Here is a 57671-nt window from a genome sequence, read left to right as displayed (position 1 = left end):
TCCACCGCCTGAGCCAGTGATAGCAGATCCTGATCCAATCACGACAATGCTTCCTTCTTGCCGCTCACATATATAAGGTGCTGACGCTTTGATGCAATAGTAAAGACCATACAAGTTCACAGCCAGTGTCTTTTTCCAAAGTGAAAAATCGACTTCTAAAAAAGGAAGTGATTTTGTCATCCCTGCTGAATACACAAGATGAGCAATGCCGCCTAGCTCCCTTTCAGCTGCTGAGATCATCTGCTGAACACTTTCCCACGATGAAACGTCAGCTTGAAATGTCAGCAGCTCAGAGTGATGTTTTTTTAAAAGCGAAAGTCCTTGTTCATCTATATCAGACACAGCCACTCTGTGCCCTTCTTTTAAAAAACGCTCGGCAATTTCCTTTCCAATCCCTTGGGCACCGCCAACGATGAGAACTGGTTTTAGATCATTAGCCAGCACTCTCACCCCCATCAAGCATAATCGCTGCACCATCTGTAAATGCGCCATATGATGTACTTAAAAAGACCGTCATATGGGCCACAGACTCCTTGATTTGCTCTGCATCAGGAATCAAATGGAGAGGCGGCGGCAATAAAGCGAGCACCCGAATTCCTTTGTCTTTAAATTCTCGCGCCAGCCCTTTTGTCATGGCATTCAGCATAGAATTTGATGTCGCATGTGAAATTCCGCCATCACCAGTAATACTGCCTGATGACGATATATTAATAATGCAGCCTTTTTTCTGGTCAACCATGTGCCATACGGCAGCTTGACTGGAAAGAAAGACAGTATTCACAGCTGTTTCCACTTCGTCCATCCACTCATTAGGGTGAGCGGTATCAAGCTCCGCTTCAGCTCCTTGCGCTGCTTGATTGACCAAAATATCCAGTTTCCCGCATGTATCGATCACTTGCCTCAGCATACGCGTGGCATCACGTGGCGTTTCTAGCGGGTTCATGATGATACTCGCCTGACCGCCCATTTTTTGAATGTCTTTACAAATGGTTCTAGCCTTTGATTCATCATGAAATGTGTGTAAAAAAACATGTGCACCTGCCTGGGCTAAAGCTAGGCAGATGGCTTCTCCAAATCCATCTGTGCTACCTGTCACAAGTGCCGCTTTCTGATGAAGCTGGACGTGCACATGCATCTCCTCCCTATCCCTTGTTTGGCATTTATTTTCTCAGCTTACTCACGATCTCAAGAGCTGCTTCATAAAAACCTTCTGAGATGGTCGGATGCGGATGAATCATTTTCGCCATCTCTTCTGCTGTTCCTTCTAAATACATAAAGGAAGAAGCTTCTGAAATCATTTCTGTGACATGCGGACCAACCATCGTTGCACCGATCACTTCACCATATGCTGTATCGTACACCAATTTAATAAAGCCTGTTTGAACACCTGCCGCTAACGCTTTACCGCTTGCCGCTAAATCAAATCGTTCTGTTTGTACGCTGAGCCCTTTGGCTTTTGCCTCTTTCTCCGTAAGACCGACACTTGCTACCTCTGGTAATGTATAAATACATCTAGGCATAATATCAGCATTCATTTTTTCAGGCACGCCGCAAATATTGCTGACCGCAACAGCAGCCTCTGCCATCGCCGCATGAGCCAGCTGATAACCGCCGGCGACATCCCCAACTGCGTATACACCTTCAGCACTTGTCTGCATCTGATTATTCACCTTGATAAACGGGCCATCGAGCTGAAGATCAAGCTGGTTAACAGCTGATACATTCGGTTTTCTTCCAACGCAGACAAGTAGTCTTTCAGCTGTAAAGATGTGCGTCTCCCCTTTATCATCTGTTGCATGGACCGCTTTGACTCCTTCGCTTTCCGTCACCTCTGTCACAGTGGTTTTCTTCGCGATATGGATGCCCTTTTTCTTGAGTTCTCTTTCTAGCAGCTTAGATGCTTCTTCATCCTCTTGTGGAATTATGGACGGTGCCGCTTCAATAATGGTGACTTTTGATTGAAGACTTTGGAAGATACAAGCAAGCTCAAGACCAATGACACCTCCGCCAATAATGACGACAGAAGCAGGAATATCTGGGATATCAAAGATTGTATCACTTGTATCAAATGAAATATCTTTAAGCCCCGGTATTGGTGGAATGGCTGGTGTAGATCCAGTAGCAATGATTAATTCTTTCGTTTCAATCGATTCTGATCCATCTTGTTTTTCTATTTCAATCCGATGCTTTGTCACTGCTGTGCCTCTGCCGTTATATACATCAATCTTTCCTTGCTTTAATAAAAAGGCGATTCCACCTCTGAGCTTTTCAATGACGTCATCTTTGCGCTTTCTCATTTTATCGAAGGAAAGAATCATGTCACCTGTTTCGATTCCCCAGCTTTTCGCCTTCTCGATTGATTCAATGACTTCTGCATGTTTCAGCAGGGTCTTTGAAGGGATACAGCCTCGATTTAAACAAGTACCGCCTAGAAAATCCTCCTCAATCAAAGCAACCTTCCGTCCGCGCTCAGCCGCTTGAAGGGCGGCAGTATACCCGCCAGGCCCTCCGCCAATGACTGTCAGATCATACGTTTTCGTCATCCGATTCATCTCCTACATTAGCAATTCAAATGGTTGTTCAAGCACTTTTTTAAGGTCTGTTAAAAAGGCAGCCGCTGGTGCGCCATCTACCACTCGGTGATCAAACGATAAACTGACACCCATCATTGGCCGTACCTGAATTTCTCCATCTACTGCAACAGGTTTATCCTGAATCCGTCCTACACCTAAAATCGCCACTTCTGGCTGATTAATGATCGGGGTAAAGGTATCAATGGCATACATGCCTAAGTTACTAATCGTAAAAGTGGACCCTTTCAACTGGTCTGGAAGTAGTTTTTGATCGCGTGCGTTTCGGCCAATTTCTTTCGCTTCTTTTGTCAGTTGTTTTAATCCTTTTTGATTCGCATGAGAAATGACTGGTACCATCAAGCCGTCTTTCACTGCAACAGCGAGACCAATGTGTACATCTTCATGGAAATGGAGCTCATTTTGTTCAAATGTCATATTGATCTGCGGGTGGCGCGTGAGTACATGGCTGACCGCATGAATGATGATTTCTGTGAACGACAACCTGTAGCCTGTCTCTTTTTCAATCGCCGGAAGTAACTGCTGACGCACTTCTTTCGCTTTCGTCATATCAATTTCACTTGTTAATGTGACGTGCGGTGCTGTAAAGGCACTTTGTGACATGCGATCAGCAATCACTTTTCTCATGCCAGCTAATTTTTGTGTTTTCACAGGCGAAGCCTCTTTTGTTTGCGTTGCTGCTTGTACGTCACTCTTCATGATCTTACCGTGAGCGCCAGATCCAGAAACTGCTGCTAAATCGATTCCTTCACGAGCAGCGACTTTTTCTGCAAGCGGTGAGACGCGCTGGTCTTTCTCGCTAGAATGAACGACTGCCTCGACATCCCGCTTTTGGACTCTGCCTTTTGGCCCTGTGCCAGATACCTCTTGAATCGCCACATGATGATCCTTTGCCGTTTTTCTCGCTGCGGGCGTGGCACGTACTTTTTCATCAGATGTTTTTGGGGCTTCAGTAGAACTGGATGAAGACGAGTCTGGTGAAGACGATTCGCCGCTTTCTGAGGAATCTTCATCTGCCTGTGCTGGCGGCTCGCTTGGCACCTGTTCATTTGCCTCTCCGATATATCCAATAACAGCATTGACTGGAATTTGATCATCAGCTTCGTAGTATTTCTTTAGAAAAATGCCATCATCATAGGCTTCCACCTCGATGTTGATCTTGTCTGTCATAATTTCAAAAAGAGGCTCACCGACTTCAACCGAATCTCCTTCTTCTTTCAACCATTGAAGCAAGGTTCCGATCTCCATCGTACTGCTTAGCTTCGGCATAAATATCTCTTTTGGCATGATCTTCTCCCCTTTATTTAAGAGCGTACAAGCTCTTTTGCTGCTTCAATAATATCTGGCACTTGTGGAATGACCGCTTTTTCAAGCGTTGGGTTATAAGGTATTGGTACCGCAAGTCCGCCAAGACGTTTAATAGGAGCATCTAAGTAGTCAAACGCTTCACTTTCCGCTATCATACTTGCAATCTCTCCGCCATAGCCGCCTCGTTTGACCGCTTCATGAACCACGATACATTTACCTGTTTTCTTCACAGATTCGATAATGGTTTCTTCATCTAATGGGACGAGTGTTCTTGGATCAATGATTTCAACATCGATTCCCTCTGCTTCTAGTTCCTTCGCCGCTTCTAATGCTTTGTGTACCATAATCGCTGTTGCTACAATCGTGACGTCCTTCCCGCTTCTTTTCACATCAGCTTTCCCTAGAGGAATCGAATACGGTTCTTCAGGCACTTCACCGATTGTTTTATATAAAAGCTTATGCTCGTAGAAAATAACAGGGTTGTCATCATCCATTGCTGCTTTTAAAAGTCCTTTGGCATCATAAGCTGTTGAAGGCTGAACCACCTTTAGTCCCGGAATATGAGCCATCCACGCTTCTAAGCTTTGTGAATGCTGCGCTGCGGCACCCGTTCCTGATCCTGCTGGTGTTCTCACAACGAGTGGTACTTTTCCTTTTCCGCCAAACATGTATCGTGTTTTGGCTGCTTGGTTTACAAGCTGATCCATTGCGATTGTAATAAAGTCAGAGAATTGAAGCTCTAAAATCGGACGCATACCTGTCAAAGCCGCTCCGACTGCACCTCCTGCGATGGCAGCCTCAGAGATTGGTGTATTGCGTACGCGCTCTGGACCGAACTCTTCAATCATGCCGCGCGTGACCCCAAAAGCACCACCATATACGCCGATATCCTCACCTAAAATGAATACATCTTGGTTCTCTCTCATTTCCTGACTCATAGCCTCTCGAACGGCTTCTAAATATGAAATCTCTCTCACTGTTGTTTTTGTCACGTGATTCCCCTCCTAATTAGGCGTATACATCCTCTAATAGTGTATCGATTGACGGTTCTTTACTGTTTTTAGCGAATTCTACAGACGCTTCAATTTCCTGCTTCGCTTCTTCCTGTAAGACCGCTGCCTGCTCTTCTGTCAAAACATTTAGTTCAATCAAGAGAGACTTAAAGCGTTTGATTCCGTCTTTTTGTCTCCACTCTGTTTCTTCTTCACGTGTACGGTATTTTTTCGCATCACTCTTAGAGTGACCTTTCCAGCGATACGTTTTCATTTCAATAAGTGATGGACCTTCTCCAGCTCTTGCGCGGCTGACTGCTTCATCTACTGAGTTCATAATCTCGACCATGTCATTTCCATCAATCGATTTCCCTGGTATTCCGTAGCTTTCTGCTCTTGTTGAAATGTCTTCAATGTTGATCATTTCTTTTACAGGACCAGACATACCGTACTGGTTGTTTTCACAAATGAATACAACAGGTAGATCCCAAATGGATGCAAGATTTAGCGCTTCGTGAAAGCTACCTTCATTTGTCGCTCCATCTCCGAAGAAACAAAGAACGACAAAGCCTTCCTGTTTCATTTTAGATGTGAGCGCTGCACCTGTTGCCAATGGGATACCGCCGCCAACGATTCCATTTGCGCCAAGGTTTCCTTTTTCTAAATCAGCGATATGCATCGAGCCGCCTTTTCCTTTGCAATAGCCAGTCTCACGTCCGAATAGTTCTGCCATCATCTTATTGACCTCTGCACCTTTTGCAATACAGTGACCATGTCCACGGTGCGTGCTGATGATCTTATCTTCGTCCTTTAATACGGCAATTGATCCAACAGCTGACGCTTCCTGTCCGACACATAAATGAGTGGTTCCATGGATAAGTCCTTTGGCAAAGAATTGATCGACCTTTTCATCAAAATATCTCACTAACCACATTTGTTTATATAAATCTGCTAATCTCTCATGACTAATCTGTTCAGGCAAAGTGATTTGTTTTTGCATTTCTTCTCTCCCCTTTACATTTGTTCTTATGTGTTACATTTGTAATTATCATACGTTTAAGTGTCATTGAAGTCAAGCATTTCTCTTTCATTTTTAAGCGTTTTCATCTTTTATCAGAAAAAAAGAGAAAGGCAAAGCCCTTTTCTAAAGAACTTCTCTTTCTCTTCCAATCTAGTGCGCCCTCATTCATCTGGATACATCATGATTTTGACACTCTCACCTTCAGGATGCCTTGCGCATTCTATCGCCTGAAGGAGCTGACTTAACGGATAACGATGCGTCACCATCTTTTCTGTGTTGACCACTTTTGCTCTTAGAAGTTCAAGGGCTTCGAGGTAGTGATAAGGATGTGAGGAATAGGCTCCAACTACTTTCACTTCATCATGGAAAAACCGATCAGCCGGAATGGAGACGTCTCCCTTTGGAAAATGAGCAAACACTAAAATCGTTCCGCCTCTCGCTACTGCTTGAAACGCTTCTTTTAAAAGCGCACTACTCCCAACAGAAATAATGACGAGGTCTGCTCCCTTTCCATTTGTTTCTCTCATGACCCGGTCTTCCACCGGCTCAGAGGCAGGATGAAAAGCGACGTCTGCACCTAAATTTCTCGCTTGCAGCAGCCGGTTCTCATTCACATCCGTTATCATCACTTTCCCAGCCAAGTAGTATTTGGCAAGCTGTAGTTGAATGCAGCCAATTTGCCCCGCTCCAAGGATCAGTACAGAATCTCCTGGATGAACAGGTGCTCGTTCAAACCCGTGCAGGCAGCAGGCGACTGGCTCCACCATCGCCCCTTGCTCATATGAGACGTCATTCGGCAGCTTGCCCATTGTGTGCTTGACATGCAATGCAGGTACGCGGATATACTCTGAAAACCCGCCTGGCTCTACATTAGTGGCTGCAAACTGCGGACACATTGTATAAAATCCTTTTTGACAAAAGTCACAGGTGAAGCAAGGTACATGGTGCGCAACATAAACCCTGTCTCCCGTTTTTATATTTGTTACATGCTTTCCAGTTTCAACAACATCTCCAGCGATTTCGTGCCCTAGTACCATTCCTGGAGGTACCGTCTCATGTGTTGCTTTGTAAATATCTGTGCCGCATAAGCCGCAGGCACGCATTCTTAATAGCACTTCATCATCACCAATCGCAGGCCGGTTCCGCTCCTCATACCGAATGTCCTCTGAAGAATAAAAGACAGCTGATTTCATGTAGCTGCATCCTCCTTTGCATCACCTTTCGCAAAACCTTGCAACGTTTGCACAAGCTGCTTGTACTCACTCATCTCACTGGATATCCAGTAACGTCCTCCGAATATGCGAGATGGACCCACCCTGACATAAACTTTTCCGATATGAGGGTATGGCTTGATAAAAAGCTTTCCTTTAATATCAGAGACCGCATATGTGTGCCATCTGCCAAACGCTCCGATTTTGAGTTTATCTTCACTAATAATGACGTTTGTCGGCTGGTTCAGTCCAGTGATGCTAGAAAGCATGAGAATAGGCAGCGTATAAACGCCTAACACAGCTAACGGTTCAGGTCCTGCTGACATTAACGTATAAAGAGACCAAAGGAAAAACAGACAGATGAGTACGGCTGGAAGAAAAATAGACAACACTGCAGACGTTCGGCTATAAGCATGATGCTGCATGAGACGTCCTCCTTTCAGATACATAAAAGGAGCCGGGAAAGCTCCTCCATGGAATGATTGTTTACTTAATATGATCGATGATTTTTTCAATATCATCTTCAATGCCAAATCCGGTTAAAAAGGATAATGTTTGAATCACAGGCGTTCCTTTCGTATCACTCACTGGTGTTGTCGTTACGATTAAATCGGCGCCCTCCGCTTTTTGCGGGACTTCAGATGCCTTGCACTGTTCAACCACGACATCATATCCTTTTTCCTTTAACGTCTCTTCGACCTTTTTGGCAACAACCGTTGATGTTGCAACCGCTGTTCCGCATGAAACCAATATTTTCTTTGCCATAAGAATCCCTCCAGCTCTTTTATTGATCTTTCTGATCTAAGCCCATTTCTTTCGCATACTGCTTTCTAATATCATTTCGCACCCAGTACCATAGAAGCGCATAAGCCAGAGCACAGATGATGGCTGCAATAAAGTACGGGTTGCTCGGATCAAGAAGTCTCACCATGATCCAAGGAATGACGTGGGAACCAAGGTCAATACCTGAAATCATATTGGCTCCTTCTGGGAAGTCAAACCCGACTGCTTTCCCCATTGTTGTCGCAAGCGGTGCGAGATTCGTCGCGATAAAGAAGACAATCATTAATGTAAAAATACTGTTAATAAGACCGCGAATAATGTTTCCACGAGCGGCTGCTACTGCCCATACAACTGTAAATGGTAGAACTGATAAGTCAGCAAACGGCAGCATGCCATTGTAAGGCAGAACGACTGCAAGTAGAATCGTAATCGGCACCATAAGAAGGGCTACCGCCATATTCGCCGGATGACCAATCACAATCGCTGTATCTAAACCAATATAGACATTTTTCCCAGGGAAGCGCTTTTGAATATAAGAACGAGCGCCCTCAGAGATTGGAATAAGACCTTCCATTAATAACGCAACCATTCTTGGCATTAGCACAAGAACTGCTGCCATTTGAATACCAAGTGTCATGACGCCTTTCGCATCATAGCCGCCTAAAAGACCAATAATGATACCAAGTATGAGACCCATCACAAGCGGTTCGCCAAAAATACCAAAACGTTTCTTCAATGTTTCTGGATCAGCATGAATTTTGTTTAAGCCAGGGATCTTGTCAATGATACGGTTGGACGCATACATAAGCGGTGCGAAGTTGACCGTTTCAGCATGAGCCATCGATACGCCTTTCAATCCAAAATGGTGTTCGATTGTAGGTGCCGTCCAATCAGCTAATTTAAGCGTGATAGCAGAGACGATCAAACCAACAGCAAGTGCCAAGAACATATTATGATAAGCGTAGTAAGTCACAGAGGCTGCGAAAATCAAATGCCAGAAGTTCCAAATATCCACATTCAGCGTTTTCGTAAAGTTAACGGACAATAAGATGACATTTAACAAAAGCACAAGAGGAATCATCAAAGGGGCAACGGGTGTACCAAAGGATATAGCAGCTCCAATCGGCCAACCAACATCCAAAATATCGAGCTTTAGCCCAAGGGAATTAACCATGGCTTTTGCTGCTGGCCCAAGGCCGCTCACAAGCAAATTAATAACAAGGTTGACACCGACAAAACCAATTCCGATCGTAATACCGGCTCGGAAGGATTTCTTAAAGCCTTGCCTTAAAATCATACCGAAAAGCGTCATAATAATCGGGAGCATAATAGTTGGTCCAAGGTCTAATATAAAATCGACAGCTTGCTTGATCATACATCCACCTCCTGAATTTTTCGAATAAAGCGCTTACAATCTTTTTGTGAAAGGCTATTGGTTTAATTCTTTCTGAAGCACAGCAACCGCTTCTTCATACGACGTCATATCAGACAACCTCGTCATCACCTCTTCTTTTCTAAAAAGTGTCATGAGCTTCTCTAACATCACAAGCTGCTTACTAGGTTCAGAGATTGCTAGGACGAACACAATTTTGGCTAGCACAGTTTCATCAGGGCTCCCCATCTTGTGAAAGATAACAGGTTCCTTTAAAGTGGCTACACTAATCGCCGGTTTGTTCACATGCTCAGGATCTGTATGTGGAATTGCTACCCCAAAGGTCGCAAGTGGAAGGCCCGTAGGATATGTTTTTTCTCTTTCAAGCACCGCTGGTAAAAAGCTCGACTTAATATATCCTCCCGCTTCTAATCGCTCTGCTAAATATGTGGTCACCTCCTCTCTCGAAGATGCATCGTACTGTAGCTTGATCAGCTGTTCATCTAACTCAAACAAGTTGTTCAAACAACCACTCCTTTCATTTGGTATAAATATGAACACATGTAACAAAAAGAAAGAACATTTTGGAATAGAACCTTTTATAAAGCGCTTACAAATATACGTTCTGAAAAATGTTCAATGTTGTTACCTTTGTAAAGATATTATAATATTCTAAATTATAAGTCAATGTTCCTAGGAAAAATTTTATAAAAAAAGATGCAGTCTTTTCTGCATCTCAGATTGTTGACAAAGGGCTAAAATGATCTTTATTTTAGCCCTTTGTCTTCTTTTCAGTGTGACCTGAAAACCTTTGAAGTCTAGGAAGGACGGCTACTTTTGCGGAGCGAATTTGCAATTCGTGAGCACCAGCACGCAGGACTGACACCGAATGCGAGGGTTTGTCTATACGCTGAGATGCGGTCTTTTCTGCATCTTTCATCAACTCTGCTCTACTTCTTATTAAATGTGACTTCCTCTCTCTAATTACTCTGTACTTGCTCTTTGATGTCAGCAACAAATTTGTCATTAATCATTGAGAAATACATTACAGTCCTGTACTTCATAAATGGCGAAGCGTCTTCCGCTCTTTGATCAGCTGTGTTTCTTTTATTTTAAATAAAAAAAGAAACGCCATCCTTAAGAGGCGCTTCTTTTCCCGGGAAATGTTCTTATTGGGCAGATAGCTTTAAATTGACGCCAACGGCAGTTCCGTTTCTCGAGGAGTCAGCCACTCCAGTAAAGGTTCCTGCTTTTCGATCAATGAGTAGTGCTTGGACATTTCCTATATCAATAGGCGAATTGCCGAAACGATGTCCCATGTCATTAAGCTTTGTTCTCACATCGAGAGGGACACCTACTTCATAACGATAAGAAGTTGGGCTGTTTGTATAAATTCTTGGTTCTTCAACTGCATCCTGAAGCTCCATCTCATATTCAAGCAAATTCAAAATGGTTTGTGAAACAGAAGCAATGATGGTCGTTCCCCCCGGTGAACCTACTGTCATGACAGGCTCATTATCTTTAAAAATGATGGTCGGTGTCATACTGGACAATGGTCGTTTATTCGGCTGAACTTCATTTGCTCCGCCTGGCCTTGCATCAAAATCTGTTAGTTCATTGTTTAAGAAAAAGCCATATTCCGGGACGAGAATCCCTGTACCAAATAACTGTTCAATGGTTGTCGTGAATGACACAACATTTCCCCACTGATCGGCAACAGTAAAATGTGTGGTCTCACCAATGGTTTTATCTTCAGGCTGCGGAACAATAGGGGATGGATTTTTTTCATCCTCATACGCCCATGGATCTCCTTCTTTCGGGTTACGATTCATTTGATCTAATTGAATAAGAGAGGCTCTTTCTGAAATGTAATCATCGTCTAATAGTCCGTTTAGTGGAACATCTACGAATTCGGGGTCGCCGGCATATGCAGCACGGTCAGCATAGGAGAGATGCATTGTTTCAGCAAGTAGTTGATATTTTTCGAATGATTTGGGGTCATATTGAGATAGGTTAAAGTGATCAAGTATTTTGAGCATTTGCAGCATAAACACCCCGCCTGAGCTTGGTGGAGGCATACTTGCAAGCTGGTATCCTTTATAGTCTCCCCAGATAGGCTTGTCAGTCTTGACCTCATAACGACCAATGTCATTAGTTGTCATTGTTCCGCCAAAATCTTGGACTGTATTTGCAAGTGCCTTTGCTACTTTTCCTTCATAAAATGCTTTGCTTCCTTTTTTCGCAATGAGCTTAAATGTTTTTGCAAGACCTGGCTGAACTAGGAGGTCCCCTTCTTTGAGCGGCTGATCATCTGGAAGAAAGATTGGCGCTGCGGCCGTTTTTTTCAATTTTCCTTGATGGTCATCAATGGCTTTTGCCAGAACAGAATCGATTTCAAATCCATCCTCTGCAAGCTGAATGGAAGGCTTAATTAATTCCTTCATCGAGCGGGTTCCCCACTTATCTAATGCCGCCTCAAGACCTTTTACAGTCCCTGGAACACCAACAGCATTACCGTGTGTAGATCGCTCATCGAACGGGATGACTTTTCCCTCATCTGTTAAAAACATGTCTGGTGTTGCGCCTTGTGGTGCTCTTTCTCGACTATTGATGATGGATGTTTCTTTTGTCTTCCCATCATAAACCATCATAAATCCTCCGCCACCAATTCCAGACATCATTGGCTCTGTCACATTCAGTGCGTACTGGATGGCAACAGCAGCGTCAACAGCGTTTCCACCTTTCTTTAATACATCTGCACCCACTTCTGATGCGAGTGGATGGGCAGTAGCCACCATGCCATCCTTCCCAACAGCTACTTTATTCCCATGAGTTTCGTTTGCAGTGACCTGACTGACAGGCAGGAAAAACGAGAAAACCAACAGACATATGGACAAAATAGTTAGAGAAATGCGTTTCATACACAACACCCCTTCCATATTCTTACTTTGACCATACCGACTTCTTGACCAGAATACAATAGATTATTCTAAAATTTCTAAATTTTTCATTCTATCATCCTATATTCATCAAATATAAAGCGGATTTTCAAAACATATGACATACTTACTAAGTAGGGATAAAGACATGTCCTTTCATGTTTTTGATTTCGCGGTATAATAAACGCATCACGAAGGGGGAAGGATGATGAATCAGAAGAGCACCTTATTTTGGGAAACATATTGGAAAGAAAAATCAGAAAGTGCACCAATTGACGCATCTGTTTCCGCTTGGGCATTTGGAGCAGACCCAGATCATTTACTTGACCTTGTTCTGAAAGGGAAAAAAACAGCGACTTGTTCTGGACATCTTTTTTACGAAAAGGAACAGGAGCCGCTTCCTAAGGCAGGACAATATGCGGTCATTTTGGACAGCCATGACGAACCAAAAGCCATCATAGAAATCACGCATGTAGATGTCATGCCAATGAATGAGGTTCCAGAATCATTTGCCCAAGCAGAAGGTGAAGGCGATCTTTCATATAACTATTGGTACAGAGCCCATCAAGCATTTTTCACAGAAGCACTCAAACCGTACGGATTAGAATTTAAAGAAGACATGCTCCTAGTTTGCGAGCGATTTAAACTAGTTTATTCAGCTACTTAAGCTTTAAGCGGCGCCAAAAATGGACCGCTTTTTTCATTTCTTTTCTCCTTTCTGCAAAAGGTGTGTTGAGAACACATCTTTAGGTCAGAATAAGATCAAATAGAAAAAGTGAAGAAATTTTCGACTACACCTGTTTTTTTTCGACAAAAGAATATATAATTATTTGATGTGTGCATTGTCTCATTTATACAATGGAGGGTTTTTACATGTTAAAAAGGAAAAAAGACAAGTTTTCCGTCTTGTTAACGGAAATTGCTAAAAATTTAGATGAAACTGCTGAGTATTTTGTTAGCTATAAAGTAACAAATCAAACCACTCTGAAAGAATTTTCTGACACATTGAAGGAATATGAGACAAAAGGTGATAATCATGTTCATACGATGATTAAAGAACTGAACAAAGCCTTTATTACGCCGATTGAACGTGAAGACATTCTTCAATTGACGAATAGCCTCGACGATGTTTTAGATGGAATTGAGCATTTTTCAGCAACAATGGAAATTTATTCAATGACAAGCTCTGACGAACATATCGACAAATTCAGCCACTACATCAGAGAATGTGCAAAGGAAATTTTAATTACAATCGATTTACTGGCTGAAAATCGCTTAAAAGATATTCAACCACACGCAATTAAAATCAAAGAGATCGAGCATAATTGTGACAATCTTTATCGTAAATCACTAAAGAACTTGTTTGGAAAAGAAACTGATCCAATCAAGGTCATTCAATACAAAGAAATTTACGAAACACTTGAAGAAATTGCTGATTCCTGTCAAAGTGTTGCCAACAATCTAGAAACAATCATTATGAAGAATGCGTAACGGGGTTAGTTAAACATGGACACATTACTCATCCTTACCATATTTATTGTCATTTGTGCACTTGCTTTTGATTTCATCAACGGATTCCACGATACAGCAAATGCCATTGCCACTTCGGTTTCAACAAAGGCGTTAAAGCCTAGACATGCTATTATTATGGCAGCGTTCATGAACTTCTTAGGAGCAATGACATTTACAGGTGTGGCAAAGTCCATTACAAAAGACATCGCAGATCCTTTCACACTTCAAAACGGTTCTGTCGTCATTTTGGCTGCTTTAATTGCGGCCATTACTTGGAACTTGCTTACTTGGTATTACGGAATTCCGAGTAGTTCTTCGCACGCACTGATCGGATCAATTGCAGGAGCTGTTATTGCCTCTGCTGGTTTTGGCGCTTTAAACTATTCGGGGTTCATTAAAATCATTCAAGCACTGTTGCTTTCACCTATCCTAGCTTTCGTATTGGGATATATCGTGTATACTATTATCAAAATTATATTCAGAAACAACAATCTCGCAAAAACAAATAAACAATTCCGACGTGTTCAAATTTTAACTGCTGCACTGCAATCGTATACCCACGGAACAAACGATGCGCAAAAAGCGATGGGAATTATTACGATGGCTTTAATTGCAGGTAATTTGCATACAACTGACGACATTCCTTTCTGGGTACAATTCTCTTGTGCGCTTGCAATGGGACTAGGTACTTCTATTGGCGGCTGGAAGATTATTAAAACAGTCGGCGGTAAAATTATGAAAATTCGTCCAGTAAACGGAGTATCTGCAGACTTAACGGGTGCAGCTATTATCTTCGGTGCGACATTTATTCACTTACCTGTTAGTACCACTCACGTGATCTCATCTTCTATTCTAGGTGTAGGTTCTGCACACAGAGTAAAAGGAGTAAACTGGGGTACGGCAAAACGCATGCTTGTCACTTGGGTGATCACATTACCGATTTCGGGAACTCTAGGGGCTCTTATATACTTTGTGTTACATGCGATTATCTAATATCAAAGACCTGTCTGACAGGTCTTTTAAATTGTTGACAAAGTGCTAAAATGATTTTTATTTTAGCACTTTGTCTTCTTTTCAGCGTGATAGAAAAACCTTTGAAGTCTAGGAAGGACAGCTACTTTTGCGGAGCGAATTGAACATTCGTGAGCACCAGCGCGCAGGACTGACAACGAATGCGAGGGTTTGTCTACACGCTGAAAGACCTGTCTGACAGGTCTTTTTTTATTTGCCCGCACACTTCAACACCTTTTCCTACAAGCCATTTTTTCATGAAGCAGGGTTTCCAATCATATCCATAGAAATGAATAAGTATCCATCTGTCTATGGGAGAGAAGAACATGCTATTATTTTTTCAATTGACCGTGTGGTTATTGCTAGGTGCTCTTGCTGTATATGTATTTGCCGTATGGCGCTTTGAACAAAAAGTAAAAGAAAAGATGTTTGCCATTCGTAAAACGTGGTATTGGATTTATGTAGCTGGTGCTGTTGTGTACTGGACAAATGACCCTTCTTCAATCTTTACCGATTGGATGCACTACTTGATTATTGCCGTTTTTTTTGCATTAACCGATGCATTCATCTTTCTCAGCTCCTATATTAAAAAACTCGGAAATCACGAACTGGAAACCGACACCCATCAACTCCTAGAACAAAATAACGATCTACTTCATTCTTACCTCAATAAGCTAAAAACGTACCAATACCTATTGAAAAATGAACCGATTCATGTATATTATGGAAGTGTAGAGGCATATATAGAGGGAATTGAACGGCTCATTTATTCTTTTGCCGACAAGATGAATATTCAAGCAGTTCTTTGTCCATACGATACGCAGGAACAAAAAGATGACCTGCTGCGGACACTTGACCAGCGAGCTCTTATTCAGGCGAAGCTTGACAGGCAGGAAGTCTATTACGATGATTTCGGCAAATTGGTGCTCATCCCGTTTTCTTTAGCAGATGATCACTTCGTCATTAAGCTCACCTCTGATGACATTGTCACTGAGTTCGACTATTTATTAATGACGTCACTTACAACAATTTATGACCTAATCTTGCCTGACGAAGAGGAAGGTGATGAAGATGGACCACGCACTTCAAGGGGATAACAACAATCGCAAGAAAAACCCTTTTAAGATTTTAAAGAAAAAGCAACATATCAGTATGGCGGATTACAAGGTAAGCCCCCATACTGAGCGTATTTTTAAAAAGAACGAACAGCTCTTGGGTGAGTATAAAAATAAAAGGGCTTGATTACACTAAAGGACGCGGAACAAAATCCGCGTCCTGCTTCCATTTTCACATAGACTTGCATACAATAATCTATACGCTGCAACGATTGAGGTGCCAATAAATGAAAAAGAAAATCAAACAATTGAGATATGTTCAGTTTGCTGAATATAAGTCGTCGCCTTATATGCGTCGATTAAATGAGCAAAGTGAAGCAGTCATCCAATCATACAAACAGAAACACTCACTTACTTAACAGCTTCAGAAGTTTTTCCTTCGTTTTAGGTCCGTATATCCCATCACTTGTCAGACCATTTACCAGCTGAAAACGCGCTACGGCGTTCGCCGTTTTTTCTCCGTAAACTCCGTCTATTCCTTTATTTGCAGCTGCTTTATCAGGATAAAAATAAACAGCAGCAAGCGCCTGTTGGACGAGGCGTACGTGCTCTCCCTTTGTCAATGGAGAAGTCACCTTTAAAACCCCATCTGGCAGCTCATACAAGCTCTTTGCATCGTTAAGATAAATTTTGAGAACCTGTCCAATTTGAATCTTATTCGGATCGCTAATGTCATTCCACTTCTGTAAATCCTGAACTGTGACCCCATGAGCTTTCGCAATACTCGTTAACGTATCCCCGCTTTTCACGACATACGTGATGACCGTCTCCGGATCTTCTGCCGTTTCAATCCCTTTTTTAAATTCATCCCAAGTAGATAGAAGCTGGCGTGGGCATGCTTTTCCAGACCAGTACTGATGTGTGACCACGTTTGCTAGCGGAATGTGATGTTCTTTTAACAGCTTTTGAATGAGCCATTGTGCATGTTTGACCGCTTGCTGAAAATTTCCATCTTCATTCTCACAAATTTCAATACCGATCGACTTCCGGTTACCCTTCCCATGACCATCCCCTGCATGCCAGCCATTTTCATTTAATGGCAGATGCTGAAAGATTTCATGATCATCCACTGTAAAGTGCCAGCTCACCTCAGTCGTTGGGCTTTTTACATAGGCCGCATGACTTTTCGCATCCGCTCCCTTTGACGTGTTTGCTGTGTTATGCACCGTTACATACTCCGGTGTCATCGCATATCCTGGGCGGTTCCCGTTTCCAACTGGAATAAAATCTTGATAAATTTGTACCATCTACTGCACTCCCTTTTGCTAGATTGAATTGATCTTTCTCATCAATCGGTGGCGTTCGTAAGACAATACTTGTTTGTTTTCATGAGAAGACTATGGTAAAATTTGAATTCAATTCACTCTTTTTATTAGTGAGAAGTGCAAAAATACAGAAAAAAACAGGAATTAATTCCATTTTTCCTTGATTTTATGTTAAAATTGTTAAAAATACGCCGATATAAAAAGTAAGTAATAGCTCATTTAGCTATTTAGTCCTATATGGACTTTTCTTTTACGCCAAAAATAGAACATACGTTTGTATGGAGGTTTTCAAATGACTGGTTTTTTAACCCATTTAGAAGAAGATATTAAGCGTTTATATGATCAATTGCAAATAAGCGGTCCTGCTTATAGAGAGATGCAAAGGATCGCTTCTGAATTTCGTGTATGGGTCCATTACGAAGAGACTGGCAGCATGATGATCCAGCATCAAGGTCTTTACAGTATTATCTTAAACAGATCCCTATCACCTGAAGAACAGTGGCAGGATTTTGCCCACGAGCTTTGTCATGTGCTAAAGCATACAGGCAATCATTTCAAAATGAACAAACTCTTTCGAGAACTGCAGGAGTTTCAGGCAAAACAATTCATGTACCACTTTTGTGTGCCAACCTTTATGCTGCTGAAAATGAAGCTTCCAACCCTTCGGCAGCAAGCCATTTTGCATATTGCTCAAACGTTTCACGTCACTTGGGCTTTTGCTGAAAAACGGGTTGCCTTATTCGAACAGCGAAAAGCAGGTATTCGCTTTCAACAGGAGTTTACGTCTTATTTAATGAAAGCAGAAAGAGTCGCAGAAAAAGAAGCCGTTTATCAAACGTAAATAATCGGACATAAAACGATAGAAGTTTATTCATAAAGGGCTAATACTTGTTTGAGTACATTTGTGTACCGATAAAATTGTTCAGTTTGTGTATCTCGCCGGTATCGACGCCTAAAGTCTTGAAAGAATGCTCTTCTTTGCGCCTGACTAATTTCAAGTTGTACACTTTTTCCTGTCAAACATTTGTTATTGATATTATCAGGATGCGTTCCAGAAAAACGATCAGATTCGGCTAGCAGCAATGCGTGAAAGCCATTTAGCGTTAAACGCTTCACAGTTTCTGCCGCTCTTTCTCTGTCCGTACCCCCCACTAACGTTTGAAGCACCTCTGTTTCTCCGTAACCATGAAGTGCAAACGTATAATGATGGGTATGCACCTCTGAAAGGCAAAGCGGCTCATCAAAGCGTGTGCTTGTAATATGAAGAACATGATTGCCTTTTACTTTAAGGCCTTCAAATAAATACATAGAATAATCACAAGATATTTCATGAACAAGCTCACTCACGCCTGATTCAATTCCTCCGGCATGAGGCGACAAAACCAGAAGCTGGTCACCTTTCCGCTCGTGAAGAATTTGATAATCAATCCCTTTTCTTTCATGAGCGGAAAGCTCTTCATAACTTTGATACGTATCGATAATTTGCCTCATGTCATCTGCTCCATTTCTTTATATGAGCATAAGTCTACTGATCCCTCATTCTTTTGTAAAGAGGTTTCGAATCAAATATACCACTTGAATTCTTCCTTAAATCTTCCTTACATTTACGCCATTCTGTTGAATTTTGAGAAAAAATGACCGATAATTGAAATGGATAGAACTTTTGGACTATATGAATCTTTTTGTATTCTCTCTCATAAATTAGAAATATTGTGATCTACATCTGGAGGAAATCATGTTAAAAAAGAAAACGACCCTCACTCTGATCATCTTACTCCTTAGCTTCGCTGGCATTATTTATTGGAAATGCTTCTCTCTTCAAGGCGTGTCTCACGGAACATTCATCCGCTCGATGTCATCACCTGACGGAATGTATATCATCAACACCTATCAGCATAGCGGAGGAAAGCTAAAGGAAAACGCAGTCAGAGCAGAAATTGAAAACAAACTGACCCACCGCAAGAAAACGATTTACTGGAAATACCCTGATAAAGACCCTCTCATCCAATGGAAAAACGGACAGCTTGTTCAAATTGGACATGAATTTTTAAATGTGGTGAAAGGCGACACGTATGATTATCGCTTTGATCAGAACAAGAGAAAATAACGACATACAAAAAACGAATCCTCTTGGATTCGTTTTTTACGTTGACATGACGGTTTGCATGAATTTCTTCATATCCTTACTAACCGTCGTCAATCGATCGACAATTTCACTAAACTCTGTCACAAGTGAAGCCTGTTCTGATGAAGAACCTTTCATATGGTCCATACTCTCAAGTAATGTATGTATATTGGAGGAAATTCCTTGCAGTGAGCTTTCGATGTTTTCTGTTGCACGTGAAGTTTCACTTGAAAGCTTTTGAACCTCACTTGCTACAACACTAAAACCTGCTCCCTCTTTTCCTGCCCTGGCCGCTTCAATTGACGCATTCAATCCTAGCAAACTCGTTTGTTTCGAGATGCCTTTAATCATTTTTGTAATATCGGTTGTTTGTTTCGAGCTTTCAAGAGTTTGCTGCGTTTGTAAGGTCATCTCCTCACTTGTAGCAGAAAGCTCCTCTGAATGTGCCGCCACCACGTGTACTTTTTCTTGAATACTTTGAATAATGTCATTCAATGATTCCATATATGCTTCAAGCTCTAATTGATTTTTGAGCGGAAAACCTAAAGCGAGTGCACCAATCACTTGCCCATTTCCATCAAAAATGGGCAATCCCATTGCATTTAAAGGTACTCCATATACTGATTCAGGCACAAACATACTCGATGTCTCACCTCTCAGCGCTTTTTTCATATTCAGATCATCTGGTTTAATACGTTCACCAGCTCGAATTTGAAAATCAACATCTTTCGATGGCAAATACAGCAAAAATTTCTCTCGGTCAATGACACCCATCGTCACTTCATTTTTTAAAATCTGCATCATATAAGGTGCTGCTGTCACTATACTCTGTAGTATATCCATTTTCCCTACCCCCTTGTATTATTTATCGGTCGTTCTTCTTAAAATAATAGTTATTTTTTAAAAATAATGATGATGATGAAAGTTATTTCTCATATGTACGAGTAAAAAGAAGGAGATTCCCTATTTATATTCAACAAAACGTAAATTTGCTATAATTTAAGTATCAACATATGATGAAATGGTCATGTAATCATTTTATATATATTCATTGGAGGCGCATGTTGTGAGACAACCTATGACATATGAGCGGGCGATCGTCATTGGCGGTGGTATGACGGGAATATTCGCCGCAAAAGTTTTATCAACGTTTTATCATCAAGTTTTCATGATCGAAAAGGACGAAATGCCAGACTCTCCTAAGAATCGTCTCGGCACTCCTCAAGCTTTTCATCCACATAGAATGCTGCCACTAGGCAAGCAAATAGTGGAACGTCTATTTCCTGGTTATACAAAAGAGTTACTGACAATGGGCGGATTTAATACGTGGCATCAACCCTCTCGATTTATCACATAAGATGGTGAATTAACGCTTACTGATACCGAAGAAACAGCTGTCACAAGACGTGCCATGCTAGAGTGGGTGCTGATGCAAAGAATGTTAAGTGAAAGACGGGTGCAATGTTTAGAAAAACATGAAGCCCTCTCACTTCAGTTGAAAGAGGGAACAAACCAAGTCATCGGACTGATCGTGAAAGATCGGCATGAAAAACCAGGACGCATTTTTGAAATGAAAGCAAACTTAGTGATCGATACATCTGGAAGAATGTCTAAATTACCAAAATGGCTGAAAGACGAAGGACTGTCCTTGCCACAGACAGATGAGCTAAGCGTCTCTCTTGGCTACAGCACAAGATACTACCAGATACCACCTGAGGCGCCAAACCTGCAAGCAATGGTCGTAGTTGGACAACCAAATAAACAAATCCCGACAGGACTGTTTGAACGGGTAGATCATGATTTAGTAGCTGTTCTTCTCTCAGCAGCAGGCGGATCACATTATCCAACAACAGACGCTGATCAATTTGATTCAGAAACTGCTGCACTGACCCATCCCGCAATAGCAGATGCCATCACTCATTTAACGCCCTATACAAAGCCAAAAGGATTTAGAGTCACTTCTTGCGTGAGATATCATTATGAACAAATGCACGATTGGCCGAGTGGATTATTGGTGATGGGCGATGCCTTGTGTACATTAGATCCCATTCATGGGCAAGGAATGACAAAGGTCGCACTCGAAGCACAAACTCTTGAGCGTATGCTCAAACAAGCACAAAAAAAGGAGCAGCTATCTTTTGAAAAGGACACATTACAACAAATGCAGCATGCCAATGAACTCGGCTGGTGGCTTTGTGCGATTGCTGATATGGCGTGGGAAGGCGTCAAATTAAAAGAAGAAACAACCATTCCCCATTTGACGTTCATACAAGGATTTTTAAATCGCTACGTACAATACACCATAGTAACAAAACAGCCTGAACGTCTTGAAGCGTATCACCAAATGCATTCTTTCTTATTAGAACCGAGAGAAATCATCAACTTAGAACAGTTGCATAACATGATTCAAGCCGACACCTCTGGAGAAACGGCCGAATGGTGGAGTCAGTGGGATCAAGAGGACGATGAACGCAATCGAGCTTTTTTCCATGAAGCGGTTCCTGACTTTCGTTTACAGCACTTGCTTTCATTAGATTGAAACAAAAAAAGCCCCTTAGTGGGGCTTTTTCATTAACGTAATAATTGAAGTACGTTTTGCGGCTGTTGGTTTGCTTGAGCTAACATTGCTTGAGATGCTTGAGAAAGAATGTTGTTCTTTGTGAACTCACTCATTTCTTTCGCCATGTCAACGTCACGAATACGAGACTCAGCAGCCGTTAAGTTTTCAGCAGAAGCACCAAGGTTGTTGATTGTGTGCTCTAGGCGGTTTTGGACTGCTCCAAGTTTAGAACGCTGGTCTGAAACTTGTTTGATCGCTCCATCAATGATTGCTAATTGATCGTTAAATCCACCTTCTTCATCTGCTGCAATTTCGGCGAAATCAGTTACTTTAATCGTAGAAACGGTTTTATCCTCAACTCCAAGTTTATCAGCAGACATTGCTTCAATATGAACTGACAATTGCTGCGCACCGTTAGCTCCAATTTGGAAAGTAAGTTTTTTCGCTTCTCCGCCTTCTGGTTCAGCAGCAAAAGTTCCATCAAGAAGTTTCTTTCCGTTGAATTCAGTACGGTCAGAAATACCGTTCTTATCTGTACCGTTCCCAATTTCCTGAACTAGTGCATCAATTTCCTCTTGAATTGCACCAAGGTCTGTTTCATCTTGTGTACCAGTGTTTCCAGCTTGAACGACTAGTTCACGAACACGTTGAAGGATTGAGTGAGTTTCAGTCAATGCACCCTCAGCTGTTTGAATAAGAGAGATACCGTCTTGAGCATTTTTCGTCGCCATTTCTAATCCGCGGATCTGACCACGCATTTTTTCAGAGATGGCTAGACCTGCTGCGTCATCTCCTGCACGGTTGATTTTAAGACCAGAAGAAAGCTTCTCCATGTTCTTTTGTCCTGCTCCATTGTTTGCAGACAAACGGTTCAGTGTGTTAAGTGCTGCGATATTGTGGTTAATTCTCATTTCCTATTACCTCCATGTGTTTGAACCAATTGAACATCCTTGTCCAAAAGTTCTAAATTAGAATTTTTTTGTAAGCCTTACAATCCCTTTATCGAACTTGAATGGAATTTGTTTAACAAAAAAGGATTAAATAAGGTAAAAGTCTCATTCATTATGATCATTTCGCTAGTGTATACCAAATTTAAAGGTCATTTTTCATGATTTACCAGAGGGATTTAAGAATCATAAGACTGGGGAAAAATCGAAGAAAAAAACACCATAAAAAAAAGCCCCATTAAGGGGCCTGTCATTAACGTAGTAATTGAAGTACGTTTTGTGGCTGTTGGTTCGCTTGTGCAAGCATTGCTTGAGACGCTTGAGAAAGAATGTTGTTCTTTGTGAACTCACTCATTTCTTTCGCCATGTCAACGTCACGGATACGAGACTCAGCTGCTGTTAAGTTTTCAGAAGAAGCACCAAGGTTGTTGATTGTGTGCTCTAGACGGTTTTGAACCGCACCTAGTTTAGAACGTTGATCTGACACTTGTTTGATTGCATTATCAACGATATCTAATTGATCATTGAAACCACCTGCAGCACCTGCAGCAATAGTTGCAAAATTAGTTACTTTAAGAGCTGAAACTGTTTTAGTTGCATCAGCTGGGTCTGTTCCAAGTTTATCAGCAGACATTGCTTTGATGTTTACATCTAATTTTTGTGCTTTGTTTGCACCAATTTGGAAAGTTAATGTAGCTGTTTCAAAATCACCATTCAACAATTTTTTACCGTTGAACTCAGTACGATCAGAGATACCATTTTTATCAGTACCGTTACCAATTTCTTGAACTAGGTTATTGATTTCTTCTTGAATTGCACCAAGATCTGTATCGTCTTGTGTACCAGTGTTTCCAGCTTGTACAACTAGTTCACGAACACGTTGAAGGATTGAGTGAGTTTCAGTCAATGCACCTTCAGCTGTTTGGATAAGAGAGATACCGTCTTGTGCGTTTTTAGAAGCCATTTCTAGTCCGCGGATTTGTCCACGCATTTTTTCAGAGATTGCAAGACCTGCTGCATCGTCTCCTGCACGGTTGATTTTAAGACCAGAAGAAAGTTTCTCCATGTTCTTTTGGCTCGCACCGTTGTTTGCAGACAAACGGTTCAATGTGTTAAGTGCTGCGATATTGTGGTTAATTCTCATTTCCTATTACCTCCATGTATGTGGGACCTAACAGACGTCCTTGTCTGAAAAAAGTCCTTTATTCTAGGGCTTATCAACCCTACAATTCTTTTATCGGAATATTTCATAGGAAGTTTAACACTTTTTAATATTTATTTATTAATTTATCAGTCTTAATTCATGATTTAGTTCTATGGAAAAGACGTATTGTGTGCTCCTTTTAAAATATTAGTTCTTCTTATCATATTTTTAATTTAAAATATAAGTACGCACCAAGTGGGTCTCAATTCAGGATCTGCTTTTTTCAAATATCAGTAGACATAAAAAAGCCCCATAAAGGGGCCCTTCATTAACGTAGTAATTGAAGTACGTTTTGTGGCTGTTGGTTCGCTTGTGCAAGCATTGCTTGAGACGCTTGAGAAAGAATGTTGTTCTTTGTGAACTCACTCATTTCTTTCGCCATATCAACGTCACGAATACGAGACTCAGCAGCCGTTAAGTTTTCACCAGAAGCACCAAGGTTGTTGATTGTGTGCTCTAGACGGTTTTGAACTGCACCAAGTTTAGAACGTTGGTTAGATACTTGTTTGATAGCTCCATCAACGATATCTAATTGATCATCGAAAGAAAGTGCGCCAGTAGCAGTCGGATCAGCAAATTGTGTTACATCTATGTCAGCTACTGCGTGGTCTGCTTTAAGAGTTCCGTCAGCTTCTAATGTACCAAGTGCTGTAGAAGACATTGCTTCGATGTTCACATCTAATTTTTGTGCTTTATTTGCACCGATTTGGAAAGTTAATGATTTTGCATTAGCACCAGCTGCGCTGAAAGAACCGTCAAGTAGTTTCTTTCCGTTAAATTCTGTACGGTCAGAGATACCGTTTTTGCCAGAACCGTCACCAATTTCTTGAACTAGGTTAGCGATTTCTTCTTGGATAGCACCAAGGTCTGTTTCATCTTGTGTACCAGTGTTTCCAGCTTGAACGACAAGCTCACGTACACGTTGAAGGATTGAGTGAGTTTCAGTCAATGCACCTTCAGCTGTTTGGATAAGAGAGATACCGTCTTGTGCGTTTTTCGTCGCCATTTCTAATCCGCGGATTTGTCCACGCATTTTTTCAGAAATTGCTAAACCTGCTGCATCGTCTCCTGCACGGTTGATTTTAAGACCAGAAGAAAGTTTCTCCATGTTCTTTTGGCTAGCACCGTTGTTTGCAGATAAACGGTTCAGTGTGTTAAGTGCTGCGATATTGTGATTAATTCTCATTTCCTATTACCTCCATGTATATGGGACCTGACAGACGTCCTTGTCTGAAAAAAGTCCTTAATTCTAGGGCTTTACAACCCTGACAATTCTTTTATCGGATTATTTCATAGGAAGTTTAACATTTTTTAATATTTATTGATCAATTTTACATATCTTTATTCACTATTTAGTTTCACAAAGATTTCTATTATGCTATTCGTTCAAGTGATGAGCACATCGCCTGTATTAAAATGAATAGAAACAAAATAAAAAAGCCCCATAAAGGGGCCTGTTATTAACGAAGTAATTGAAGTACGTTTTGTGGCTGTTGGTTCGCTTGTGCAAGCATTGCTTGAGACGCTTGAGAAAGAATGTTGTTCTTTGTGAACTCACTCATTTCTTTCGCCATATCAACGTCACGGATACGAGACTCAGCAGCTGTTAAGTTTTCAGAAGATGCACCAAGGTTGTTGATTGTGTGTTCTAGACGGTTTTGGACTGCACCTAGTTTAGAACGTTGGTCTGAAACTTGTTTGATCGCACCATCTACGATGTCTAGTTGTTGATCAAATGTAAGTGTTGGTGTAGCAGCAGCGAATTGTGTAACATCAATGTTAGAGACTGCTTGACCCGCTACAAGAGTTCCATTATTAAGAGCCCCTAGTTTATCAGAAGACATTGCTTCGATATTTACATCTAATTTTTGCGCTTTGTTTGCACCGATTTGGAATGTTAAAGTAGCTGTACCATTAGCAAAATCACCATTCAACAATTTTTTACCGTTGAACTCAGTACGATCAGAGATACCATTTTTATCAGTACCATTACCAATTTCTTGAACCAGATTGTTGATCTCTTCCTGGATAGCACCAAGATCTGTTCCGTCTTGTGTCCCAGTGTTCCCAGCTTGAACAACAAGCTCACGTACACGTTGAAGGATCGAGTGAGTTTCAGTCAATGCACCTTCAGCTGTTTGGATAAGAGAGATACCGTCTTGTGCGTTTTTTGAAGCCATTTCTAATCCGCGGATTTGTCCACGCATTTTTTCAGAGATTGCTAGACCTGCTGCGTCATCTCCTGCACGGTTGATTTTAAGACCAGAAGAAAGCTTCTCCATGTTCTTTTGGCTCGCACCGTTGTTTGCAGACAAACGGTTTAATGTGTTAAGTGCTGCGATATTGTGGTTAATTCTCATTTCCTATTACCTCCATGTATGTGGGACCTGACAGACGTCCTTGTCTGAAAAAAGTCCTTCGTTCTAGGGCTTATCAACCCTGACAATTTTATTATCGGACGTGGTAATAGGATGTTTAGCATATTTTTTTTAATATCGCATTTTTCCATGACGTTGATCCTAATTTTAACAATTTCACAAAAACAAAAACTGCTGATCTATCATCAGCAGTTTTGCCATTATATGAATATCATATCAGTATTGCTTGATATCAAACATTAAGATATTTTGGTACACCACATAATCCTTCTTACTTGTAAAAGGCCCTTTATTATGCTCATCATTGATTTCATAGAAGTTCATCCCAATTCCAAAACTTCTCTCTTTATACCAGTTTAGAAAATCGTTAATTTCTTTCATTGAAAGCAAATAATCCTTTTGCAGTCCGTTGATCATGGTAATTGAAAGTATACCTTTTGTTGCTTCTTCATTAGGTTTTGTTCCGTCTTGATCCTTTGGTTCTTCGGTTGATCCATCACCAGGCTTTGTTCCGTCCTGATCCTTTGGTTCTTCGGTTGAACCATCACCAGGCTTTGTTCCGTCCTGATCCTTTGGTTCTTCGGTTGTGCCATCACCAGGCTTTGTTCCATCCTGATCTTTTGGTTCTTCTGTTGTGCCATCGTCAGGTTTTGTCCCATCCTGATCTTTTGGCTTTTCTGCTGTATCATCATCTGGCTTTGCTTCATCTTCAGTTATTTGCAAGTCGCTTAACGGAATAGAAATCACTGATTTATAATCACTTTTTACAGAAAAATTCCCCATATAATATGAGTAGTTACGTCCGCCAATGACATACAATTGGTCATCAACAATTGCTGCGACAGCTGATACTCTACCTTCTGGTAATTCATGTGCTGAATTTTTAAATTGTGCATCTTCCGGGTTGAAGATTTGAACTTTCTTCAGTATTTCACTTGAATAATCACCAGTCACCTGTCCTCCAATAACGAAGAATTTCCCATTATATGTTTCGTAGGCTGGTTCAAATGAATATGAAGTTAAGTCACTATCTTTTAATTTACTCCATTTATCTGTTGAAATATCATACTGGAACAAAGATCTTTCTCTACTATGCCCGATCGAATTTTCTCCACCGGCAACATATATTTTGCCGTCAATTGCAGATATAGCTCTCCCATTTCGAGACGGTAAAGCAGATGAGTTCAAGCTCTTCCATTCACCGGAGTCTGTATTATACTGGTAGACATTATTCTTATAAGAGTTTTTTGAAGATACAATATATATATTTTCTTTTACTGCAACTGCGTACAAAGTTCCCTTGCTATAAGTAGAAAACACAGGGTCTCTAGGTATTTGAATTGGCTCTTCAGCCCACTGATCAAGCTCTGTATCATAAATATCAATCGTGTTATAAGCTGTTTTTTTCTCTTCGTTAATTCCACCTATTAGATATATTTTCTTACCTACTATAGCATATGTACCGCCTGTTCTATTTGTCGGCATGCTCGTTTTTTCTTCCCAAACATCTTTCTTAGGGTCATACATAAATGTTTGATTATTTAACTTATTTTTTTCACTTGCGCCACCAAATAAATAAATCTTTCCATCTACCACTCCTACACCAGCATTAATACGTTCTTCTGGTAAATCAGCTCGTTTTGTCCATCCAGTTGATTTTGTTTCTGCATCTGCTTTAAATGGACTAAGAGTACTTGTTAAAAGAAGTACCATGATAAATAGTAAAAATTTCTTTTTCATTTTTATTCCTCCACATCATTATATTCCCTCCTTTTATCGATCTAATATTTGTAAAGTTTACAATTTAATGGTTTTTCAAATAAACTTTTTATAATAAAATCCTCACACATACATCACCGGCGTTGATATTTTAATAATCTTCCCGCCTCGACGATAAAATCTTGGCACACGGCGGCTTAAAGTGGCGATGACTTCGTAGTTGATTGTATTGAGCATTTCGGCGATTTCATCGACAGAAATTTCTCCGCCCTTTTGACGACCGTATATGACGACTTCCTCGCCTTGCTTTGCTTTCATTTCTCCTAAACTGATCATCGTCATATCCATTGTGACTCGGCCAGCAATCGGCATTCGTTTTCCGCGGAAAAGCATAAATCCCCGATTTGATAAAGCACGTGAGTACCCATCTGCGTAGCCGATCGGTATGGTCGCAATGACTTCATCCGGTTTTGCTACATATGTTGCACCATAACTGACGGTCCTTGGCTCTGTCACCATTTCCTTTACGAACGCAATCCTTGCTTTTAAACTGAGAGCGGGCTCTAGCTGAACAGCGTTTAAACTCTCAATGTATTGCGAGGGATACAGACCATATAGCCCGATGCCCAGCCGAATCATATCGGCGCTAAATTCAGGAAACGCGATAGCAGCCGCTGTATTGTTCATATGTACGGTTGGCAGCTTAATTCCTTGTTTTTTCAAAAAGCGAAGAAATTCAATAAAAATGCTGTGCTGCAGCAGCGTGAAGTCAGGGTCAGGGTCAGGCTCATCTGCAGTGGAGAAATGCGTAAAAATCCCGTCCCATCTAAGGTTTTCACTCTTTTCAAGAGCTTCCACCACTCCTAACAGCTCTTCCTTCGTTCGTACACCTAATCGTCCCATCCCTGTGTCGACATTGACATGAATCCCAAGCCGGCGCTGACTTTCTTCTTCCGCTAAGATCTCATTTGCTTCAACAATCCAGTCTTCACGAAGGCCAGATAGATCAATTCTCCAGGCCGCAGCCCTTTTCACACAGTCGAGCGGGGTAAATCCAAGAACCAAAATCGGTGCTTCAATTTTTGCTCTTCGCAGCACAATGCCTTCCTCCAAGCTAGCTACTGCGAGCTCCGTCGCACCGCTTTCCAGTGCCTGCCGGGCTACCTCCACTGAACCGTGACCATAAGCATTCGCCTTCACGACAGCCATGATCTTACTTTTCCTCGGAATATGCGCTTGAATGGCTTCGATATTTCTTTTAATCGCATCAAGATTAACTTCGATCCAGACTTCCCTGCATAGCTTTTTCATTTATTTTTCCTCCTCATCACATGAGCGTTCTTTCTATCTCCATGCTCGCTTTTGCGTCTAGTCTATCTTTATTCATTTTTGAGAAAAACATTCAACTACAATGACTGGACCTGCTTTGTCTTGTTTCACATAAAAAAAGAAACCACATCAACTGTGATTTCTTCTCTATGAGCGATGATATTCAATTTCATCCGCAGATTTCATCATTTCATCAATATCATGATAAATCTCCTGCAAATTTTCCCGTTCAGTTAAGTATTGAGCATTGCTCTTAGGAACAGGCACATCAAATTGCAGGAAGTTGATTGTCATCGCGTGTAATTCTTGGTCATTCATTGTGAACCTTAATTCAAGCGTCGAGACCTCTTCTTTATCATCACTCTCCGCTACATCATCAATCGGCACACCATCTTCTAACATCTCAACTTGTTTCAAATCTTTCAAGGAAATATCTGTGACTGCAAATCTTTTTTTTCTAGTTGACCCGCCAGGCTGATGTTCAATAAAGCGCATTTTCTTTAACTCATCATCAATCGCAAAGCCCTTATCAACTTGCTCTGAAAATATATAGGTAGATGCTTGAAACCCATCTTCGTGAAAAAACATCATCATTTTGTCCAATAATATGTTGGGATCATTCTGTTCTTTTCGCCTTTGACATCTACCGGCTATGAATAAAATGACCAGTCCTCCGATGATGCTGAGAACCGTCCCCAATCCATTCCCTACATCTACGAAAACAGTAAAACCTAAAATAGCAATCATAAAAGCAATGACAATGCCTATGATGAATATCACACAATGCTCCTCCTATCATGACCCTTCATGAATGGTTTAGCCATAGTATAGCATTTGAAGCAAGATGCTTTAAGAATATAAATCTGATAGGAAGAAAAACAGACCATAAAGGTCTGCTTTCTCATTGAATTTCGTTCGAGTGTTTAAAAGATAGGTAGTAAGAACTCACACACGCCTTCTTCTTCTCTATATCTCTCCATAATAGATGCCTGACGCATGTTCAATTGATTGTTTTGGATCATTTGAGGCAATTGGCTCCAAAACAAATTCACTTTTTCGATTGTATGTGTCACTGTAAACACAGCATACTTTCCCCCTTCAAAATGTCCAGTCTGAACCATTTGATCTTTTGAGAAATCTCTATTTGTCATCAACATGAGGTCGTATCTGCATTTTTCTGGTGGAATTTTTCCAGGATCATCTTGAGGAACACCATATATACCAAATTCCTTTAATTCATCATTTAATTGATGTTGATTGATCCATTTTTTAAATCTCTTCATCATCTCTACATTTTCTTTGTTGCCATATGGTCCTATATTCCTCATATACACCATCTTCATATTGCTTACTATTTCAATTTTGTCATTCATGATTTCCCTCCAACTCTTATTGGAAGATTGGCCAATCATTCCTTACATCCAACGGTAACATCCTTTAAAAATATAATACAGCAGGATATTAAAAATAATTGAATTATGTTGGAAAAACATTCACAGGAATTGCGATTTAGATCATAAATTAAGTCATCTCATTTTCTCTTTAAATAAGCATATCCAATTTTTTGAAATAAAAAAGAACGGTCTTTAGCCGCTCACTTGTTTATTGATTTTCCTTTGAAGATTTAGCAAAGAGAAGGGTGACAATCAAATAGATAATTGTTCCGAAAAATAGACCATTTAACAAGCTGATAAACAACATCTTACAAACCAGGCCAACATAATAAGACACTGGCGTCCCCGGAAACATCGCCATATTGAACAGACTAATCATAAAGGTTAAAGCAAAAAATATAATGAAAATCTTTCGAAATACTGTTGATTTTAACATTGTCATTTCACTTCCTCCTCTGTATGTTTTCTATGGGAAAAATACTCTTTATACATAGCGTATATTCCGTTTTATAGTAAAAAGCCCTTTAAGGGCTTTTTACTTAAGCAGTATAACCAATACTTGCAGTATGACCTCTCCTAGCTTCATCATGACTTGCTGTCACTTCAGACGTAAAATAACCAACAACACTTATGACACTAATCATCACGAATACTACTGATAACGTTTTAAATTTCATACTGACAGTCCCCCCGCTTTACTTGAGTTTGGAAATAAAGAATCTTTTCATAGAAATGCATCGCGTTGTCTTTAACTCCCATTTCATTATAATATTTTGCAGCATCTTTTGCTAAATCTTCAAGGTCAGGATACATTGACTTTACTTCTAACAATTCCATTATTTTTTCCAACTGCTCAAAATTATTGTCAATGTATAGGGATCTTAAAAACTTGAATATCAATAATAAAATATGGTCTTTCAGCTTTTCAGATAGTTCTATGCCGTTATTTAAAGCGTATGTACCTAAATCCTGTTCTTTCTTTTTGAAGTAGGCTTTTGACAACATAATGAGCGGATCTAAGATTCTATTTAAATGCTCGTATCCCTGCTCTTTAAATGCTCGAATTGAATCATTAAAGTGAGTAATCGCTTGTGCTAATTCTTTGTTATGAAAATAACTCAACCCTAAATTATAAAGTGCTGATCCTTTTAATCGTTTGGTTGAGTTTTCGGCGGCTTTTTCTAGTGCGTGTTGAAAATGGGGTATCGCTTTTTCGGGGCAACCCATATCGATATAGTTTAATCCAATGACAAAAGAACATTGAATTTCTCTGACGGTGTATGTATCTTTTTCTCGGTAACATTCTATCGCCTGTGCGATATGGTGCATCGACATGTGGGTTTGTTTCATGTGGTAATAGATTTCTGCATCTTGTAATTGAACTCGGCACGTTCAATATCGTCGCTGACAAGAGACAGCTTTTTTTCTGCCCGCTTATAGAAGGTAATCGCATTTAGATATTCATAGTTTTCAAATTCGTACATGCCGTAGAAAAAATTGAAATAATACTCGAGCAATCCTGTTAATTTCTCTTGATCTCTTTTGATTTTCAGTGCGAGTTCCCTAAAGTTCGCCCGCTCTTTCCCATTTTCTAAAGGATTCAAGTAATCAAGCATTAATTTATGTCTGAACTCCATAAGTGAGAAATACAATAATAAATCTTGATCCTCTTCCATAAGATCAAGCATTGATTTGATTTCTTCTTTATATGCCTCGGCGTCCGGTACGTTAAATCGTTGAATATGATAATACCATTCATTGATTTTCAAGCCGACGTGAGAAGAAAGCACTTTCTCCATCAGACCTTACCCTTTCCTCTATTTCCCCTTTAATGACATATATTATCATTTTATGATTCTTCCAGCACCGAAAAGAAACCGCAAAAGAACAAAAAAAGCTTCTTGAAAGAAGCCATGTGAGTGATCATAATTTTGAGAAGGAGGAATAACTGAGCTCAAATCAGTGCCCTCTGTACTCTCTAAAATTCGATGATAACATCAGGTCTAACGAAATATATGTATCTAGTCTATCCTTCACGTCATACTTGTTTTAATCGTTTCCATTTACGAATTTGAGTACGGAAATTTTTAAAAGGGGCGACGGTATTCACATGAATAAATTTATAAACTGGCCAAACAGCCTTTGCTGTAGCTTCATCCGCCCATTTTCGTTGATGAGGTTCAAACAATTCTTCTTCACTCATACGATCCAACATATCACAAATAGTTAAAACATTCTGTTTGAGCTGTGCTCTTAATGCGACTAGTGATTGACAAGCATACTTTTCATTAAAAAGAGAATATAATGCGCCAAGCTGATTCCATTTATATCCTTCTGCTGGCGTATGGACAACCTTTCCTTCAGTTTCGTCTTGCTCCCATTGAAGCAGTAGGGTTGTCCAACCAACTTGATAAGCCAAATTTTCTGCAGGAGTTCGGCTCACATCCTCTATTCGATCATCTTTCATTTCTTCTGAAATCATATCAAATTCTTCATCGTATTGATTGTACGTCTTCATGATTGCTTGCTTTAAAACATCTTTTGACTCATAGCTTGTCATATGATTCACCTCTAGTTCTTTTTGTGCAAATTTTTCTCGGAACATATCTTGCAAAAGTACAAAAAAGTAACTGTAGCTCATGCCTTCTGTTTTACAGTCTCTATGATAATCAAACTCTTAATCGAGCGAAAAAGCAATAGCTCAATAAAGAAAAGCTATAAAAGCGGCTGCGAAAAAAGAAGACACTCTTTACGTTCCATCATAAACAAACACCCAGTATCTCTCCCCAGGCCCCCCTTCTTCTACAACAGCCTTCCAGCCTCTTTTTTGATAAAAAGTCAAAGCGTTGTGATTGTCAGAGACACATATAAGGGTGACTGGAGTTCCCAACACTTTGATAGCATGTTTGAGCAGCAGATCGCCAGCTCCTTGACCAGTCGCTTCTGGATGTACAAACAAGAGGTGAATAAAACGATCTGGTACATAGAGCAAGATGAATCCGAGGATTTTATTGTTTTCCTCAGCTAAGAAAATTTTTTCCTCCCATGTATTCTCATCAAAGTCATATAAATTCATGTCATCTGAGTTCAACCAATGAAAGCTTTGACGACGAGACGCTAAATAAACCTCTCTTAATTGTGGATAGTCTACCGTTTTTGCTCCTCGAATGAGCAATAGAATCCCCTCGTTTTGATTGAAATGTGAAGCTCTGATTTAACTCGACACTTCTTCCTCTTTTCTACCTAGTTTCATTGATAACTGAACACCAATCATTAACGAGACAATGACAAGCATAGCAACAATGGAAGCTTGAAAGTGTCCGCTTAGATCGAAAACTAGGCCAATAAAAAATGGACCAAACCCGCCCATGATATACCCGCCCATCTGCGACATGGCGGACCATGTACCAGCTTCCTCCGGTGTACGCGTCTCAATAATGGGCAGCATAAGTGCTAAAGGAAATAATCCACCTGCCCCAATACCTAGAAAAATGACGGCTGGCAAAATAGGCATTGGAAGTAGAAGGAAAATAAGACCGATCAACTCTGACACACTGCATAAGATCAGAAATAATTTCGGTTTTCCTAAGCGAGTGACAACCCCTGGAACAAGTAATGCCACTGGAATCTGAATCAGTGTAAATATCGTTAGCAGCATAGCGGCATACTGTGGACTATTGCCAAAACTAAGGGCGATGGGTGAAATCCATGCTGTTAACGAGTAAAACATACTGGACATAAAGCCAAAGAACAAGGTGAATTGAATGGCTTTTTTGTTTCGCAGTGGCAGCCTTAGCGGTAAAACTGTATGATCAGCTTGTTGTTTTTTCCGAGCCAGCCCTAGCCATAAGATCAATGCGATGATCCCTAAAACCGCCCAGCAAGACAAGGCGAGCGGAAGATTATGCTCATTGCGAAGATAAATCGGAATGGTGAAGCCGGAAGCAAGTGCTGCCCCAATCGTCATCGAAATAGAATAAACACTCACAATCCCCGGATTTTTCGGGAAATACTTTTTGATAAAACTAGACAACAAAGGACCTGCAAAGCTAATCCCAACTCCTCCTGCAAAAGCAGTGATAAGAAGGACGGCAACCGTTTGACTCGTCCCACGTAGTCCAGTAGCGATCGTGATGAGAAGAATCGAGAAAAAAAGCGTTCTCTCTAAACCAAAACGGCGGCTTAGTTTAGTTGCTACAGGTGCAAACACCCCCATGCACAAGACCGGTAAAGTGGTTAGAAGACTTGCTGTCAGCGCACTAACACCAAGCTCTGATTGGATCATACTCATCATAGAAGCCACGGACGTAATGATTGGTCGCAAGTTTAATGCAGCTAAAAATAAAGCGGCTAAATAAAATATTTTTTTCATCAATGCACTTCTTCCTCTCTCAACTTGTTGAAGTTACTTTGAGTATAAATCTGCCGCGTTCATTGATCAATACAATAATTCGTATTATAATGATAGTAAAAAACTATCATCAATGAGAGGATGACAAATGGATACTCGGCATATTACATATTTCATGGCTGTATTCGATCATTTACATTTCACAAAAGCTGCTGAGCAATTAGGGATATCACAGCCTACATTAAGCCAGCAAATTCGGCTGCTTGAAGCAGAAGTTGGGATGCCGCTCTTTGATCGAATCGGCAAAAAAGTCGTCGCAACCGAAGCGGGTACTCTGCTTTATCAATATGGGATGAAAATGCTTCAAGCTGAAAGAGATGCAAAAAATGCGATGAAAGAACTATTATCTGAAAAACGGGGAAACGTTCGACTTGCAGTTCTCCCTTCCGATCTTGACTTTCAGCTTGTTCCGCTATTTGTAGAATTTAAAACACTTTATCCTGAAACCAATTTGAAAGCATATTCAACGATCTTCGTTCGTGAAGAAGTTCTGTCGCATAAAGTGGATCTCGGCATCGGACTGAGAGGGCCTGCGGATAAGCGTCTCATTCAAATTCCACTTGGAAGTGAGCCCTACGAATTATTTGTTCATTCAGAAAGTGAACTAGCCCAAAAGAATGAAGTGACATTGGAAGAGCTAACGCAGCATGCTTTGGTCATGTATCCGAAGGGGTATCTAGGAAGGGATTTAGTAGATGACGTATATAAAGAACAGGGTGTTGAACTAGACACTGTCATGGACGTTGGGTCCGCAGCTTCATTATTGCAGCTGGTTGAAGCTGGCATCGGTGCAACCATTCAGCCGCGAGGATTGCTACAACAACATTCGACGTGGCCAAATATTGTTTCGATTCCTATTGCTGATCCGGCACCTGTTCGTCACTTGGAATTAACTTATTATGCAGATCGATTTGTCAGCAAAGCGCAGCAGCAGCTATCTGAATGGCTGATAGACTTTTTCAAATCGAAAACAAACTAAAAAGTGAGGTTAAAACATGAGTGCAAACAGCATATTTACAAGGACACACCGGGTTGTTATTCGCCAATTTGATCTGCAAGATATTGAAGCATTTTATCAGTATCGAGCAAACCCCTCTATTGCAATCTATTTAAAGGAAAGGGCTATATTCACGAAGCCTTGAGTTCAATGATCGAATATATTTTCACTACACTGAACAAGCATAAAATCATTGCCTTTACTGATGTGCGAAATGAAAAATCTATTCGAGTGCTGGAACGTTTAGAAATGAGACGCGAAGGACATTTGCTTCAAAATGATATGTCAAAAGGACATTGGGTTGATGAATATCAATATGCGATTCTTCAATCGGAGTGGGCCGCTAAGCGCCATTAAAAGACGCTTTTGATAAACCTTCTATATACATATAGAACTTTTCTATAACGCTCACCATGCTTTCTTTTTTTATAATAGAAAAAAAAGAAATGTGGTGGCGTATATGTCTACAACGATCGGAATTATGGGCGGGATGGGTCCTTTAGCAACGATTGATCTGATGAAAAAAATCATTTCTCATACTCCAGCGATAAAAGATCAGGATCATCTCCATGTGATTGCGGATAATTATCCGCAAATCCCTGACAGAACCAATGCCATATTTGGGAAAGGCAAAGATCCTACAGATGATATGATTTCATCAGCTAAGAGATTAGAACGTGCAGGAGCGGACTTTATTCTCATTGCATGCAATACCGCTCACTTCTTTTTAGAAAACATACGACATTCCACTCATATCCCTATCATGAATATGCCATTAGAAACTGCAAGTTACCTAAACAAACATCACTATACATCTGTGGGCTTACTATGTACTGATGGCACATTAAAAACCGAGCTCTATCAAAGGGCTTGTGCTCATCACAAGATTGACGTCATGACTCCTAGTGAAAATCTTCAGAAGAGCGTTATGAATGGGATATATGCGGTGAAAGCAGGAAAATTAAGTAAAGGCGAAAGTGAATTAGCGGTAGCTGCAGAAATTTTAATCAATCAAGGGGCAGAAGCCATCATTGCCGGCTGTACAGAAATCCCCTTAGTCTTAAGGTCAACTAAAGATGTGAAAGTGATTGACCCTACTGTCATTTTGGCGAAAGAAGCTGTAAAATTAGTGTATGAGCTTGAAAAGCTAAACATTTAAAGAACGTAGTATAAGGGGATAAAATGAATATTGAGAATATAGAAGCGTTTATTTACGTATGCCAGCTAGGCAGTATCAATAAAGCTGCGGAAGCACTGTATTTAACCCAGCCTTCTGTTTCGGCACGTATTCAATCGTTAGAAAAAGAATTAGACCTAAAATTATTTGATAGACAGAGAAATAAACTATCTCTGACGGAAAAAGGTGAACAGTTTTACCCGCATGCCAAAAAGATCCTCCATTCTTATCAAGAAGCAAAGCATAGTCTCAAACAAACGATGATTCCTTATGAATTGACGATTGGATGCGCATCCTCTATTTCCAATAATCTATTGCCTAACATATTGCCCGCCCTAAAAGAAAAATACGAAAACCTGAAAGTGAAAATCGTAACAGGACACTCAAAGGATGTTGTCCAAAAAGTGATTAACAACCAAGTAGACTTTGGCATTGTCAGGACTGAAACACATCCTCAAATTGAATCAATCCCGATTTTCAGTGATCCAATCGGGCTGTTCGTCCCAACTCATCACCCGCTCGCTAGCCTTGACAACATCAATATGAAAGAACTAGAAGAACAGCCTTTTATTTTCTTTGACTATGGGTCATTTGATTGGTTGATGCTCCACCGATTATTTCAAAAGAACAACATCACACCGAACATTTCCATTGAGGTTGATCATATGGAAACCGCAAAAAATTTAGTACTTCAAGGAATGGGACTATCGTTTCTACCTCATCATTGCGTTCGAAATGAGGTAGAACAAGGAACATTAAAACAAATTTCAATCGATCCATCCATCAATTTCAATATCAATATCGAGTTCATTTATAAAAAAGGAAAATCAAAATCCGTTTTCATTGATCAACTCAAACAGTTTTTTCATGAATTAGATTAAAAAAAGCCCTTTTTAGGGGCTTTTTCAGATTGTTGACAAAGGGCTAAAATGTTCTTTATTTTAGCACTTTGTCTTCTTTTCAGCGTGATAGAAAATCTTTGCAGTCTAGGAAGGACGAGTACTGGCGCGGAGCGAATTTGACATTCGTGAGCACCAGCACGCAGGACTGACACCGAATGCGAGGCCGATTGATTAGTTTCGTCACCAAATTTGACATTCGTGAGCACCAGCACGCAGGACTGACACCGAATGCGAGGGTTTGTCTACACGCTGAAAAAGCCCTTTTTAGGGGCTTTTTTTTGGATTCGTTCTGATTGATTAGCTTTCGTTTGCCAACATGTATGCTGCAGTTTCATGCATATCTTTTAATCCTGATCTCTGTGCGTACTCGGCCACAGTGATCGCACTTGTCGTCAGAAGTTCTATTATATGTTCATCCATTCCTGGCCAAGTTCTCCCGCCTGCTTTTTCATACGCATGGATAAGTTTTGTTAATCCTTCTTTCCCAAAGAGAAGTTGATGCGACAAAAAGTCTGCAGATACATCACCAACCCCCACTTCAGACCAATCAATCACACCCGTAACACATTGATTTTCATCAATCAGAATGTGGCCAGGATGTAAATCTCCATGCTTCACCCCCACGAAAGGCGGCCATAAAGAATCTTTTGCTAGCCATGTTTGCCAGCGCTCCCATAAACCGCTGTTAATGGTGTATTGCGATTTGACACGTTCCATTCGCTGTTTCATTGATTCTCTTAATTCATGAGCACTGAGCATCTCCACACCGAGTGTTTTAAAAGGCTGTTGATCTAAGGAATGTACATTCGCTAAAACGCTTCCTAATGATTCATAATAAGCTTGCGGTACATTCGTTTGATCAAAACTCCACACATAAGATTGCTGTTCCACATCAATACTAGCCGCCGGTACACCCTCTAATTGTTTATAAGCAATCAGACTTTCTGTAAAGATAGACCACTTAGGAACCTGAAAGTGAACCTGCCTACTAATGTGATCTAATGTCTTTTTTTTCTTGTAAGGTATGTTTCATTGATTCAGGTCTGCGAGGCATTCTTAATATCCATTGATCACCATGTAAACCTTCAGCATGTGCAACACGGAAATCAACACCTGATTCATTTATTTTGATGGTATTCTCTAAAATCTCTAACCCGTGATGATTGGCTAACTGCTTTAATTCTAGTCTATTCATATCCATTCCTCCAATTGCTCATTTAGTCATGATCAATAGGCATCAAGAATATCATCACAAAAAACCACAAACAGGCTATTTTATGTGGTCAGAGTAAACAAAGCTAGACTTATGCCTTTCTTTGTATGATAAAAACATACAAAAAAGACAGATCTGCCTGTCTTCTAGTGAAATTGCATACTTTCCCGCTGAAGATCATTAAAAATGTGCAGATTCCCCCGTTTACTCCGTTTGATGAAAACAGAGCCTTTGAACATCTGAAATTACTGATTGTTCAAAGTTTGCTGGCGTAATCTTCCTGCATGCATCATCTTTAACCATCCTCCTCTTTGTAATATAAAGTTACTATACTTTATTTAAATATGACTTTCAATAAGATTACAAAAAGAAGGATTTAAAATCATCAGACACCTTATTAAATTACATATAATGTAATAAATGTATTTATTATGTTACGATATGCTTGTTGATTCTTTTGTCTAATAAATTTATTAAACTCAAAAACCCGATGTACAATGAATTTTGAGTGTATGAGAGGCAATTAGAACAAATCAAATGTTGTTAAGTTATTTAAAGGGAGAATTGATATGACTCATTTAGAATTCGCATTCGGCTTGCTTCCAGTCAGTATGATCATCGCTTCTTTTATCGTCACATTGATTGTACAAAAGGTTTATTTCATGCCAGTTGTGAGCTTTATCATTTTGCTCATCCTGACATTTACACTTTTTAATGTCTCCTTCTTAGGCTGGGCAGTTGTTTACACTTTTGGCTCATTCATTGCTTCATATTTAGCATTATTCATCATGAAAATTTTAAATAAAAAGAGGTCTTAAACTACATTTAAAAAGCCCTTTTTTGGGGCTTTTCTTCTTTCACTATCATTTTTTCACTGGATGAATGTCTTCTCCCAAAAAGGCGGTATTAGGCTCTCCACTCTTTTCTAGAAATTCAGCCATTTCTTGCAGCTCTTGATTGATACGGTCATTTCTTGGCATATCTGGGTTTAACAGAAGGATGGAGTGAATCGTTGTCGCTGCTTCATACAAAACATGTTGATCGTTTATCTGTTGGATGCATTGTTTCATAAGATTGAAAAACCATTCGACCTCTTCTGTTTCTTCCATCGGATAATGTGCCATTTTGAAAAGATTGTGCTGACGAAGGTCTTGCCTCTCAAATATGTGTTCAAGCTCTTCTTTACTGATATATAAATCCGAAGCTTCCTCCTCAATCTCTGCTACTTCGACCATCACATCTTCAGCTGTATATAGCTGCGCAATAAAATCATCGAAAGTATCTGCCAGCTTAAAATCTACTTCCAGCTCTAAATCGAAATAGTGAATAGGAGGATGTTCCTTCGTTTCTCGATAATCCATTGCGATCCATGTATCTTCTTCTCCGCTGATGATCACAAGTCCCTCAGGCAAATCCAATTAAGACTATTCATGATGCCATCATCTTTGGCGATTCCTCTTAGATGGTCAAATTGAACATGATCCTCAGCCCATGAGTTCGGCTGTTCAGTTGGAAAAGCATTACGAACTGTAAAACCGCCATTCCATTCTAAAATGAGCTTTTTGTATGTATCAGGTAAACTGACTCCAAGTGTTCCCTCTGCTTCACGAATTTGTTCCTCATTTATCTTTTTTAATGTGAAAGGGCTCTCTTCTTCTTTTTCCCAGAATGATATCAAAGTGGGTGCCTCCTCGTATCTATTGAGATAAGTATAACATTGACCAACGATTCATTTGCTCATTTTATACACTTACTGTGTCACTTTGAAATTGATATAATAAATAGAAAGATCATAGGTCCATTTAACAGTGGGTTCTCTATCATTATGTTAAAAACGATTCTAAGGAGCGACAATTGATGAAAAAGGCGTTTTTTCTTCTATTAGATGATTATGCGGATTGGGAAGGTGCTTATTTAGCCTCTTCATTAAATCAAAAGGAAGGTTGGTCAGTTTATACTATTTCTTTAGAGCAAATTGTTCGTTCAATAGGTGGTTTTAAAACAACTGTCGATTACATCATAGGATCAGAACCTGACCATTTTGATTTGCTCGTGATGATTGGTGGGAACTCCTGGGGTGATGACAGTAAAGAGCTGTTACATTTCGTTAAAAATACATTTCGGCAAAACATTCCGGTAGCAGCGATATGCGGAGCGGTGGATTATTTAGCAAAAAACGGATTGTTGAATCACCATAGCCATACGGGGAATTCTGTTGACCTATGGAGAGATGAAGAACATTATGAACCGGCCTCTGAGTTCATAGAGAAACAGGCGGTAAGAGATAAACAATTGGTCACCGCAAATGGAACTGCCCCGATTGAATTTACTAGTTTAACTTTAGAAATGATAGAATTTGATACTCCTGAAAACATTGAAAAAATAATGTTTATGAATCGTTACGGTTTTTATGAATATTGTCGTAAATATGGAAATCCTTATGCTTAATAAAGGTAGAAGATATCTGTGAAGGTTTTATTATAAGCCTTGCTGTTTTAACATGTTTCCCAAAAAGAAAACAGACCTCCTTAAGGTCTGTTTTCTTTTCATCTATACGTTTTGAGATGCTGTGTTTCGATCGATTTTTTGTGGAATGAAAGTTGTATTTCTAATCGAATCTTCCATTGTTGTATTTCGATTTGATGCTGGTTTTATCGTACTAGATGCTTCATATACACCTGCACCTAGAAAGATTATAGAGCTTATAACAATCATTTTTTTAATACTCATAAAGACACTCTCCTTTTTGAATATTTTGTTGGGCTTGAAATGCCATCTTGTAATATTCTGTTGCTTTCTCAAACTTTCCTCTTTTTTCATGAATAACTGCAAGATTTTTAGTGAATTCTTCTACGAAAACAAACAACTGCTTTTCTTCAAATGTCTGAAGCATAGCTTGAATCTTATCCTCATCATTACTTTCATATGTAGTTCTTATAGAACGTATTAATAGAATTTCGTGCGGATTCTCTTTATGAGAGATCAGCTTCAAAGCTTTATCCACTAATTTGGATGCTTCATCAGTTTCTCCTGTCTTATATAGCGCCCAACAAAGGTTAACATATATGACCGATTTTACATCGTCCATACCATCTTCTGATATTTCAAGGGACTCTTGATAATATTGGATAGCCTTTGCATAATCTTGTTTTTTTTCATAATTGTTTCCTATATTTAAAAGTACCTTGGCAATCAATCTTTTATCCGCTGTTTTTTCAGCGATGGAATAGGCTTTATTGAGATGTATTAATGATTTTTCATACTGCTTAAAATCATCATAATTTCCTGCTATTACAAATAAACATTGAACTTTTCTAATTTTGTATAACTCATACTGATCGTAAATTTCAAGCGCCTTAATTATGTGATGCATGGAAACATGGGTTTGTTTCATAATATAGTAGGCTTCAGCCACCTTGAAGTGAAACTCCGCTTGCTCAATATCATCTACAACCAGTGCGAGCTGTCTTTCAGCGATCTTATAATATTGGATAGCCTGTATGTATTCTTTCTTACTAAATTCATGCATCCCTCTAAAAAAGGCATTATAGTATTGCAGCATACCAGAAAGTTTCTGATTTGAGTTTTCAATTTTATCAACCAAATCAGAAACAGAAGGAGATCGTTTTTCTGATGGTTTGATATAATCAAGCATAAGCTGATGGCGAAAGCACATCAATTGATAATAAATGAGTAAATCCTGATCTTCTTCCATCCGTTCAATTTCTTGTTCGACCTCAGCTTTCAAAATCTCTGCATCAGGTACACTGAATTGCCGAATCATTTTATACCATTCATTTATTTTCACACCTACATGTGAAGAAAGAACTTTCTCCATCCCTTATTCCCCTTCCACTGAACTCCCTTATATTACATTTATTATCACATACAAAAATTTACAAAGCACCGAAAACCAACTAAAAAATAAAAAAGAGCTCCTTCAAAGGAGCAATGTAAAAAATACACGAATAGTAGTGTAACTATACATAGGTTGTCAGATAACCTTTTCTTTAGCTGATACTTAATTTGTTATTCTCTTTGAGCTGTAATAAAACTTTAGCTCTATGCTTGTTACTATGAACTGATGAACTATTTTGGTGGCTGATTTTCTTCTAATAATTTTATAATTTTTTCATTAGATTGTTTTATATTCCTTAAAATCGACACAATGTTTCCTGTAAATCCTATCAATATGATTAACAAAATAATGATAATCCACATAAAATTGCCCCCTATGGTTGAATTAACGTTCTAATTGAAGAATAGCCTCTAAAATTAACTTCCTCAAATTTAGTACTATTATCAAAAGGTGCAGGAAAAGCAATTATTTGAAAATTATTTTCCTTTTTAACTTTTGGCAATTTTATTTTATAAACATTTGTTTTTTCATTCTCTACAGATACATACATCACATGTTTCCCATTAAATTTTTGTTGATTGTTTTCCGAGAAAGCCACTAAAGCATAATTCATTTTTTCTTTACCGTTATTATACAATTGGAGATAGACAGGCATTTGACTTTTGGAAGTATATAAAACCTTATTTGACATTTTTCCTGAAGCCATGAAAATTTCTTCTCCAGTTAATTCATCCGTTTTATATGTGGGGTGAAGTTCACTTCCAAACTTATTAGATGAAGCTTTTTTTGTAATGTAGCGCATAATATAGTTTTCTTGTAAGCCAGTGGCTATTTCTATATCATTGTCTTTTAAATGATACTTTGCCTCAGGAACGATAATAAACGCGATTTCTCCAACATCTTTCGGTAATTTAGCTTTAATTGGTAATGCGATCACCTGATCTTTAGTCATCTCAAATGTGTATGATTTAGATGGCTTATGATTATCTGCAGAGAATTCTATTTGTTTAAAATTTGCTAGTAAGAGTAACGTGTACTTTCTATCTGCATCTATGTAATGTGAGAAGGAAAGAACTTTGTTAATTTGGTTATTTTTAATGAAACCGATATCTAGTGTATCAAGCAATTTCCCCTCAGGTTCATACATACCATATGAAACGGTATCTGTTCCTGGACCAGTAACATCCATCATTTCATCATTATACTCTTTATCACTAGAGACTTTTTCTTGTCTGAGAAATAAAATAAGTGTCACTAGTAACACTATGAAAATTATTATGAATAAAATTGTTCTATGTCTCATCACTAATATTATATTTTAAAAGTCTTTTGGCGACTAACAGTTTTATAACCACTATCTTTATATAATGAGTTTCCTATCGCTTTACCTTTACATCCCCAACCCCCACTTACACCACCGGCAGCATTTGCTCCAGCATAATTAGATTTCTTTGCAGAATCGGTTTTGCTTTTAGAAAGTCCTCCATCTCCTCCATATAGTCGAGATTTCGCTTCAATATAATCAATTTTCCCCTTTGACTTCGCTGTAGTTAACATGCTGTATTTACATTGAAATATCTCACCAATCGCTCCACCAGTTTTTCTTAGTTTCCAATTAGTAACATAGTCAGATTTAGCCGATTTTTTGTTAATTGAATGCGATACAGAATCCCTTGCAGAATCCTCTGCAATCGTTATCCATTCATTTTCATTTTTATCAACATTTGTTGCTGAAACAGTTGCTGGGAATATCGTTCCAGCTAAAAGTATTGAAGAAAGTAATAATGTATTGCTTTTTTTCATAATTTAAACCACCTTTAGTCAATTTTTAGTAAAATATATACTGATAGTACAATATAACGGTATGAAGTTTCAGTGAGTATTAAGTTTTGTATATTTGACAAATAACTGTTTTTCTTTATTTAGAGTCTACCCCACCCTTCTTACTAAAAGGAAAGATTATTCTTAATTCCGTAGTTCCTCACCTATAATATTTGATAAAAAACATATATAACAAACACTCAGAATCGTAACAATCAAGTTTACAGGCATACTCTTTAAGACAGTTTAAACTAGAATTCCCCACACCTCTTACTCACTTCCATTAAATTACCTTATATTACATTTATTATCACATAAAGGGATTTATAAAGCACCGCAAAAAAACCGCAATAAAGAACTTCCGAGAAACATAACTTGATTGCTATTTTGCACACCAATAACCTTTAGCACAAGTACTTGTACATTCATCACAAAACAAAAAGGCAGACTCATTTCAGTCTGCCTTCATCTTCTAGATTTCCATAGGAGCACCTTTTGTCTTCAGGTAATTTGCATTGAATCATTTAACCACTCTTCACAATGTTCAATAAGCCACCTCAAATATTCTACATATTGACCGACGTGATAGCCATCACAAACAGCATGATGTACTTGTAAGGCAACGGGCAAAATGACTTTTCCTTCTTCCATCTTAAATTTGCCTATCGTAAATATTGGCAGTAAATAAGCTTCATCTGTAGATACATTAAGGTTAAAAGAAGTAAAATCAATCCACGGTAGACTTGAAATATTGAACATGTTTTCTGGCATATGAGGTTTCGGAAATAGGTTGCTGCTTTTGCTATATGTTTCAATGTCGGCTACACAGCTTTTATAAAACTGAGCAAAGTTTTCGTCATAAGGCGTCCAAATACTTGAAAATGTCTTTGTTTCTTTATTTAGAATCGTATAACTAGGATGGAGAATCTCCCAGTAACCCAGTTCATCGTTCACTTGATCCATCCGAAACTCAGGAATTTTTTGCACAGCTCTTGCTAACAAATAAATTTGCACAGGATATACTTTTAGCCTTTTTTCTTTTAATATTGCATGCAATGTCGTGATGTCTAGATTGATCACCAAGCTATATGAACATCGGGTTAACGTCATATAATGGTGAAAGTGCTCTTTTCTTGGATAATTTTCGTCTATTTGTTTAAACATTTTTTATCTCCTCCTGAATGTGATTTACTGTATTCAGGAGGAGACTTTATCTGTTTTCACCACCACAATCATCCTTTCAAGAGATTTGTCATGTTTCTGTCTATCACTAATGTAAGTTATAACGTTTTCATTCAAAGGCTACCATAAGCTTAGCCTATGTTAAAGCCTGCAGCAACTCTTCGTAAGTTATCTTGCCCAACGTGAATTTTTCTAGTGCTATATATGTATTCTCCGCTGAGGTATTCATTCTATTATGACATTCATTCACTAACTCATGTTCATTTGGCAATGGTTCATGTATATGTTCTTTTTTTCGAAATGCTTCATAATATCTTATACCAAATATTCTCTGAGACATCGCATTGATGTGAATTCCGTCTGGGTTAGATGCAAGGCCTTTCGCAGTAACATAATAACAATTTTCATTATGATATGCATATTTTTGTAGTTCCTCATTCATCAGTTGATATTCCACACACCCTGCGCCAAATGCTCTCTTTCCCAAGAAATCGCCCAAACCTCCTATCACAAGCGGAATGTTAGGTACAGATAATTCAGTTCTTAGTTCATGAAATAATCTTCGTATTTTTTCATAGTATTCTTTGTATTTCCCATCTTGGCTGTCACTTTCTCCTTGATGCCATAATATCCCGACCAATTCGCTATCTTCCTTTGCAAATTTAGCTTCATTTATTGCATGACGAAATAATGCCCCATCTCGTGACCACTCATCAATGGAACTGCCACCCTCGGCACATGGAATAAGACCAATCTTCTCTCCCTCATGATCCTTGCACCAAGCCTCCGCGAAGGAAGCCGCTAGTCCTACACCAGCTACCGGCCTATCAAAATGAATAGGTTCAGTCATCATTTGCCATCTACCATTTCGCAGCATCATGATTCTTTCATTATAAATCGGAGGCACTTCATGCTTGAAGCCTCGACCCGCCATATTTGATTGTCCAATTAGTAAAAATGACTTCATATCATTTTCCCCTCCACTAAATATTTTATCAAATGTGTATTCGCTTGAACGTTATCATTTTCTTTTTTTATAAATTTCAACAATCTCAAGCCCTATTAGCGCTTACTTTAATTAATTCAAAAAGTGCATTCAGCTATTAACACAATGAAAACACAGCACTCCTATAAAATGGTATTTTAGTCTCTTTTATATTTGTTGAAGAAGATAAGATGGTGTCGCAAGACTATATTTTCCACAGGAGGAATTACATGAAAAAACGGGCGTTGTTTATTATTTTGTTGTCCTTTTCCCTGATTTTGACCTCTGTTCCCCCAAGTTTTGCAACCGAGAAAAACACTTCAAAAGAAAACGACTCTTTTAAAAATCACGAAGAATTCACCGAAGAAATAGACGGATTGAAAACAAATATATAAACCATGGAAAACGATTCACAACATGTTACCACTTTTAAAACTGAACTTGGCACAATCACCTATACATCTAACAGAGAGACAGGTAATATTTCTGTTTCTAGTAACTATCTAAAATCTGACGAAATAGCTGCAATTGAAGAACAGGTAAATAAGATTGCAAACAGCATTGTACTAGAAAATCAAATGAATCCAATGGTCACTAATTCCCTTGAACAATTAGCAAATGTTGATTTTACAACACAGAAACAAAAGGTAAAATGAGTGTGGTCCAAATATGATCATTACCGTATTACAGTAGAAGGTAAGGCAATTGTAGGAGTAGTTGTAGCAGCCATTTTAAACCGTATTCCTTATGTTGGGTGGATTGCTACTGCCGCTGCTCAAATAATGATTCAATTGAAAATGAAAACAGGTTACTTCTCCGCACGTTGGGGAACACGAGCCGACACTGATATTTGTTATTTGTGGAGAAAGAGACACTTGAAAATGTTCTCGGTCAGTAAACGTAAAAATAAAAAACTGGACGAAGTAGGATCGGCAGGAAAGCATTACATGTGCGGAACATAATTAAAACAGCCCCAGTCTAATGCAGACTAGGGCTGTTTTTATTGCTGTTTTTGCTCTTTTAGCTTTTTGAAAATCACAAATTGGTATACTCCAAATAGTACGGTTAGAATCATAATTGCGGTAAATATTTGATCGACTGGAAGCAAGAAATATACGACAATAAAAGATAAAAGCAATACAAAATAACCTATATTGAACGCTTTTTTAAATATCATCACATTACCTCCTTTTTACAATCATATCACGTTTCACCTAACCTTATAACCAAATTTTTCCCAATTAAAACAAAAAAAATTCCCCATCCAACAAAAATGAGCTGGAATCGTTTAACCACATTTTCTGTTTTTGCTCCAAGTAGCCGTCTATTCCATTGTGTCAAAAGCTCGGTCACTTTAACGATGCCAGAGGATAAGTCGAATACCTTAATCGTTTTGATCCTAAAAATGCTGAGAAACAATCTGGTGGATAAAGGTCGGCCCCCATCAAAAGAAACTGAACAAATATTCGTTACTGAAAAAACAAAAAACCCTTGCTAGGCAAGGGTTAGATTGTTGACAAAGTGCTAAAATGATCTTTATTTTAGCACTTTGTCTTCTTTTTTTCAGCGTGATAGAAAACCTTTGCAGTCTAGGAAGGGCGAGTACCGGAGCGGATTTGACATTCGAGAGCACCGGAGCGCAGACCTGACACCGAATGCGAGGGTTTGTCTACACGCTGACCCTTGCTAAGCAAGGGTTTCAACGATGATTCCGACTGGGCTCGAACCAGCGACCTCTACCCTGTCAAGGAGAATGACCTTATCCGAAAAGAACATACGCTCCCTTACAAACACTGATTTAATAAGGTGCTATGATGAGCCTTTCTGATTAAAAAATTTCATTTCTGAACAAAAGTGAAAGGGTTGGTCCCCAATCCGTCCCCATAAAAAAACAGACCCTGCATGGTCTGTTTTAATTTTGCCTATACGTTTTAAGATGTTGTATTCCGATGGATCATAGTCGTGTTTCGATCAGTTGCAATACTGCACACTCATGCAGTTGCAATCACCATAAATTTTTGTTCTTTCTACAGCAAAAATCATTTTACGATACTCATAACTCATTTAATTTTGTGTAACCCTCGATCAACAATATTTATTTCTTTATTGAAAAAACCAGCGTAAAATTAATCTTACGCTGGCAGAACAAAAATTAATCAATCTGGAATTTTACAGACCTTCATTGAAAACTAGAAAGCTTGCCATTCGTTATAGTAATAGCCATTACTACGGTAAACTACCCAATAAATTTTTAAAAACAAACAACACACCCGTAGAATAGCTCAATAAAGAACTTTAGTGATTAATAAAGTAAATTTCTGATGATCCAATCCTTACATGACCAACATTAACTAAAGAACCTAATTTATTTAATAAATCAATCCCCTCCTGCGTTCAAAGTAATTTGTATAAACCCTTCTGACCCTAAATCCCAGTTTCACTTGGTATAATTTAGGGTCAGTTTGTTTCTGTGATCAACTTAGTCTGAACAACGTTAATCTTAGACCATTTATTGAAATTGTCTGCCCGCTTCTATTGAATAGAGTGAACGTCGTTCCTGCAGCGACATTCCCACTAAACCCTATAGCTGATACTTGTTCACCTGTTGAAGTTCCATTGACTGTACCACCAGAAACATTACCGGGATTAACACCAATAGTAATCGGACCAGCTTGCCCAGTAACTGCAGTAACCTGTGCAGATATATAATAATTACCACTTTGTTGTACGGTAAAAGTATTTGGAGCAGTAAAAGTTACATTATCTAAGAACTGGGTACCAACTAATGAAAAAGCAGCATTATCAGCAACGGTTTGAGGAGCAGTACTAACAGTAGATGCAGCGGCTGTTGCAAGCGTTCCTGTGGCTCCGGTTGGTCCGGTTGCTCCTGTGACACCCGTGGCTCCTGTTGGACCTGTTGCTCCTGTTGCTCCTGTTGCGCCTGTTGCTCCTGTGACACCCGTGGCTCCGGTTGGTCCGGTTGCTCCTGTATCTCCTGTTGCTCCTGTTGGACCGGTTGCACCTGTTGCTCCTGTTGCGCCTGTTGCTCCTGTATCTCCTGTGACACCCGTGGCTCCGGTTGGTCCGGTTGCTCCTGTATCTCCTGTTGCTCCTGTTGGACCGGTTGCACCTGTTGCTCCTGTTGCGCCTGTTGCTCCTGTATCTCCTGTGACACCCGTGGCTCCGGTTGGTCCGGTTGCTCCTGTATCTCCTGTTGCTCCTGTTGGACCTGTTGCTCCTGTTGCTCCGGTTGCTCCTGTATCTCCTGTTGCACCTGGATCTCCTGTGGCTCCTGTTGGACCTGTTGCTCCTGTATCTCCTGTTGCTCCTGTTGGACCGGTTGCACCTGTTGCTCCTGTTGCGCCTGTTGCTCCGGTGGCTCCAGTATCTCCGGTCGCTCCCGTGGCTCCGGTTGGTCCGGTTGCTCCTGTATCTCCTGTTGCTCCGGTTGCACCTGTTGCGCCTGTTGCTCCGGTGGCTCCGGTTGGTCCGGTTGCTCCTGTATCTCCTGTTGCTCCGGTTGCTCCTGTTGCTCCTGTTGCTCCTGTATCTCCTGTGACACCCGTGGCTCCGGTTGGTCCGGTTGCTCCTGTATCTCCTGTTGCTCCTGTTGGACCGGTTGCTCCTGTATCTCCTGTGACACCCGTGGCTCCGGTTGGTCCGGTTGCTCCTGTATCTCCTGTTGCTCCTGTGACACCCGTGGCTCCGGTTGGTCCGGTTGCTCCTGTATCTCCTGTTGCTCCTGTGACACCCGTGGCTCCGGTTGGTCCGGTTGCTCCTGTATCTCCTGTTGCTCCTGTGACACCCGTGGCTCCGGTTGGTCCGGTTGCTCCTGTATCTCCTGTTGCTCCTGTTGGACCGGTTGCGCCTGTTGCTCCGGTTGCACCTGTTGCTCCTGTATCTCCTGTTGCTCCGGTTGGTCCGGTTGCTCCTGTATCTCCTGTTGCTCCTGTTGGACCGGTTGCGCCTGTTGCTCCGGTTGCACCTGTTGCTCCTGTATCTCCTGTTGCTCCTGTTGGACCGATTGCTCCTGTATCTCCTGTTGCTCCGGTTGCACCTGTTGCACCTGTTGCACCTGGATCTCCTGTTGCTCCGGTTGCTCCTGTGGCTCCTGTGGCTCCTGTGGCTCCTGTATCTCCTATGGCTCCGGTTGCTCCTGTTGCCCCGGTGGCTCCGGTTGCTCCCGTGACACCCGTGGCTCCTGTATCTCCGGTTGCTCCGGTTGCTCCGGTTGCACCCGCACCCGCTATCAACGTGTAATCTGGTGATGTTCCTGGCGTGCCAGTTGGAGATGGCGTGTTTACAATATACGTACTACCATTATTCGTCACAACTTGACCTACTGGATAACCTGGTGCTGCTCCTGGGTCGAATGGCACAATACCTGTTAGTCCTACTCCCGTGGCTCCTGTTGTGCCGGTTGCTCCGGTTGCTCCCGTGGCTCCCGTGGCTCCTGTATCTCCTATGGCTCCGGTTGCTCCTGTTGGTCCGGTGGCTCCGGTTGCTCCTGTTGCCCCGGTGGCTCCGGTTGCTCCCGTGACACCCGTGGCTCCTGTATCTCCTATGGCTCCGGTTGCTCCTGTTGCCCCGGTGGCTCCGGTTGCTCCCGTGACACCCGTGGCTCCTGTATCTCCTATGGCTCCGGTTGCTCCTGTTGCCCCGGTGGCTCCGGTTGCTCCCGTGACACCCGTGGCTCCCGTGGCTCCTGTGGCTCCTGTATCTCCTATGGCTCCGGTTGCTCCTGTTGCCCCGGTGGCTCCGGTTGCTCCCGTGACACCCGTGGCTCCTGTATCTCCTATGGCTCCGGTTGCTCCTGTTGCCCCGGTGGCTCCGGTTGCTCCCGTGACACCCGTGGCTCCTGTATCTCCTATGGCTCCGGTTGCTCCTGTTGCCCCGGTGGCTCCTGGATCTCCTGTTGCCCCGGTGGCTCCTGGATCTCCTGTTGCCCCGGTGGCTCCGGTTGCTCCCGTGACACCCGTGGCTCCTGTATCTCCTATGGCTCCGGTTGCTCCTGTTGCCCCGGTGGCTCCGGTTGCTCCCGTGACACCCGTGGCTCCTGTATCTCCTATGGCTCCGGTTGCTCCTGTTGCCCCGGTGGCTCCTGGATCTCCTGTTGCCCCGGTGGCTCCTGTATCTCCTATGGCTCCGGTTGCTCCTGTTGCCCCGGTGGCTCCCGTGGCTCCTGTGGCTCCTGTATCTCCTGTTGCCCCGGTGGCTCCCGTGGCTCCTGTGGCTCCTGTATCTCCTATGGCTCCGGTTGCTCCTGTTGCCCCGGTGGCTCCCGTGGCTCCTGTGGCTCCTGTATCTCCTATGGCTCCGGTTGCTCCTGTTGCCCCGGTGGCTCCCGTGGCTCCTGTGGCTCCTGTATCTCCTATGGCTCCGGTTGCTCCTGTTGCCCCGGTGGCTCCCGTGGCTCCTGTGGCTCCTGTGGCTCCTGTATCTCCTATGGCTCCGGTTGCTCCGGTTGCCCCGGTGGCTCCCGTGGCTCCTATGGCTCCTGTATCTCCTGTTGCCCCGGTGGCTCCCGTGGCTCCTGTGGCTCCTGTATCTCCTATGGCTCCGGTTGCTCCTGTTGCCCCGGTGGCTCCCGTGGCTCCTGTGGCTCCTGTATCTCCTATGGCTCCGGTTGCTCCTGTTGCCCCGGTGGCTCCCGTGGCTCCTGTGGCTCCTGTATCTCCTATGGCTCCGGTTGCTCCTGTTGCCCCGGTGGCTCCCGTGGCTCCTGTGGCTCCTGTATCTCCTATGGCTCCGGTTGCTCCTGTTGCCCCGGTGGCTCCGGTTGCTCCCGTGACACCCGTTGCTCCTACTCCTGGTCCAGTTGGACCTGTTGGACCTGCTGGGCCTCTTCTACCTCTACCCCCTGGACGACCTTGGATGACACACACACAAGGATCCTTTCCACAGCAAGGATTTTTCACTGGTTTTCTTGTTTTTCCTTTCTTACAGCTATCACACTCCCAGTCATAATCTTCATACGAACCATACCAACTTCCTCGTTTATTATTATTTCCCAAATGAGATGTACATAATTTCCCACAATGCCTACACCTTTTCATAAAATCACCTCTTTGACATCTTATGCACCTTATCTACATTAGTGAGATTGTTTAGCAAAAATGTATAAACAGTCTAAATTAACAGATGATTTATAACAACATTTTTATTATTGATAAATATGTATAATGTTCTTTTTCTTATATAGTTTTCAAAAAAGCATTAGTAAAGCAATTACAATAAATTATTCCCCTCCACAAGAAAAGAAAAATAAGATAAAGACACAAAAAGAAAAGACCTCCCCATAGGGGGAGATTTTTTCTAGATGGGGTAAAACCATGAGAGATTAAAGACATGCGGCCTGTATACTATATGTAAGTGGAATTGGAAAAGTGATTTTTTATAAATTTGGAGTTATAACCACTAGAATATTTAGGTAAAATATGTAAGAGGAACCTCCTCTAACGCTTGCGGATAGAAAAGGACCTCATTTGATGGTGAGGTCTTTTTTTTAATCGTTCAATTTCAAAGACAGTTGATGGCAAACCCTATGTTAAAGAACCTAAATCAAGAAGTTCTAAACGTTTTGTAAAGATGCCTAACTAGTATGGGAAGGAGATGATCACCAATATTTATTTCATAATGGCTTAATGGTCTAAGATCAAAAATAAACACAAATTAAAAAACATTCGATTACATGATTTAAGACATACAATGGTCGCACTCCTTATTGAGGCTGGTGAGAGCATTAATGCTATTCAAAAAAGAGCCGGGCATGCTAGTGCTAAAACTACCTCAGATATTTATGGTCATGTCACAAACAAATTAGAATTTAACACTGCAGAACACCTTAATCGTTCTGATCCTAAAAATACTCAGAAACAATCTGGTGGATAAAGTACGTCCCCAATCAAAAGAAACAGAACAAATATTCGCTGTCAAAAAAAACAAAAAAACCCTTGCTAAGCAAGGGTTTAAACGATGATTCCGACTGGGCTCGAACCAGCGACCTCTACCCTGTCAAGGTAGCGCTCTCCCAGCTGAGCTACGGAATCGGGTTATGTATCAGTTCTGGGCTTTCTGTTACTGACAGTCTCTATTATATAACCATCATAACCAGTCGTCAATGGTTTTGTTCAAAAAAGGTCAAAAAGCCGGCGGCTGTGCCGGCTTTTTCTCTTCTTTATGATTGGTTTACAAGAACGGGCTTTAGTTGATCGAGTGCTTGTTTGAAGTCGCGTTTGAGGTCTTCTCCGTTTTCTACTCCTACACTTAATCGAAGCAGGCCGTCCGTAATCCCTCTTTTTTCTCTTTCTTCTTTTGGCATAGCAGCATGTGACATTTTGGCTGGGTATGACAGAATGGATTCGACGGCGCCAAGGCTGACGGCGAATACTGGTAATGTGACAGCATCCACTAATTCTTTGACCGCTGCTTGGTTTTCTAATTCAAATGAGAGGACTGCCCCAGCTCCGCTCGCTTGCTTTCGCTGAATGTCTGCCCCAGGATGGTCATTTAAGCCTGGATAGTATACTTTTTTCACCGCAGGATGCTCTTTGAGGAATGAAGCGAGTTCAAATGCCGTTTGGCTTGCTTTTTCTAATCTGACTTGAAGGGTTTTTAACCCTCTTAATACGAGCCAGCAATCCTGCACGCCAAGGACCGCACCGAAGGAGTTTTGCAGCGAATAAAGTTCCTCACCCAGTTTCTCGTCTTTCACTACAGCTAAGCCTGACAGTACATCACTGTGACCGCTCAAAAATTTCGTTGCGCTGTGCAGGACTACGTCAACGCCAAGATCAAGCGGACGCTGAAGAGCGGGTGTTAAAAATGTATTATCTAAAAAAGTCAGACAGTCATGTTCTTTGGCAAGCTGGACGACGCCCCCAATATCCGTAATTCCTAGAGTCGGGTTTGACGGCGTTTCCATGTAAATGACTTTTGTATTCGATTGAATGCCTCTTTTGACTTCATTCAAATCCGTCATGTCCACAAAGGTATGCTCAATGCCAAATCGCGAAAGAACTTGAGTAATCATTCTGAAAGTACCGCCATACACATCTCTTGTGACAAGGACGTGATCTCCTTTTGATAATAGAAGAAAAGCAGTTGAGATGGCTGCCATGCCTGATGCAAAAGCAAGCCCTCTTGTTCCTCCTTCTAGCGCCGCAATCGTATCCTCTAATGCTTGACGTGTAGGAGTTCCCGATCTTGAGTAGTCATATTGACCAAAATCATCGAAGCTGCTTTGATGAAAGGTGGATGCATGCTGAATCGGCACACTGACTGCACCTGTTGAACGGTCTGTTTTGAATGCATTATGAACGAGTTGGGTTTCGAATGTCCAATCATGTGTGGTCATTTGGCATGTACCTCCTCTTTTATTTGTGATAGTGCCTGCTTTAGGTCTGCCTTCAGGTCATCTACGTGCTCAATACCAACGGAGAAACGGAGCAGTTTGTTACACACACCGTTTGCAATGCGAATTTCCTCAGGGATATCCATGTGCGTTTGCGTCGCAGGATACGTAATGAAGCTTTCGATTCCGCCAAGACTTTCAGCAAAACAAATCGTTTTCAGCTGCTTTAAAAATGGATTGACCCAGTCCTCTTCAGCTACACGGAATGACAGCATTCCTCCTTTGCCCGGGTAAAGGACATCTTGAATTTCTGGCTGTTTCTTTAAAAACTCAGCTAGTTCCTTCGCATTTGCCTCGTGCTGGCGCATTCTAAGTGCCAGTGTTTTCATCCCTCTCATTAACAGCCATGAGTCAAATGGAGATAAAACGGCGCCAATTGCGTTTTGATGCTGGAACATGTCTTCAGAGAGCTTCTCTCCTTTTGTCACCACAAGCCCGGCAAGAACGTCATTGTGTCCACCTAAATATTTGGTTGCACTATGGATGACAATGTCCGCTCCAAGCGTAATCGGCTTTTGCAAAACGGGTGTAAAAGGTGTTATCGACAATGACCAAAGCGCCATGTTCTTTTGCAATCTTCGCTATTTTTTGAATATCCGCTTCCTGCATAAGTGGATTTGTCGGCGTTTCAATAAAGACTGCTTTTGTGTTTGGCGTGATTTTAGAGCGTAAACAGTCTTCATCTGAAAAATCATCGTAAAGAAAACGTAAGCCGTACTTTTTCCATTCGTTTTCAAACAAACGATATGTACCGCCATATAGGTCTGATGAGACGATGAGTTCATCACCGCTTTCAAATAGCGCCATAATCGTTTGGATCGCAGCCATTCCCGAACTGAAGGCAAATCCGGCCGTCCCTTCTTCGAGTGAAGCAATCGCATCCTCTACAAGCTGCCTTGTTGGGTTTTTCGTTCGAATGTAATCAAATCCGGTTGATTCCCCTATGCCTCTATGTCTGTATGCTGTTGAAAGATAAACGGGGGGACTGACCGTACCAGTCGCCTCTTCGCTACGGTTTCCAATTTGCGCTAATGTCGTTTCCACATGTTCTGTCATTTGACACCATCCTAAGTAAAAATCTGATTTCAAAACAGAAAACCCCTTCTTCATAAGAAGAAGGGGTTTTAATCGCTTCCTCTTATCTTCCAAGCAAAAAAGCTGCTTGCTGGATTTAGCACCTTGGTACATCACATGAAGTGATGCATACCGGTTGCTGAGGTTTCAAAGGGCCAGTCCCTCCACCTCTCACGATAAGAATGTGTTGTCTGTCTGTTCTAATTCTTAATACTGTAACGCATTAAATCTCATTTTTCAAGAGGAATCTGAACAATTAATTGAAATTTTCTGTATTTTATAACAGATTCGGTGTTAACTGAATTGATTGCATGTTAGCATATAGGAACAACGCTATTTTTCATGTTACAATGAATGGAAACGTTTCACTTTGTGATGAAATCGGTTAGCTGGAGGAATGGATTATGGTGAAGAAAACAGGCATTATTCAAGAAGAAACCTTACATTCAAAAGAACTTGGGGCGGATATGACCCTTTTGATCTATTTGCCAGTCAATTATTCCCCCTTTATACATATCATGTCATCATTGCCCAAGATGGTCATGATTATTTCCGCTTAGGAAAAATAGGCAGACAGGCAGAAGAATTGATGCAAAACAAAGAAATGGAACGCTCCATTATCATTGGTGTCCCTTATGAAAATGTCACGGAAAGACGGAATACGTATCATCCAGATGGCACAAAATTTGAAGCATATAAACGCTTTTTAGCAAATGAACTTGTCCCTTATATTGATACGCACTATCCAACCTATCAAATTGGCTCAGGACGCACGTTTATTGGTGATTCACTAGGTGCTACGATTTCTCTTATGACAGCGATTGATTATCCTTCTTTATTTGGCGGACTCATTTTGCAGTC

56 protein-coding genes, 1 tRNA gene, 5 pseudogenes and 1 riboswitch (2 of these 63 running past the window's edge) are annotated in these 57671 nt (G+C 40.6%); of the genes and pseudogenes, 21 read left to right on the top strand and 41 right to left on the bottom strand.

Annotation, left to right across the window (positions count from 1 at the left end; translation table 11 throughout):
- The 12 genes from MKY18_RS06185 to ggt all read right to left on the bottom strand — a co-directional run.
- Window positions 1-456: the 5' portion of an SDR family oxidoreductase gene (locus tag MKY18_RS06185; RefSeq protein WP_185108909.1), read on the bottom strand. The gene continues 330 nt to the left of window position 1, outside the view; 456 of the gene's 786 nt are visible here — the first part of the coding sequence; the start codon lies at window positions 454-456; its stop codon lies beyond the left edge, outside the window.
- A complete protein-coding gene (locus MKY18_RS06180; protein WP_221450811.1) occupies window positions 434-1135 on the bottom strand; it encodes an SDR family NAD(P)-dependent oxidoreductase in 702 nt (233 codons plus the stop codon). The genes MKY18_RS06185 and MKY18_RS06180 overlap by 23 nt, the downstream gene beginning before the upstream one ends.
- A gap of 25 nt (window positions 1136-1160) precedes the next feature.
- Window positions 1161-2543 (bottom strand): dihydrolipoyl dehydrogenase, encoded by a 1383-nt coding sequence (gene lpdA / locus MKY18_RS06175; RefSeq protein WP_065097677.1) that lies wholly within the window; start codon window positions 2541-2543, stop codon window positions 1161-1163.
- Window positions 2544-2555: 12 nt separating this feature from the next.
- Window positions 2556-3878: a dihydrolipoamide acetyltransferase family protein gene (locus tag MKY18_RS06170; protein WP_106067730.1), complete on the bottom strand. Its 1323-nt coding sequence runs from the start codon at window positions 3876-3878 to the stop codon at window positions 2556-2558.
- Window positions 3879-3895: 17 nt separating this feature from the next.
- Window positions 3896-4876: an alpha-ketoacid dehydrogenase subunit beta gene (locus tag MKY18_RS06165; RefSeq protein ID WP_034620051.1), complete on the bottom strand. Its 981-nt coding sequence runs from the start codon at window positions 4874-4876 to the stop codon at window positions 3896-3898.
- Between the two features lie 31 nt (window positions 4877-4907).
- Window positions 4908-5891 (bottom strand): thiamine pyrophosphate-dependent dehydrogenase E1 component subunit alpha, encoded by a 984-nt coding sequence (locus MKY18_RS06160; RefSeq protein ID WP_044138927.1) that lies wholly within the window; start codon window positions 5889-5891, stop codon window positions 4908-4910.
- A 182-nt stretch (window positions 5892-6073) separates the two neighbouring features.
- Window positions 6074-7105 (bottom strand): alcohol dehydrogenase catalytic domain-containing protein, encoded by a 1032-nt coding sequence (locus MKY18_RS06155; RefSeq protein WP_185108907.1) that lies wholly within the window; start codon window positions 7103-7105, stop codon window positions 6074-6076.
- On the bottom strand, window positions 7102-7548 hold the full coding sequence (locus MKY18_RS06150; protein ID WP_065097680.1) for a hypothetical protein: 447 nt from the start codon (window positions 7546-7548) through the stop codon (window positions 7102-7104). The genes MKY18_RS06155 and MKY18_RS06150 overlap by 4 nt, the downstream gene beginning before the upstream one ends.
- A 61-nt stretch (window positions 7549-7609) precedes the next feature.
- Window positions 7610-7888 carry a PTS sugar transporter subunit IIB gene (locus tag MKY18_RS06145; RefSeq protein WP_003212259.1) on the bottom strand — a complete coding sequence of 93 codons (279 nt, stop codon included), beginning with the start codon at window positions 7886-7888 and terminating at the stop codon, window positions 7610-7612.
- 19 nt (window positions 7889-7907) lie between these two features.
- The gene (locus tag MKY18_RS06140) at window positions 7908-9281 is read right to left on the bottom strand and encodes a PTS transporter subunit IIC (protein ID WP_003210771.1); all 1374 of its coding nucleotides are present in this window, start codon (window positions 9279-9281) and stop codon (window positions 7908-7910) included.
- A gap of 54 nt (window positions 9282-9335) precedes the next feature.
- The gene (locus tag MKY18_RS06135) at window positions 9336-9803 is read right to left on the bottom strand and encodes a PTS sugar transporter subunit IIA (protein ID WP_113768790.1); all 468 of its coding nucleotides are present in this window, start codon (window positions 9801-9803) and stop codon (window positions 9336-9338) included.
- Window positions 9804-10447: 644 nt separating this feature from the next.
- Complete coding sequence (ggt, locus tag MKY18_RS06130) at window positions 10448-12199, bottom strand: gamma-glutamyltransferase (protein ID WP_065097682.1); 1752 nt, start codon at window positions 12197-12199, stop codon at window positions 10448-10450.
- 226 nt (window positions 12200-12425) lie between these two features.
- Between ggt and MKY18_RS06125 the strand changes: the two genes are divergently transcribed.
- The 6 genes from MKY18_RS06125 (at window position 12426) to MKY18_RS06100 (ending at window position 16214) form a co-directional block, all read left to right on the top strand.
- Complete coding sequence (locus tag MKY18_RS06125) at window positions 12426-12884, top strand: ASCH domain-containing protein (RefSeq protein ID WP_065097683.1); 459 nt, start codon at window positions 12426-12428, stop codon at window positions 12882-12884.
- Between the two features lie 206 nt (window positions 12885-13090).
- The gene (locus MKY18_RS06120; RefSeq protein WP_003212390.1) at window positions 13091-13708 is read left to right on the top strand and encodes a DUF47 domain-containing protein; all 618 of its coding nucleotides are present in this window, start codon (window positions 13091-13093) and stop codon (window positions 13706-13708) included.
- A gap of 15 nt (window positions 13709-13723) precedes the next feature.
- Window positions 13724-14722, top strand: coding sequence for an inorganic phosphate transporter (locus MKY18_RS06115; RefSeq protein ID WP_044138934.1), 999 nt, complete (start codon window positions 13724-13726; stop codon window positions 14720-14722).
- Between the two features lie 344 nt (window positions 14723-15066).
- Window positions 15067-15837 (top strand): type II toxin-antitoxin system SpoIISA family toxin, encoded by a 771-nt coding sequence (locus MKY18_RS06110; protein ID WP_342497781.1) that lies wholly within the window; start codon window positions 15067-15069, stop codon window positions 15835-15837.
- Entirely contained in the window at window positions 15806-15982 is a 177-nt protein-coding gene (locus tag MKY18_RS06105) for a type II toxin-antitoxin system SpoIISB family antitoxin (RefSeq protein WP_080550290.1), read from the top strand. The genes MKY18_RS06110 and MKY18_RS06105 overlap by 32 nt, the downstream gene beginning before the upstream one ends.
- A gap of 100 nt (window positions 15983-16082) precedes the next feature.
- Window positions 16083-16214: a hypothetical protein gene (locus MKY18_RS06100; protein WP_257474525.1), complete on the top strand. Its 132-nt coding sequence runs from the start codon at window positions 16083-16085 to the stop codon at window positions 16212-16214.
- Here the strand turns inward: MKY18_RS06100 and MKY18_RS06095 are convergent.
- Window positions 16203-17102, bottom strand: a complete 900-nt coding sequence (locus tag MKY18_RS06095) for an N-acetylmuramoyl-L-alanine amidase (protein WP_065097684.1) — start codon at window positions 17100-17102, stop codon at window positions 16203-16205. The genes MKY18_RS06100 and MKY18_RS06095 overlap by 12 nt on opposite strands.
- A 310-nt stretch (window positions 17103-17412) precedes the next feature.
- On the opposite strand from MKY18_RS06095, the gene MKY18_RS06090 reads away from it, so the two are divergent.
- Complete coding sequence (locus MKY18_RS06090; RefSeq protein ID WP_065097685.1) at window positions 17413-17961, top strand: ImmA/IrrE family metallo-endopeptidase; 549 nt, start codon at window positions 17413-17415, stop codon at window positions 17959-17961.
- 26 nt (window positions 17962-17987) lie between these two features.
- Here the strand turns inward: MKY18_RS06090 and MKY18_RS06085 are convergent, their stop codons facing one another.
- On the bottom strand, window positions 17988-18611 hold the full coding sequence (locus MKY18_RS06085) for a poly-gamma-glutamate hydrolase family protein (protein WP_065097686.1): 624 nt from the start codon (window positions 18609-18611) through the stop codon (window positions 17988-17990).
- A 244-nt stretch (window positions 18612-18855) separates the two neighbouring features.
- Here MKY18_RS06085 and MKY18_RS06080 point away from each other — a divergent pair, with 244 nt between their 5' ends.
- On the top strand, window positions 18856-19227 hold the full coding sequence (locus tag MKY18_RS06080) for a DUF5412 domain-containing protein (protein ID WP_044138938.1): 372 nt from the start codon (window positions 18856-18858) through the stop codon (window positions 19225-19227).
- Between the two features lie 36 nt (window positions 19228-19263).
- Here the strand turns inward: MKY18_RS06080 and MKY18_RS06075 are convergent, their stop codons facing one another.
- Window positions 19264-20088 carry a methyl-accepting chemotaxis protein gene (locus tag MKY18_RS06075; protein WP_065097687.1) on the bottom strand — a complete coding sequence of 275 codons (825 nt, stop codon included), beginning with the start codon at window positions 20086-20088 and terminating at the stop codon, window positions 19264-19266.
- A gap of 223 nt (window positions 20089-20311) precedes the next feature.
- On the opposite strand from MKY18_RS06075, the gene MKY18_RS06070 reads away from it, so the two are divergent.
- Entirely contained in the window at window positions 20312-20602 is a 291-nt protein-coding gene (locus tag MKY18_RS06070; RefSeq protein ID WP_223252897.1) for a hypothetical protein, read from the top strand.
- A 72-nt stretch (window positions 20603-20674) separates the two neighbouring features.
- Window positions 20675-21784, top strand: coding sequence for an FAD-dependent oxidoreductase (locus tag MKY18_RS06065; protein WP_268508101.1), 1110 nt, complete (start codon window positions 20675-20677; stop codon window positions 21782-21784).
- A 32-nt stretch (window positions 21785-21816) separates the two neighbouring features.
- Here MKY18_RS06065 and hag (MKY18_RS06060) read toward each other — a convergent pair whose 3' ends face one another.
- From hag (MKY18_RS06060) to MKY18_RS06000, 13 genes and pseudogenes are all read right to left on the bottom strand, one after another.
- Window positions 21817-22716: a flagellin Hag gene (gene hag, locus MKY18_RS06060; RefSeq protein WP_012009643.1), complete on the bottom strand. Its 900-nt coding sequence runs from the start codon at window positions 22714-22716 to the stop codon at window positions 21817-21819.
- A gap of 289 nt (window positions 22717-23005) precedes the next feature.
- The gene (hag, locus tag MKY18_RS06055; RefSeq protein ID WP_065097689.1) at window positions 23006-23896 is read right to left on the bottom strand and encodes a flagellin Hag; all 891 of its coding nucleotides are present in this window, start codon (window positions 23894-23896) and stop codon (window positions 23006-23008) included.
- Window positions 23897-24224: 328 nt separating this feature from the next.
- Window positions 24225-25142: a flagellin Hag gene (hag, locus tag MKY18_RS06050; RefSeq protein ID WP_044141243.1), complete on the bottom strand. Its 918-nt coding sequence runs from the start codon at window positions 25140-25142 to the stop codon at window positions 24225-24227.
- Window positions 25143-25416: 274 nt separating this feature from the next.
- Window positions 25417-26316 carry a flagellin Hag gene (gene hag / locus MKY18_RS06045; RefSeq protein WP_064498329.1) on the bottom strand — a complete coding sequence of 300 codons (900 nt, stop codon included), beginning with the start codon at window positions 26314-26316 and terminating at the stop codon, window positions 25417-25419.
- A 234-nt stretch (window positions 26317-26550) separates the two neighbouring features.
- Window positions 26551-28074: a kelch repeat-containing protein gene (locus MKY18_RS06040; protein WP_185108899.1), complete on the bottom strand. Its 1524-nt coding sequence runs from the start codon at window positions 28072-28074 to the stop codon at window positions 26551-26553.
- A 102-nt stretch (window positions 28075-28176) separates the two neighbouring features.
- Window positions 28177-29364 carry an alanine racemase gene (gene alr, locus MKY18_RS06035; RefSeq protein ID WP_342497780.1) on the bottom strand — a complete coding sequence of 396 codons (1188 nt, stop codon included), beginning with the start codon at window positions 29362-29364 and terminating at the stop codon, window positions 28177-28179.
- Between the two features lie 165 nt (window positions 29365-29529).
- Window positions 29530-30162: a hypothetical protein gene (locus tag MKY18_RS06030; RefSeq protein WP_335351733.1), complete on the bottom strand. Its 633-nt coding sequence runs from the start codon at window positions 30160-30162 to the stop codon at window positions 29530-29532.
- A gap of 143 nt (window positions 30163-30305) precedes the next feature.
- Window positions 30306-30755 carry a GyrI-like domain-containing protein gene (locus MKY18_RS06025; RefSeq protein WP_106065122.1) on the bottom strand — a complete coding sequence of 150 codons (450 nt, stop codon included), beginning with the start codon at window positions 30753-30755 and terminating at the stop codon, window positions 30306-30308.
- Between the two features lie 229 nt (window positions 30756-30984).
- Window positions 30985-31218 carry a hypothetical protein gene (locus MKY18_RS06020; protein ID WP_065097693.1) on the bottom strand — a complete coding sequence of 78 codons (234 nt, stop codon included), beginning with the start codon at window positions 31216-31218 and terminating at the stop codon, window positions 30985-30987.
- 224 nt (window positions 31219-31442) lie between these two features.
- Window positions 31443-32575: pseudogene (locus tag MKY18_RS06015) on the bottom strand (tetratricopeptide repeat protein).
- Between the two features lie 239 nt (window positions 32576-32814).
- Window positions 32815-33336, bottom strand: coding sequence for a ClbS/DfsB family four-helix bundle protein (locus MKY18_RS06010; RefSeq protein WP_065097710.1), 522 nt, complete (start codon window positions 33334-33336; stop codon window positions 32815-32817).
- Between the two features lie 189 nt (window positions 33337-33525).
- Complete coding sequence (locus tag MKY18_RS06005; RefSeq protein ID WP_065097695.1) at window positions 33526-33951, bottom strand: GNAT family N-acetyltransferase; 426 nt, start codon at window positions 33949-33951, stop codon at window positions 33526-33528.
- Window positions 33952-33990: 39 nt separating this feature from the next.
- The gene (locus tag MKY18_RS06000; protein ID WP_065097696.1) at window positions 33991-35148 is read right to left on the bottom strand and encodes an MFS transporter; all 1158 of its coding nucleotides are present in this window, start codon (window positions 35146-35148) and stop codon (window positions 33991-33993) included.
- A gap of 127 nt (window positions 35149-35275) precedes the next feature.
- Between MKY18_RS06000 and MKY18_RS05995 the strand changes: the two genes are divergently transcribed.
- From MKY18_RS05995 to MKY18_RS05980, 4 genes are all read left to right on the top strand, one after another.
- A complete protein-coding gene (locus MKY18_RS05995) occupies window positions 35276-36166 on the top strand; it encodes a LysR family transcriptional regulator (protein ID WP_268508124.1) in 891 nt (296 codons plus the stop codon).
- Between the two features lie 168 nt (window positions 36167-36334).
- Entirely contained in the window at window positions 36335-36541 is a 207-nt protein-coding gene (locus MKY18_RS05990) for a GNAT family protein (RefSeq protein ID WP_268508126.1), read from the top strand.
- A gap of 103 nt (window positions 36542-36644) precedes the next feature.
- Window positions 36645-37343 (top strand): amino acid racemase, encoded by a 699-nt coding sequence (locus MKY18_RS05985; protein WP_342497779.1) that lies wholly within the window; start codon window positions 36645-36647, stop codon window positions 37341-37343.
- Window positions 37344-37366: 23 nt separating this feature from the next.
- Window positions 37367-38242, top strand: coding sequence for a LysR family transcriptional regulator (locus tag MKY18_RS05980; protein ID WP_034663143.1), 876 nt, complete (start codon window positions 37367-37369; stop codon window positions 38240-38242).
- 318 nt (window positions 38243-38560) lie between these two features.
- Here MKY18_RS05980 and MKY18_RS05975 read toward each other — a convergent pair.
- Window positions 38561-39458, bottom strand: a pseudogene (locus MKY18_RS05975) (macrolide 2'-phosphotransferase).
- 587 nt (window positions 39459-40045) lie between these two features.
- On the opposite strand from MKY18_RS05975, the gene MKY18_RS05970 reads away from it, so the two are divergent.
- Window positions 40046-40294 carry a DUF2651 family protein gene (locus MKY18_RS05970; protein WP_268508127.1) on the top strand — a complete coding sequence of 83 codons (249 nt, stop codon included), beginning with the start codon at window positions 40046-40048 and terminating at the stop codon, window positions 40292-40294.
- A 45-nt stretch (window positions 40295-40339) separates the two neighbouring features.
- On the opposite strand, the pseudogene MKY18_RS05965 reads toward MKY18_RS05970, so the two are convergent.
- Window positions 40340-41154, bottom strand: a pseudogene (locus MKY18_RS05965) (SMI1/KNR4 family protein).
- Window positions 41155-41333: 179 nt separating this feature from the next.
- Here MKY18_RS05965 and MKY18_RS05960 point away from each other — a divergent pair.
- Window positions 41334-41924 (top strand): type 1 glutamine amidotransferase family protein, encoded by a 591-nt coding sequence (locus tag MKY18_RS05960; RefSeq protein ID WP_113768781.1) that lies wholly within the window; start codon window positions 41334-41336, stop codon window positions 41922-41924.
- A 102-nt stretch (window positions 41925-42026) separates the two neighbouring features.
- Here MKY18_RS05960 and MKY18_RS05955 read toward each other — a convergent pair whose 3' ends face one another.
- From MKY18_RS05955 to MKY18_RS05930, 6 genes are all read right to left on the bottom strand, one after another.
- Window positions 42027-42206 carry a RapH phosphatase inhibitor gene (locus MKY18_RS05955; protein WP_113768780.1) on the bottom strand — a complete coding sequence of 60 codons (180 nt, stop codon included), beginning with the start codon at window positions 42204-42206 and terminating at the stop codon, window positions 42027-42029.
- A complete protein-coding gene (locus MKY18_RS05950) occupies window positions 42196-43314 on the bottom strand; it encodes a tetratricopeptide repeat protein (protein ID WP_185108886.1) in 1119 nt (372 codons plus the stop codon). The genes MKY18_RS05955 and MKY18_RS05950 overlap by 11 nt, the downstream gene beginning before the upstream one ends.
- A 394-nt stretch (window positions 43315-43708) precedes the next feature.
- On the bottom strand, window positions 43709-44590 hold the full coding sequence (locus tag MKY18_RS05945; RefSeq protein ID WP_223249863.1) for a hypothetical protein: 882 nt from the start codon (window positions 44588-44590) through the stop codon (window positions 43709-43711).
- A 56-nt stretch (window positions 44591-44646) separates the two neighbouring features.
- Window positions 44647-45138 carry a hypothetical protein gene (locus tag MKY18_RS05940; RefSeq protein ID WP_044142121.1) on the bottom strand — a complete coding sequence of 164 codons (492 nt, stop codon included), beginning with the start codon at window positions 45136-45138 and terminating at the stop codon, window positions 44647-44649.
- Between the two features lie 519 nt (window positions 45139-45657).
- Window positions 45658-46320 carry a type A chloramphenicol O-acetyltransferase gene (gene catA / locus MKY18_RS05935; protein WP_065097705.1) on the bottom strand — a complete coding sequence of 221 codons (663 nt, stop codon included), beginning with the start codon at window positions 46318-46320 and terminating at the stop codon, window positions 45658-45660.
- A gap of 154 nt (window positions 46321-46474) precedes the next feature.
- On the bottom strand, window positions 46475-47305 hold the full coding sequence (locus tag MKY18_RS05930; RefSeq protein WP_044142117.1) for a sialate O-acetylesterase: 831 nt from the start codon (window positions 47303-47305) through the stop codon (window positions 46475-46477).
- A gap of 248 nt (window positions 47306-47553) precedes the next feature.
- On the opposite strand from MKY18_RS05930, the gene MKY18_RS05925 reads away from it, so the two are divergent.
- The 3 genes from MKY18_RS05925 to MKY18_RS05915 are packed head-to-tail and all read left to right on the top strand — an operon-like array spanning window position 47554 to window position 48285.
- Window positions 47554-47718, top strand: coding sequence for a hypothetical protein (locus MKY18_RS05925; RefSeq protein ID WP_185847325.1), 165 nt, complete (start codon window positions 47554-47556; stop codon window positions 47716-47718).
- Window positions 47719-47721: 3 nt separating this feature from the next.
- On the top strand, window positions 47722-47979 hold the full coding sequence (locus MKY18_RS05920; RefSeq protein ID WP_342497778.1) for a hypothetical protein: 258 nt from the start codon (window positions 47722-47724) through the stop codon (window positions 47977-47979).
- The gene (locus tag MKY18_RS05915) at window positions 47980-48285 is read left to right on the top strand and encodes a hypothetical protein (protein WP_283924390.1); all 306 of its coding nucleotides are present in this window, start codon (window positions 47980-47982) and stop codon (window positions 48283-48285) included.
- Between the two features lie 38 nt (window positions 48286-48323).
- On the opposite strand, the gene MKY18_RS05910 is transcribed toward MKY18_RS05915, so the two are convergent.
- Together MKY18_RS05910 and MKY18_RS05905 are read right to left on the bottom strand one after the other, a co-directional pair.
- The gene (locus MKY18_RS05910; RefSeq protein ID WP_189318725.1) at window positions 48324-48500 is read right to left on the bottom strand and encodes a hypothetical protein; all 177 of its coding nucleotides are present in this window, start codon (window positions 48498-48500) and stop codon (window positions 48324-48326) included.
- 1297 nt (window positions 48501-49797) lie between these two features.
- On the bottom strand, window positions 49798-53379 hold the full coding sequence (locus tag MKY18_RS05905) for a collagen-like protein (RefSeq protein ID WP_342497777.1): 3582 nt from the start codon (window positions 53377-53379) through the stop codon (window positions 49798-49800).
- Window positions 53380-53977: 598 nt separating this feature from the next.
- On the opposite strand from MKY18_RS05905, the gene MKY18_RS05900 reads away from it, so the two are divergent.
- Window positions 53978-54214 carry a tyrosine-type recombinase/integrase gene (locus tag MKY18_RS05900; RefSeq protein ID WP_269199671.1) on the top strand — a complete coding sequence of 79 codons (237 nt, stop codon included), beginning with the start codon at window positions 53978-53980 and terminating at the stop codon, window positions 54212-54214.
- A gap of 85 nt (window positions 54215-54299) precedes the next feature.
- Here MKY18_RS05900 and MKY18_RS05895 read toward each other — a convergent pair.
- The 3 genes and pseudogenes from MKY18_RS05895 to MKY18_RS05885 form a co-directional block, all read right to left on the bottom strand.
- Window positions 54300-54372: transfer RNA gene (locus MKY18_RS05895), tRNA-Val, on the bottom strand.
- A 128-nt stretch (window positions 54373-54500) separates the two neighbouring features.
- Window positions 54501-55679 carry a cystathionine beta-lyase gene (gene metC / locus MKY18_RS05890; protein WP_044140433.1) on the bottom strand — a complete coding sequence of 393 codons (1179 nt, stop codon included), beginning with the start codon at window positions 55677-55679 and terminating at the stop codon, window positions 54501-54503.
- Window positions 55676-56792 (bottom strand): annotated as a pseudogene (locus MKY18_RS05885) (methionine biosynthesis PLP-dependent protein). Before MKY18_RS05885 ends, metC begins: the two are co-directional and overlap by 4 nt.
- Before the next feature lie 79 nt (window positions 56793-56871).
- Window positions 56872-56993: riboswitch (SAM riboswitch) on the bottom strand.
- A 221-nt stretch (window positions 56994-57214) separates the two neighbouring features.
- Between MKY18_RS05885 and MKY18_RS05880 the strand changes: the two are divergent.
- Window positions 57215-57671 (top strand): annotated as a pseudogene (locus MKY18_RS05880) (esterase family protein) (it continues 283 nt past the right edge of the window).

Origin of the sequence: Bacillus sp. FSL R7-0672, from assembly GCF_038601465.1 — a bacterium.
Classification (GTDB): Bacteria; Bacillota; Bacilli; order Bacillales; family Bacillaceae; genus Bacillus; species Bacillus pumilus.
This window is presented reverse-complemented; position numbering and strand designations above follow the sequence as displayed.

Coding starts and splice junctions, on each gene's coding strand:
- MKY18_RS05925 (WP_185847325.1), top strand. CDS start 47,554: ATGAAAAAACGGGCGTTGTTTATTATTTTGTTGTCCTTTTCCCTGATT.
- MKY18_RS06020 (WP_065097693.1), bottom strand. CDS start 31,218: ATGACAATGTTAAAATCAACAGTATTTCGAAAGATTTTCATTATATTT.
- MKY18_RS06115 (WP_044138934.1), top strand. CDS start 13,724: ATGGACACATTACTCATCCTTACCATATTTATTGTCATTTGTGCACTT.
- MKY18_RS06145 (WP_003212259.1), bottom strand. CDS start 7,888: ATGGCAAAGAAAATATTGGTTTCATGCGGAACAGCGGTTGCAACATCA.
- MKY18_RS06010 (WP_065097710.1), bottom strand. CDS start 33,336: ATGACAAGCTATGAGTCAAAAGATGTTTTAAAGCAAGCAATCATGAAG.
- MKY18_RS05940 (WP_044142121.1), bottom strand. CDS start 45,138: ATGAAAAAAAGCAATACATTATTACTTTCTTCAATACTTTTAGCTGGA.
- metC (WP_044140433.1), bottom strand. CDS start 55,679: ATGACCACACATGATTGGACATTCGAAACCCAACTCGTTCATAATGCA.
- MKY18_RS06110 (WP_342497781.1), top strand. CDS start 15,067: ATGCTATTATTTTTTCAATTGACCGTGTGGTTATTGCTAGGTGCTCTT.
- MKY18_RS06150 (WP_065097680.1), bottom strand. CDS start 7,548: ATGCAGCATCATGCTTATAGCCGAACGTCTGCAGTGTTGTCTATTTTT.
- MKY18_RS05990 (WP_268508126.1), top strand. CDS start 36,335: ATGATCGAATATATTTTCACTACACTGAACAAGCATAAAATCATTGCC.
- MKY18_RS06080 (WP_044138938.1), top strand. CDS start 18,856: ATGTTAAAAAAGAAAACGACCCTCACTCTGATCATCTTACTCCTTAGC.
- MKY18_RS05905 (WP_342497777.1), bottom strand. CDS start 53,379: ATGAAAAGGTGTAGGCATTGTGGGAAATTATGTACATCTCATTTGGGA.
- hag (WP_012009643.1), bottom strand. CDS start 22,716: ATGAGAATTAACCACAATATCGCAGCACTTAACACACTGAACCGTTTG.
- MKY18_RS06120 (WP_003212390.1), top strand. CDS start 13,091: ATGTTAAAAAGGAAAAAAGACAAGTTTTCCGTCTTGTTAACGGAAATT.
- MKY18_RS06105 (WP_080550290.1), top strand. CDS start 15,806: ATGAAGATGGACCACGCACTTCAAGGGGATAACAACAATCGCAAGAAA.
- MKY18_RS06125 (WP_065097683.1), top strand. CDS start 12,426: ATGAATCAGAAGAGCACCTTATTTTGGGAAACATATTGGAAAGAAAAA.
- catA (WP_065097705.1), bottom strand. CDS start 46,320: ATGTTTAAACAAATAGACGAAAATTATCCAAGAAAAGAGCACTTTCAC.
- MKY18_RS06000 (WP_065097696.1), bottom strand. CDS start 35,148: ATGAAAAAAATATTTTATTTAGCCGCTTTATTTTTAGCTGCATTAAAC.
- MKY18_RS06090 (WP_065097685.1), top strand. CDS start 17,413: ATGACTGGTTTTTTAACCCATTTAGAAGAAGATATTAAGCGTTTATAT.
- MKY18_RS06095 (WP_065097684.1), bottom strand. CDS start 17,102: ATGGTACAAATTTATCAAGATTTTATTCCAGTTGGAAACGGGAACCGC.
- hag (WP_065097689.1), bottom strand. CDS start 23,896: ATGAGAATTAACCACAATATCGCAGCACTTAACACATTGAACCGTTTG.
- MKY18_RS05960 (WP_113768781.1), top strand. CDS start 41,334: ATGAAAAAGGCGTTTTTTCTTCTATTAGATGATTATGCGGATTGGGAA.
- MKY18_RS05950 (WP_185108886.1), bottom strand. CDS start 43,314: ATGGAGAAAGTTCTTTCTTCACATGTAGGTGTGAAAATAAATGAATGG.
- MKY18_RS06040 (WP_185108899.1), bottom strand. CDS start 28,074: ATGAAAAAGAAATTTTTACTATTTATCATGGTACTTCTTTTAACAAGT.
- hag (WP_044141243.1), bottom strand. CDS start 25,142: ATGAGAATTAATCACAATATCGCAGCACTTAACACACTGAACCGTTTA.
- MKY18_RS05920 (WP_342497778.1), top strand. CDS start 47,722: ATGGAAAACGATTCACAACATGTTACCACTTTTAAAACTGAACTTGGC.
- alr (WP_342497780.1), bottom strand. CDS start 29,364: ATGAAAAAGCTATGCAGGGAAGTCTGGATCGAAGTTAATCTTGATGCG.
- MKY18_RS05930 (WP_044142117.1), bottom strand. CDS start 47,305: ATGAAGTCATTTTTACTAATTGGACAATCAAATATGGCGGGTCGAGGC.
- MKY18_RS05980 (WP_034663143.1), top strand. CDS start 37,367: ATGAATATTGAGAATATAGAAGCGTTTATTTACGTATGCCAGCTAGGC.
- MKY18_RS06160 (WP_044138927.1), bottom strand. CDS start 5,891: ATGCAAAAACAAATCACTTTGCCTGAACAGATTAGTCATGAGAGATTA.
- MKY18_RS05985 (WP_342497779.1), top strand. CDS start 36,645: ATGTCTACAACGATCGGAATTATGGGCGGGATGGGTCCTTTAGCAACG.
- MKY18_RS06140 (WP_003210771.1), bottom strand. CDS start 9,281: ATGATCAAGCAAGCTGTCGATTTTATATTAGACCTTGGACCAACTATT.
- MKY18_RS06085 (WP_065097686.1), bottom strand. CDS start 18,611: ATGAGGCAAATTATCGATACGTATCAAAGTTATGAAGAGCTTTCCGCT.
- MKY18_RS06075 (WP_065097687.1), bottom strand. CDS start 20,088: ATGGATATACTACAGAGTATAGTGACAGCAGCACCTTATATGATGCAG.
- MKY18_RS06180 (WP_221450811.1), bottom strand. CDS start 1,135: ATGCATGTGCACGTCCAGCTTCATCAGAAAGCGGCACTTGTGACAGGT.
- MKY18_RS06025 (WP_106065122.1), bottom strand. CDS start 30,755: ATGAATGACAAAATTGAAATAGTAAGCAATATGAAGATGGTGTATATG.
- MKY18_RS06170 (WP_106067730.1), bottom strand. CDS start 3,878: ATGCCAAAAGAGATATTTATGCCGAAGCTAAGCAGTACGATGGAGATC.
- MKY18_RS06100 (WP_257474525.1), top strand. CDS start 16,083: ATGAAAAAGAAAATCAAACAATTGAGATATGTTCAGTTTGCTGAATAT.
- MKY18_RS05910 (WP_189318725.1), bottom strand. CDS start 48,500: ATGATATTTAAAAAAGCGTTCAATATAGGTTATTTTGTATTGCTTTTA.
- MKY18_RS05970 (WP_268508127.1), top strand. CDS start 40,046: ATGACTCATTTAGAATTCGCATTCGGCTTGCTTCCAGTCAGTATGATC.
- ggt (WP_065097682.1), bottom strand. CDS start 12,199: ATGAAACGCATTTCTCTAACTATTTTGTCCATATGTCTGTTGGTTTTC.
- MKY18_RS05995 (WP_268508124.1), top strand. CDS start 35,276: ATGGATACTCGGCATATTACATATTTCATGGCTGTATTCGATCATTTA.
- MKY18_RS06155 (WP_185108907.1), bottom strand. CDS start 7,105: ATGAAATCAGCTGTCTTTTATTCTTCAGAGGACATTCGGTATGAGGAG.
- hag (WP_064498329.1), bottom strand. CDS start 26,316: ATGAGAATTAACCACAATATCGCAGCACTTAACACATTAAACCGTTTG.
- lpdA (WP_065097677.1), bottom strand. CDS start 2,543: ATGACGAAAACGTATGATCTGACAGTCATTGGCGGAGGGCCTGGCGGG.
- MKY18_RS05955 (WP_113768780.1), bottom strand. CDS start 42,206: ATGAGTATTAAAAAAATGATTGTTATAAGCTCTATAATCTTTCTAGGT.
- MKY18_RS06065 (WP_268508101.1), top strand. CDS start 20,675: ATGCAAAGAATGTTAAGTGAAAGACGGGTGCAATGTTTAGAAAAACAT.